Raw genomic sequence first — 41,918 nt, forward strand, 5'->3', positions numbered from 1 at the left:
CCCCCCCCCCCCCCCCCCCCCCCCCCCCCCCCCCCCCCCCCCCCCCCCCCCCCCCCCCCCCCCCCCCCCCCCCCCCCCCCCCCCCCCCCCCCCGCACCTGCGGTGCTCACAGCCGGTCGACGAGCTGCCGCACCTGGTTGGACGGGATCGCGAAGCCGATGCCCACGCTGCCCGCCTCGCCGCCGTCCGACGCGGGCGAGTAGATCGCCGAGTTGATGCCGATCACCCGGCCCGCCGAGTCGACCAGCGGCCCGCCCGAGTTGCCGGGGTTGATCGACGCGTCGGTCTGGATCGCCTGGTAGCTGACCGTCGAGGAGCCGCGGCGGCCGGTCGACGTGCCCGGCACGGTGACCTCGCGGTCGAGCGCGCTGACGATCCCCGACGTCACGGTGCCCTGGAGGCCCTCCGGCGAACCGATCGCCACGACCTCGTCACCGATCTTCACCTGATCGGAGTCGCCGAACGTCGCCGGCGTCAGCCCGCTCACGCCCGACGCCTGCACGACCGCCAGGTCGCTCGACGCGTCGGCGCCCACCACGGTGGCGTCCACGGTCCGCCCGTCGCTCAACGTCACCGTCACCTTCTGCGCGCCCGCGACCACGTGGTTGTTGGTCAGGATCCGCCCGTCCGGGGTCAGCACCACCCCGGAACCGAGGCCCTGCCCCTGCGCCGACACCACGTTCACCTGCACCACGCTCGGCAGCACGCGCGCCGCGACGCCCGAGACGTCCAAAGCGGACGACGCGTTCCGCGCGACCTGGCCGCCGCTCACCGGCGCCTGCGCGGTGGACGAGGCGTTCAGCGCGCCGACCACCCCGCCGGTGGCGCCACCGACCAGGGCGGCGACCAGCGCCGCCGAGGTCACGACCGCACCGGTCCGACGCCGCCAGAACGGCGCCCGCTCCTGCAACGACCCGCTCACGGCGGGGAAGTCCTCTGTCGTCATGGCCCCAGGCTCGTCCCCGACCCTATGCGCAGCCTGAGCGCCGGGTCAGGACTTGCCAAGAATCCCGCGGACGTCGTCGGCCGTCAGCAACGCCGACCCGAACAGCGGACCCTGCGCGCCCGTCACGCCCAGCTCCACCAGCCGCCGCGCCTCGAACTCCGTGCGCACGCCCGCCGCGTACAGCGGCAGCCCCAACGTGCGCGACCACGTGAGCAGCGCCACGGCCGCGCTCTCCTCGATCCGGCCCGCGCCCTCCGCCAGCCCGTACACCGGCGAGCCCTGGAACTTCACCGCGGTCAGCGGTATCCGCCGCAGCCGGTCGATCGGCACGTTGCCGCCGCCGACCTGGTCGAGCACCAGCCGCACGCCGTCCTCGGCCAGGTACGTCAGCTCGTCGACCTGGTCGTCGTTGATCAGCGCGGGCAGCTGCTCGCCCAGCTCGAACTGCAGCAGCCGCGCGGGCAGCCCGCCGTCGCGCAACGCCCGCCGCACGGTCGCCACCAGCTCCGGCTCCTGGCACTCCCGGGCGGTCAGGTCCATGCTCAGCACGGGCGCGGCGTCGCCGAACTCGGCGTGCCAGCGGCCCGCGTCGGCGCACGCCCGCGCGATGGCCCACTGGCCCAGCCGGGCCGCCATCCCGGTGCACGTCGACAGCGACACCAGCTCCTGCGGGTCGAGCACGCCCTCCGTCGGGTGGTCCCACCGCAACCGCGCCTCGACGGCCAGCAGCGCGCCGTCGGCCAGCGAGTGCACCGGCTCGTAGTCGACCCGGAACTCGCCCTGCTCCAGCCCGCCCGCGATGGACGCCGCCAACCGCATCCGGGCCCGTTCCCGCTGGTCGCGCTCCTTGTCGTAGAGCGCCCACTGCGCCTTGCCGTCGTCCTTGGCCCACCGCACGGTCAGGTCGACGCACCGCAGCAGCTCGGCCGCGTCCGCACCGCGCGCGGGCCGCACCACGATGCCGACGCTGGCGGTCACGCCGATGCCGTCGTCGCCCACCCACACGGGTTCGGCGAACCGCTCGACGGCGGACTCGGCGAGCGTCACCACCGTGCGCACGTCCGCGGGGTCGCGGATCAGCACGGCGAACTCGTCCGGCCCGATCCGGGCCAGCTGCCCGACCCCGTCGAACACCGACCGCAGGTGCCCGGCGACCGCGGTGAGGATCCGGTTGCCGACCTCGTGCCCGTAGGCGTCGTTGACCACCCGGAAGCCGTCGAGGTCGAACACGACCAGCGCGAGCGTCGCGGGGCCGCGGGAGCCGACCGCGCCCTCCAGCCAGCCGACGAACTGCGACCGGTTCGCCAGGCCGGTCTGCATGTCGTGCAGGCTCTGCCGCACCAGCTGGGACTGCAGCGCCCGGACCTCGTCCAGGCTCTCGATCATCGTGACGTAGAAGGCGGGCGCGCCGTCGTCGTCGCGCAGCAGGGCGAGGGCGATGAGGACGTTGACCAGCTCGCCGTCGGCGCGGACCAGCCGGGTCTCGCTGCGCACGTGCTCGTGCCCCGCGTGTAAGAGCTGGGCGGCGCGGGAGATCACCTCGCGCTCGTCCGGGTGGACCAGGTCGCGGCCGAGCGTCCCGATCAGCTCCTCGGCGGTGCGGTCCACCATCGCGAGCATGGCGTCGTTGCAGTCGAGGATCACGCCTTCGGCGTCGGAGACCGCGATGGCCAACGCCGAGGTCCGGAACACGGCGCGGAACTTCGCCTCACTCGCCCGGACCGCGGATTCGGTCGACCGGGTGGATCTCAGCTCGTGGTGCTGTTCCTGCTCGTCCAGCGTGCGTTGGCACAGCGCGTCGGTGAACCCGGCGGCGAGCGCGCCCAGGGCGGCCATCAGGCGGCCGGGCTCGACGTCGGCGGCCAGGTGTTCGCCGACGAACGCGAGCGTGCGCTCCAGCGTCTCGGAGGCCGCCAGGCCGTGCTCGACCAGGCCGCGGCCGACCTCGCGCGCCGTCGCGGTCGACCCGTCGTCGCGGACGGCGGCGCGCAGGGTGGCGGTGAGCCTGGTGAGGAGGTCCTCCAGCCGTTCGTCGGGCTGCTCGTCGGGAGCGCCGGAGGACGCGTCGGACGGGACCGCGGACGGCGCGATGGCGGCGGCCCACTCGCGTGCGAAGGCGACCCGGGGTTGGCCGGGCTCGTCACCGAGTCTCGCCGCGTCTGCCGTCGTCATTCGGCTCTGGGTGCCATTCGTCGCTCCGACATGCGAATTCCCCGACTATTGTCACTCGAATGGGTTAATGCGGACCGTGGGTCCCGGTCAGCTTACTTCCCACCGGTCGGCGTTCGGCAAGACGATCAGCGCTTCTCTTCAGCGGGGCGTGATCTCGGGGGCGGCTTGACCTCTAGTAAACCTGAGGTTTTAGCGTCGGGTCCATGGCTGTCACTGTGTTGGGCTTGGGGGAGATGGGGAGCGCGCTCGCGGCGGCGTTCCTCGACGGCGGGCAGCGGACCACGGTGTGGAACCGCTCTCCGGGCAAGGCGGACGCGCTCGTCGCCAAGGGCGCGGTGGGCGCGTCGACGGCGGCGGAGGCCGTGGCCGGTGGTGATCTCGTCGTGGTGAACGTGAAGGGCAACGACGCGGCGCGGTCGATCCTGGCGTCGGCCGGGTCGTTGGCGGGGCGGGTGGTGGTGAACCTGACCGACGGGACGTCCGGTGAGGCGCGTGAAGTGGCTTCGTGGACCGTAGAACGGGGTGCGGAGTACGTCCACGGGCAGATCATGACCATCGCGCCGGCGATCGGTCACCCGGATTCGGTGTTGTTCTTCGGCGGTGACGAGGGCGCTTATAAGCGCTACCGCGACGTGTTGTCGTTGTTGGGTGGTGGCGGGAAATTCCTCGGGGACGACGCGGGCGCGCCGGCGCTGTTCGGGCAGGCGATGAACGGCACGATGTGGGGCACGCTCAACGGGTTCCTGCACGCGGCGGCGTTGTTGTCGAGCCAGGGCGTGGAGGTGAAGCGGTTCGTGGAGGAGGCAGCGGCGTCGTTGACCGGGCTGCTCGGCTACCTGCCGTCGTTGGCGGAGGAGGTGGACCGGGGTGAGTACGCGGTGCCGTTCGGCGCGTTGAAGCACCACCTGCCGGCCGTGGACGACCTGGTGCGGGAGAGCCGGGAGCGGGGGATCGACGTGGAGTTCCCGTCGTACACGCAGCAGTTGCTGCGTGCCGTGGTCGAGGACGGGCACGGTGACGACAGCTACTCGCGGGTGGTGGAGCGGTTCCGGGCCGGGTCGACCGCGTCCTGAGCGTTGGACTCGGTGGTCCTGAGCGTCGGACACGCGAGGACCTGAGCGTGGGGCACGCGGGGCCTGGAGGTTCGACACGCGGGGCCTGGAGGTGGGCTCACGGGGGTGAGTCCGCAGTCCAGGCCCCGCGTGCGGTCAGGAGACGGTGGAGAGGACCGAGGCGATCCGGGTGGCGATGCGGTCGTTGTCGGTCGGGGCGAGGCTGAGCCAGCCGTCCTCGTGGACCATCAGGTAGCGGCCCTGGGGGGTGTCGAACCACGTGATCAGGGCGCCGGCCCGCTCACGGCGGTAGCCGCCGCCCACGCTGACCCCGAACTGGCCGCCCGCGACCCGGCTCGCGGCCAGCTCGCTGACCGCGGTCGCGTCCTCGCGCGAGAGCCCGGCCTTCTGCAGGGCCTCCCGCTCGTCCAGCTCGCCGCTGCCCCACGGGTCGTCGCCGTCGTCGTCCGCCTGCTCGTCCTGCAGCGCGACGGCCGCGTTCAAGGTCTCCAGCCGCAGCGACAACGCGCTGCCCGGCCCCGCGGACCCGTCCGGCAGCACCTCGACGATCGACCTGGCCAACGCCGTCGGCCGGATCTCCAAGACCCCGATGGAGCCGCTGTCGATCACCGCCAACGCCGCCCGCTGCCCGTCGGACACGGCCACCGCCCGCACCGACCGGTCCACGTGGGCGATCGCGTCGACGGCCACCTCGTGGTCGCCGAGCAGCCGGAGCAGCGCCACCAGGCGCGGGTCGGGCTCGCCGTACGCGGCGAGCACCTCCTCCCGCAACCGCTTGCGCTCCTCCTCGGAGTCGCCGAGGCTCGGCACGTCCAGCGGGTAGGGCAGCCGGCCGAGGTCGAGGTGGTGCCACAGCACGTCCAGCTCTCGCGGCGTGAGCACGAACTCGGGGTCGATCACGGCTGGTCGCCCTTCTTCTTGGGCTTGGCGCCACCGATCACCGACGGGGGCAGGTTCTCACCCGGCACCTCGAAGATGTCCTCGCCGCGGATGTACGCCGCGGCGCGGTGCTCCTTGTCCTCGCCGCCCTGACCGCCCGCGCCGGCGCCGCCCATCGGCGCGCCACCGGCCATCGGGGTCCCCGCCGCCGCGCCGCCGGGACCGAAGCCGCCGACGGGCATCGGGCCGCGCGGGCCCGCGTTGCCGATCGCGCCGGTCGAGCCGCCCGCGGCCAGCGAGCCGCCGCCACCCGCGCCGCCGGAACCGGTCGGGCCGAAGCCACCGGCGCCACCACCGCCGCCGAAGCCGCCGGGGGGCATGCCACCGCCGGGCATCCGCGCGCCGGGCACGCCGCCACCACCGCCACCGCCACCGCCGCCGGGCATGCCGGGCAGCGGGGGCGTGCCGGGGCTGCCGGCCGGGACGTAGGTCGGCGGCTTCACGCCGGGCGGCAGGGTGCCGCCACCCTGGCGGGGCGCGGTGTTCGGGTTGGCCGGCTGGTACGGCGGCACGTACCCGCTGCCGCCGGGCGGGGTGTAGCCGCTGTTGGCCGGCGGCGTGTAGGTGTAGTTGCCACCACCGGACGGCGGGGTGTACGGGTTCGCCACCGGCACCTGGGCCGCCGCCGCGGCGGCCGTCGTGCCCTCGGGCCGGTACATCGGCTGCGGGCTCGACGGCATCGACGGAGCCGTCGGCGCCGACGCGCCGCTGGCGTACGTGCCGCTGCCGTACGACCCGGGGGCCGTCTGGTAGGACGCCGCGGCGGGCGAGTACCCGCCCGGCTGCGTGGCGGGCGTCGACTGCGACGGCTGGTAGGCCTGCGCCGGCTCCATCGGCCGCAACGCCTGCATCTGCTGCGCCGGCTGCGTCGCCGTGTACGCCGAGGGGGCCGTGGCGCCGCCCGCGCCGCCGACGCTGTCCGCCGCCGCGCCCGCCAACGTGGCGGTCGACGTGGCCCGCATCAGCGCGACCTGCGGCTCCTCGGTGCGGCCGGTGACCGGGTTGAACGGCGCGCTGAACTGCGGCGTGGTCTGGTCGACCGCCTGCGACTCGCGCTCCATCGTGCTCATGACCGTCACGGCGTGCTCGTGCAGCGCCCGCGCGTGCTCGTTGGCCGCCTGCACGTCCGCGGCGGAGCTGGCCAGGCCCTGGATGCCGCCCGCGGTGAACACGCCGGTGGCCTGGTCCCAGTTGAACTCGACCGGCTCGGGCATGCTGGCCCGCGCGTTCTCCATGATCTGGCTCTCGTCCTGCACCCGCTTGCCGACCTCGACCGCGGTCTCGGCGGTGTGCGTGACCCAGTCGGCCAGGCCCTTGATCGCCAGTCGCGCCGCGTCGGCCGCGTCGCCCGTCCAGCCGGACTCGCTGACCGCGACCCGCTCGTTGATCAGCCGCGCGGCCTCGGTGAGCTCGGTGCCGAACTGGCCCCACTCCGCGCCGATCTCGCCCGTCTGACCGGGGTCGTTGTTGTTGTGCACCGCCTCGTACAGCTCGCGGTGCGACCGGGACGCCCAGTTCTGGGTGTCGGTCAGGACCAGGTCGATCTCCCGCTCTTCCCGGGCCAACCGCCTCGCCTCGTCGGCCCGCAGTTCCACGCGCTCCGTCGCCATCGTCGCCAGCCCCCTAGTTCCCGCTCAGCTTGCGCAGCTCGACGCTGCTCTCGTCGTCGACGGCGGTGAAGTTGCGGATCGCGTTCTGCACCGAGTCGTGCGTCTGCTGGAGCACCTCGCGGTAGGCCGTCATCACGGCCACGAACGACCGAGGGTCGCCGTCCGCGCGGGCCTCGAACTTCTGCGCCAGCCGGTCGCCGACGGGGTTGCGGCCGATGGGCGCGGGACGGGCCAGCCGGCCGGCGCGCTCCAGCCACGAGTCGACCTGGTCCATCTGCTCCAGGAGCATCTTGCGCAGTTCCTCGCCGGTGGCGGGATCGAGCGACACCCGGCCGGAGTTCACGGTCTCCTGGAGGGCCACGACCTGACCGTTGACGGTCGGGACCTCCTGGGGCGGGGCCACTTCACCCCCGTTTTCGGCGATGTACATCGGTATCCCTCGCGAAGGCAGCCTGCTGGACGAAACCGACCGTTCACCGGTGCTCCAACGCCCGGCCAACGCGCGCCCAACGCGGCCCGCCGGAGTGCGGTGACGACTGTGGGAAACTCTTCGACTACACGGTGACAACGCCGAAAGGGCTTGCGGATGCGGGTGAACCTGCTTGGCCCCGTCGAGCTGGTTTCCGCAGGTGGGGAAGCCGTTCGGCTGGGCGCGGCCAAGCGGCGGACGGTCCTGGCGGCGCTCGCGCTGGAGCTCAACCGCGTGGTGTCCGGCGACCGGCTGCTGGAGCTGGTGTGGGACGGCTCACCACCGCCTCAGGCCAAAGCCGCCCTCCAAGGACATATCGCCCAACTCCGCAAGGTCCTCGCCGGCGGTGTAGCGCTCGTCACCCGCGCGCCCGGCTACGTCCTGACCGCCGAGCGCGCGGCCGTCGACGTGTTCCGGTTCGAGGACCTGCTGGTGAGCGCGCGCGAGGCGACGGACGCCGACGCCGTGCGGCTGCTGCGGGAGGCGTTGGCGCTGTGGCGCGGCCCGGTGCTGGCCGACGTGCCCGGCGACCAGCTGCGGGAGGCGGTGTCGGCGCGGCTGGAGGAGCTGCGGCTGGTGGCCGTGCAGGAGCTGGCGACCCGGCTGTCGCGGCTGGACCGGGCGGCCGAGGCGGTGTCCGGGCTGCGCGACGCGGTGGACGCCAACCCGTTGCGCGAGGCGCTGGTGTCGCGGTTGGTGCTGGCGCTGCACTGGACCGGTCGGCAGGCCGAGGCGCTGGCGCTGTTCCACCGGACGCGGGAGCGGCTGGCCGACGAGCTCGGCGTCGACCCGGGGCCGGAGCTGCGCGAGGCCTACCAGACCGTGCTGGCGGGCGACACCGCGCCGTCGACGCCGGTGGACCGCGCGCCCGCCCAGCTGCCGCGCGAGCACCGGGGGTTCGTCGGGCGCGAGGAGGAGCTGTCGGACCTCGGCGCGGCCCTGAGCGGGCAGGACTCGGCGATCGGGCTGCTGGTCGGTCCGGCCGGCGTCGGCAAGACGGCGCTGGCGCTGCGCTGGGCGCACCGGGTGGCGGGCGACTTCCCGGACGGGCAGCTGTTCGTGAACCTGCGCGGGTTCGACGAGACCGAGCCGCTCGACCCGCGCACCGCGCTGGTCGGGTTCCTGCGGGCGTTGGGGCTGACCGACTCGCAGATCGCGGTGGACCTGGAGGACCAGGCCGCGCAGTACCGGTCGCTGCTGGCCGGGCGGCGGGTGCTGGTGTTCCTGGACAACGCGCGGTCGGCCGAGCAGGTCCGGCCGCTGCTGCCCGGCTCGTCGCGGTGCCTGGTGCTGGTCACGAGCAGGCACCGGCTGGACGACCTGGTGGTGACGGAGGGCGCGTCGTCGCTGCCCGTGCCGACGCTGCCGGAGTCGAGCGCCGAGGACCTGCTGACCGCGGTGCTGGGTCGGCAGCGGATCGAGCAGGAGCCGGACGCGGTGGCGGAGCTGGTGGAGCTGTGCGACCGGCTGCCGCTGGCGCTGCGGATCGCGGGCGCCCGGTTGGCGTCCCGGCCGCGGTGGACGATCCAGTCGCTGGTGGACGAGCTGCGCGACGAGCAGGGGCGGTTGTCGGCGTTGTCGCTGCCGGAGGCGGGGCGCGGGGTGCACGCGGCGCTGGCGGTGAGCTACCGGGAGCTGCCGGAGGGCGCGGCGCGGCTGTTCCGGCGACTGGGCCTGCACCCCGGGACGGACCTGGACAGCTACACGGCGGCGGCGCTGCTGGACATCAACGTGGTCAGCGCGCGGACGCACCTGCGAACGCTGGCCTACGCGAACCTGCTGCACGAGTCGACGCCCGACCGGTACTCGCGGCACGACCTGGTGCGGCTGTTCACCCACCACCTGGCGGCCACGGAGTCCGAAGTGGACAACCAGGTGGCGACGAACCGGCTGCTGGACTACTACCTGCACGTCGCGGACCGGGCGCGGGCGCACCTGTCGGACCACGTGCGGCCGTTCGGACCGGCGGAGCACCGGCCGGCGTCGTTCCCGGAGCTGTCCTCGCACGCGGCGGCGCTGGACTGGTTCACGCTGGAGGAGGCGAACCTCGGGCTCGCGCTGGACATCGCGGTGAACGGCGGGCAGCGGGAGCGCACGTGGCAGCTCGCGTTGTGCCTGGACGCGTTCCACTTCCGGCGCGGCAACCGGCTGGACCGCTTGGCGTTGTGCCGGATCGGGTTGGCGGCGACGCGGTCGCTGGGCGATCGGCACGCCGAGGCGACGTTCCTGCTGCGGTTGGGCTCGACGTTGGCCGACCTGGAGCGGATCGACGAGGCGATCGAGGCGTGCACCCGCGCGGCGGCGCTGGCGGACGGCGACCGCCACCTGGAGCTGGCGGCGTTGGCGAACCTCGGGTACTGCCTGATGGCCGACGACCAGCTGGACCGGGCGCAGGAGACGATCCTGGACGCGCTGGAGGTGGCGCGGGAGGTCGGCGACAACCGGTCGCAGGCGAGCATCCAGAACAACCTGGCCAACGTGCTGCTGCGCAAGCACCAGCCGGAGGAGGCGCTGCGGCACGCGACGGAGGCGCTGGGCCTGTTCCCGGCGGCGCCGTCCAAGGCGCACACGGCGACGCTGCACACCGTGGGCGCCGCGTCCCAGCAGCTGGGCCGTGCCGACGAGGCCCTGGAGTCCTACCGCGCGGGGCTGGCGCTGGCGGCCCGCCTGGGCGACCGCTACCAGGAGGCGTTGTGCCACCGGGCGATCGGGGACGTCCTGGAGCAGTCCGAGGGCCCGGCCGCCGCCCGACCGCACTGGCTGGCCGCCCTGCACCTGTACCGCGACCTGCGCCTGGCCGACGCCGACGACCTGGCCCGCAAGCTGGACCTGACCACCTGCCCGACCCTCTGAAACACCAACGGGCGAATCCGCCCTTCTACGTACCCGGTCGGATGACCGCGCCCCTACATTGGTCCACTACGTCGAGGGGCGGCGATGGTGAACGACGAACCCACCTCCCGGAACGCGGTGGACCGGTCCACCGTCGACACGGTGGTGCAGGCCGGTGTGGTGCACGGCGGCGTCCACGTCGCCAAGCGCGGCTTCCGCTGGTGGCACGCGCTGGTCGCGGTGGCGGCGGTCGGGCTGGTGGTCGGTGGCGCGGCCTTCTACGGGTACTGGTCGCGCGAGTCCGACCTCAAGGCCACCGCCGCCTACCAGCCGGACGTCGACCTGCCCGCCGCCGTGCTCGGGGAGGACCTGGGGCCGCAGGACTTCCCGAACGACAAGAGCTGCCGGTCGGTCGTCCGGTGGGCGGTCGAGCGGGGCGGCGCCTACGCGAGCGGCACGGTGGTCCGGCTCAGCCTGCACAACCAGGGCGGCACGGCCGTGGTGAACCGCATCGTCGTGCGGGTCACCGAGCGACTGGCGCCGCCGACCGGCACGGCGTTCGGCTGCGACTCGTCCGGCTCGCCCGACCGCGTCGTGGTGGACCTCGACGAGGACAGCCCGATCGTGCGCCACCAGACCCGCGACGGCGGTGCGGGCGCCCCTTACGCGTCGGACACCGTGCAGGAGCTGCCGCACGACGCCACCAAGACCATCGACATCACCCCGATCACCACGAAGTGCCTGTGCCGCTGGCAGATCGACGTCGAGTACACCAGCCGCGGCAAGCTGCGCACCGAGACCGTGACCGGTCCGGATGGCGACTTCGCCACCGCCGCCACGACGGGTGTCGCGCACTCGTACTCGTCGATCGGCACGGGGTGGTCGGGCCGCTAGCCCGACCCGCCGGTCAGCACCCGGTGCGGAACCCCGGCGAACCGGGCTCGGTGCACCAGGCGAAGGTCTCGTCAAGGTCGTAGGTGCGCTGAGCCGCCTCGGTCACGAACGCCTGTCCGTCGCCGTCCCGGTCGAGGACCTTGGTGCGCGGCACGCCGTCCGCGGTGTAGTCGACCTCGACCTGCCACTGGTGGACGTTGTCCATCGCGACGACCGTGCCCACCACCCACCACACGTCGCTGCGGTCCGCGGTCACGGTCTGCGGCAGGGCGTCGCCGTCCCGGAGCGGCTCGTGCACCTCGGCCTCGTGCGCGTGGACCTCGAAGTCGGTCCGCCACCCGCCGCTGTCCAGGGGTTGCTTGCACTGGTACAGGTATCGCGGCTGGTCGCCGACCCAGCGGACGTCCAGGCGGCGGATCCGCAGCGCGGTGACGGTGACGGTCTTGAACGACCTGGGTATCACGGTGATCCGGAGGTCGGTCCGGTGCGCGTCGACGCCGCCGGCCGCACGTGCGGCGCGGTAGGGCGGCGCGCAGTCACCGGCGCCCGCGCGTGAGTCCATCGGAGGTCCGCCGACCTCGGGCAGCCCGTCCGGCCGGGTCCTGATCACCTGCGCCCACGACCCGGGGACGCGCCCGGCGTAGAAGTCGGCGGGCTCGTCCGGTGCGGGGTCGATCCGGCGGTCCGGCTCGGTCGACGTCGAGGGCGACGTCGGTGGCGCGGACGGCACCGCCCCGGTCGCGGGCGGGTCGGCGGTGAGGCGGTAGCCGAACCACGCGGCGGCCACGAGCACCACCACCGCCACCACCGCGACCGCCACCCGCCGTGCCCACGTCATCGACCGAACGTAGCGGCCGGTCCGGCGCGGCGGTCCGCAGTTCTGCCTACTCGAACGGGTGGCGCGCCCTCAGCCGGTCGCTTCCGCGGCGGCGCGGCCCGCCACCCGGCCGGAGAACAGGCAGCCGCCCAGGAACGTGCCCTCCAGCGCGCGGTAGCCGTGGACGCCGCCCCCGCCGAAACCGGACGCCTCACCGGCCGCGTAGACGCCGTCGAGCGGGGTGCCGTCGGCCTTCAGGACGCGGGCCGACAGGTCGGTGTGCAGGCCGCCCAACGTCTTGCGGGTGAGGACGGACAGCCGCACGGCGATCAGCGGCCCGGCCTTCGGGTCCAGCAGCGGGTGCGGCTCGACCACCCGGATCAGCTTGTCAGTGATGAATCTGCGCGCCTCGCGCATGGCGTTGACCTGCATGTCCTTGCCCAGCCCCGAGATCACCTGCCGGTCGCGCTGCACGATGGTCCGCCGCAACGCGGCCGCGTCGATCAACGACGTGCCGGTCAGCTTGTTCATGCCGGCCGCCAGCTCCTCGGGCGTGCGGCCGAAGATGAACTCGTCCGACCGCTTCGCGAACTCCTCCACCGGCGCGACCGCGCCCGGCATCGCCCGCTTCAGCACCGCGCGCACGTCCTTGCCGGTCAGGTCGGGGTTCTGCTCCGACCCGGACAGCGCGAACTCCTTGCCGATGATCTTGGAGTTGAGCACGAACCACGAGTAGCCGTGCCCGGTCTTGACGATGTGCTCCAACGCGCCGAGCGCGTCGAACCCCGGGAACAGCGGGATCGGCAGCCGCGAGCCGGTCGCGTCCAGCCACAGCGACGACGGCCCGGGCAGGATGCGGATGCCGTGCCTGCTCCAGACCGGCGCGTAGTTGGCGATCCCCTCGGGGTAGTGCCACATCCGGTCCTCGTTGATGATCTCGCCGCCGGAGTCCTGCACGACCTTGAGCATCTCGCCGTCCACGTGGTCCGGCACGCCCGACAGCATGTGCTCCGGCGGCGTGCCCAGGCGGGCCGGCCAGTTGCGGCGCACCATCTCGTGGTTCGCGCCGATGCCGCCCGAAGTCACGACCACGGCCTGCGCGCGCAGGTCGAACTCGCCGGACACGGTCCGCGAGCTCGGCTCGCCCCGACCGGCCGTGCTGACCTCCAGCACCTCGCCGCGCACGCCGTCCACCGCGCCGCCGGTCGTGGTCAGCCCGGTCACGCGGTGCCGGAACTTCAGCTGCACCAGGCCGCGCGCCACGCCCTCGCGCACCCGCCGCTCGAACGGCGCCACGATGCCGGGCCCGGTGCCCCACGTCACGTGGAAGCGCGGCACGGAGTTGCCGTGCCCGTCGGCCAGGTACCCGCCGCGCTCCGCCCACTGCACGAGCGGGAACCAGCGCACGCCCATCTCGTGCAGCCAGGCCCGCTTCTCGCCCGCCGCGAAGTTCACGTACGCCTCGGCCCACCGACGCGGCCAGTGGTCGGCGTCGCGGTCGAACGCGGCCGAGCCGAGCCAGTCCTGCAGCGCGAGCTCCGCCGAGTCCTTGACCTTCAACCGCCGCTGCTCCGGGCTGTCCACCAGGAACAACCCGCCGAACGACCAGAACGCCTGACCTCCGAACGAGGCCTCCGGCTCCTGGTCGAGCAGGATGACCTTGCGACCGGCGTCGGCCAGTTCGGCGGTGGCGACCAGGCCCGCCAGGCCGGCGCCGACGACGATGACATCAGCGTCATGGGGCATCGGGCGAGTCTAGATCGAACCGCGGCAGCGGACGAGAGTTGAACATAATTCACTTTTGGAGGGGTTGGGTGTCGTACACAGGGGACGTCGGCGAGGTCAGCGCGGTGTGGCGGCCGGTGGCGGAGGTGCCGACCATCGACCGGCCGCTGACCCAGGCCAGGCTGGTCGGCACCGGCGACGTCACGCGCAAGCAGTTCGGATTGTTCGAGTGGCGGATGGCGCCGCACGCCGGCGGTCCGGCGGCGCACTTCCACAAGACGTTCTCGGAGTCGTTCTACGTGATCTCGGGAACGGTCCGGTTGTTCAACGGCGAGACGTGGGTGAACGCGGTCGCGGGCGATTTCCTCTACGTGCCGGAGGGTGGCGTGCACGCTTTCCGCAACGACGCCGACGAGCCCGCGTCCATGTTGATCCTTTTCGCGCCCGCGCCGCCGCGCGAGGAGTACTTCCGGGAACTGGCCGAGATCGGGGAGTCGGGGCGGCAGTTGAGCCCGCAGGAGTGGACCGAGCTGTACGCCCGTCATGACCAGTACATGGTCTGAGCTGCGGGTTCGTCGGAAGTAAAGGCCGTCGGCCGTCCGGTGGGGGGAACCGTTCGGCCGACGGCGGTCGGGCGTGCGTGGGCGCACCTGCAACGTCTCGGGGAGAGGTGCCGCGCGGGCCTGGGGGGAGGTGCCTCGCGGGCCTGACGTCCGGTGCGGCGTCCACGTGCCGACCAGCAGTAGAACGGGCGGTGACCTGCGGGTGTTCCCCGGATGGCCTGGGGGTGTCGGGCGTCACGGGGAGTATCGGCGAGGCCGGGCGCGAGGCTGCGCGGGGGACGTGTGAAGGGCCTGTGCGGGGGCTGTCGACGGGCTGTCCGGCGGCTGTCGGCGAGCTGGGTGGAGGACTGTGGGGAGCTGGGTGGAGGGCTCGCGGAGAGTTGGGTCGAGGGATGTGCCGGGGGCAGGTGCGGGGTGTCGGGGGGCTGTGCGGTGCTGTGCGTGCGCCGAGTGTCAGGCGTCACCCCGGAGTTCGGTCATCCGGGCTTCCGCGCCCGCGAGCTTGTCCCGCGCGGTCTCGGCGCGGCGCTTCGCCTTGGCCAGCCTGGTCGACGCCTCCTGCTCCGCCTGCTGCGCCCGGCGCAGTTCGGCGCGCAGCGCGGCGGTGTGCTCCTCGCGCTCGGTCAGGGCCTGCTCGGCCTCCGTGACGGCCGCGTCCGCCTTCCGCACGTCCGCCTGAGCCGTGCCGATGTCCTCACGCGCCCGTTCGAGCTGACGTTCCCGCCGTTGCTCGCGGCGCGGCGCCAGGTCGTCGCGCACCGGGGTCGCGGTCTCGCTCAACGGGCCGAAGCCGGACTGCTCGACCGGCTTGACCAGCCGACCCGCCCGGATCCGCGCGCCGAGCACGGCGTCGGCCAGCGCCGCGGTCAACGTCGTCCGCACCTGCTGCACGGCGTCCGGCCCGAGCGGCTGGCCGGCGTCGCCCGCCAACGTCTCCACCCGCCGCACGAGCGCGCTCAGCACGGCCCGCCGACGCGCGCTCAGCTGCCGCAGCGCGCCCCCGCGCAACTCCTCCTGCGCGGCACGCAGCTCGTCACCCAGAGCGAGCGCCTCGGCCAGGTCGGACGCGTCCCGGCGGGCCAGCAGGTTCAGCGCCCAGGCCGACGAGGTGGGCTTGCGCAGGGCCGAGACCTGCTTGGCCAACGCCTTGTCGCCGCGGTCGGCGGCCAGCCGGGCGTGGGCGTCCCTGGCCGCGACGAACTCCGCCGGCGGCAGGGCGTAGAGCTCGTCGGCTATCCGGTCGATCGGCGCGGTGTCCACGATGCCGACCAGTGTGCTCGCCATCGCGTTGATGTGCGATTTGTTACGGATTTCCACGCTTGGCGGGTGGTTCACCGTTGACAGTGTTTGACATTCGGGCCGGTCGGCTCTTGACTGGAGCTGTCGCGGCCGTTCCGGTGTTCTGCGGCACTTCTCGCGTGTTCGCGCAATAGACCGTTCAGTCCAATGTGGACTTTTCTATTGGTCTGTTCGTCCGATTGTTACCCGGGTGCCGGGGAGATGTGCTTGCGCCAATCTTTCCCCACGAAGGGTTTTGCGCCGTGATCAACTCAGGAAGCCGGTGGAGACACCGCACCAGTGCGGCCTTGCTGGCCGCCGTGCTGGGCACCACTGGGTTCGGCTTCGCCGCCGGCTCGGCCGTCGCGCAGGAAGCGCCCTCCGCGCCTGCGCCCGCGGACAAGCAGCTCGACAAGCAGGACCGGGAGCGCATCGCCCAGGCCGAGCAGGCCGGCCAGGCGAACGTCACCCTCCTCGTCGCCGCCGAAGAGGGCAAGCTGGACTCCGCCGCCAACGACCTCAAGGCCCTCGGCGGCGTGGTCGAGTCCACCGAGCGCGACGTCGACTACCTCAAGGTCTCGGTGCCGCGCGACTCAGCCGAGAAGGCCGCCAAGCTCGCGTCCGTGAACTCGGTGGACGTCGACGGCCTCGTCGTCCTGGACAACCCGCGCCCGGACGGCGCGACGACCCCGCTGCCGCAGACGGCGCCGGGCAAGTCGACGCCCAAGAAGAACCCGTACATGCCGACGCAGGACACCAAGGCGGCGCAGTTCACCGACGAGCACCCCAAGTGGGACGGCCGCGGGACGACGATCGCCATCATGGACTCCGGCATCGACCTGGACCACCCGGCGCTGGCGACCACCTCGACCGGTGAGCGCAAGATCGTCGACTGGTACAACGCCAACGCCACCAACTCCGGTGACGGCACCTGGCTGCAGGTCTCCGGCCGCTACAACGGCAGGTTCACCGTGAGCGGCGCGAGCTACACCGCGCCCGCGGCCGGTGGCCCGTTCAGCTTCGGCCTGTTCCGCGAGACCGCGGGCGACCTGGCCGCGGCCAACAGCGAGACCGGCGGCGACATCAACCGCGACGGCGACCGCGTGGACTCCTTCGGCGTGCTGCAGGACATCACGACCAAGGAAGTCCGGGTCGACACCGACGGCGACGGTGACTTCACCGACCAGACCGCGATGATCGACTACAAGTACAAGAAGGACGTCGGCCACTTCGGCGCGGACAACCCGGCCACGCCGGTGCTGGACACCGTGGCGTTCGTGGTGCAGACCGACAAGTCGAACTACGACGCGGCCGGCACGGCGTGGGTCAACCTCGGCATCTCCGCCGCCGCCCACGGCTCGCACGTCGCGGGCATCACCGCGGCGAACAAGATGTTCGGCGGCAAGATGGCCGGCGCCGCGCCCGGCGCGAAGCTGATGGCCGTCAAGGTCTGCCTGTCCACCCCGTCGTGCACCAACAGCGGCCTGATCGACGGCCTGCTGTACGCGGCGCGCAACGGCGCGGACGTCGTCAACATCTCCATCGGCGGCCTGCCGGCGCTCAACGACGGCAACAACGCGCGTGCGGAGCTCTACAACCGCACCATCGCCGAGTACAACGTGCAGGTGTTCATCTCCGCCGGCAACAGCGGCGCGGGCGCGAACACGGTCGGCGACCCGTCGGTGTCCACGGACGCGATGAGCGTCGGCTCCTACATCACCGCCGACACCTGGCTGTCCAACTACGGCTCGAAGACCACGCAGAAGGAAGGCCTGCACGGCTTCTCGTCGCGCGGTCCGCGTGAGGACGGCGGCTTCAAGCCGAACATCGTCGCGCCCGGCTCGGCGATCTCCACCGTGCCGCAGTGGCAGGTGCCCGGCCCGGTGGCGGGCACCTACGAGCTGCCCGCCGGCTACGCCATGTTCAACGGCACGTCGATGGCCGCGCCCCAGGCGACCGGCGCCGCCGCGCTGCTGATCAGCGCGTACAAGGCCGAGCACAACGGCGAGCGCCCGCCGGTCGCGGCGCTGCGCAACGCGATCCAGTCCGGCGCCAAGTGGGTCTCCACCCTCCAGGCGTACGAGCAGGGCGCGGGCCTGTTCGACACCAAGCGCGCGTGGACGCAGCTCAACGCGCACCCGGAGACGCAGGCGGTCGGCACCTCGGTGACCGTGAACACCGCGCTGTCCGGCCTGCTGGCCACCCCGAACACCGGTGTCGGCATCCACGACCGCGAGGGCGTCGTCGTGGGCAAGGAGTACACCCGCACCTACACCCTGACCCGCACCACGGGCCCGGACCGCAACCAGCAGTTCCTGGTGAACTGGCAGGGCAACGACGGCACGTTCTCGTCGAAGTCCCTGGTCAGCCTGCCGCTGAACAAGCCGGTGACGTTCGACGTCAAGGTCAAGCCGACCAAGGCCGGCGCGCACTCGGCCGTGCTGCGGCTCGACAACCCGGGCACCCGCGGCATCGACGTGTTCACCCTGAACACCGTGTTCGCGGCGGACGAGTTCACCGCGGCGGGCAAGTACGCGGTGACCAAGACCGGCACGATCGCGCGCAACCAGTCGAAGAGCTTCTTCGTGAAGGTGCCCGCGGGCACCAGCGCGCTGAAGGTCGACATGGCGGCGGGCGGCGCCGAGGCGGGCAAGGGCCAGGTCCGGTTCCTGCGCTACGACCCGTACGGCGTGCCGTTCGACACCACGTCCTCGACCAACTGCTACAACCCCGACGCGGGCGCCGGCTGTGCCGGTGGCTCGCCGACCAGCCGCACGGTCAGCAACCCGCTGCCGGGCGTGTGGGAGATCGTGGTCGAGGCCCGGCGCACCTCCGACGCCGACGCCGCGCCGTACTCGGTGACCGCGTCGGTGCTGGGCACGACGGTCAGCCCGAACCCGGACACCATCGAGTCGGCCGTCATCGGCACGCCGGTCAACCGGGAGTACACGGTGACGAACTCGCTGGCCGCGTTCACCGGCAAGCTCGTGGGCGGTTCGCTGTCCAGCGCCCGGATCGACCGGCCGACCATCGCGAACGCGGCGGTCCAGCAGTACGACCTGACCGTGGCTCCGGGCTCGACGTCGCTGCGCGCGACGATCGGCAAGACGAGTGACGTGTCGGCCGACCTCGACCTGTTCGTCTACAACTGCACCACCGGCACCTGCGTGCTGGCCGGTCAGGCGGCGGACGGCGACTCCGAGGAGTCGGTGACGATCAACAACCCCGCCGCCGGCGCGTGGCGGGTGGTGGTCGACGGCTACGAGGTGCCCGCGGGCACCACGGAGTACGACTACATCGACCTGTTCGCCGCCGCGGGCCTCGGCTCCGTCGTGGCGACCGACACCGACTCCGACCGCACCGCCGGCGAGACCTGGACGGTCCCCGCCACGGTGACGGCCGGTGGCCAGGCCGGCGCCGGCCGGGTGCTGCGCGGTGAGCTGACCGTGCAGACCTCGGAAGGCGCGATCGTCGGCCGCGGCGCGGTGATCCTGCGGAACGTGGCCTGACGCCACCCGCCTGAAGACCTCAGGGCCATTCCCGCTCGGCGCGGGGGTGGCCCTGAGCTTTTGGCGGGTGCGGTGACCTCTACCCGCGTTCGGTCAGGGTGTGGGGTCGATGTTGGAGAGCGGCTCGTCCACGTCGACCCGGCTGACGCCCTCGACGGAGGTGACCTCCTCGGCCAGTTCGACCGGGACGGTGAGGCGGACGTAGCCGATGGTGGCGTCGGTGGTCTCCACGGTCCCGCCGAGCCGGTCCACGGCGGCGGCCACCTCGTCGGCCTTGCCGGGCTCGGTGGAGACGGTCAGCCCGACGGTCCGCGCGCCGTCGCGCCTGGCCTGCTCCAACGCGGTCTTGGCCCGGGGGCTGAGCTTGGGCGGCGGCACGGGCAGCGACGATACGCCGACGGGGGTGGTGATCGGTTCCGTGCCGAACGAACCGGTGTCCGCGGGTTGCCGCGCGCAGCCCGCCAGCACCAGTCCGGCCAGTACCAGCCCGGTCATCTCGACGAGTCTTCGCATGCGTCCTCCTGCGGCGGATCCTGCCACCAGGACGGAGCGGGAGGTCAGTGCGGTTGCACGGGGTCAGCGCGGCTGGGCGGGTGTCGACTGCTCCGGGCCGCTGAACGCCTGCACGCGCTCCTGGCCGTCCGCGCTCTCGCCGAAGACCCGGTTGTCCGATGAGCCGTTGGCCGCCGGTGCGGGCGCGGTGGTCGTGGCGCGCGGCAGGTCGCGCACCCTGACCTGGGGCAGCGCGCCGGGGTGCCGGGCACGCAGCCAGCCGACCAGGTGCTCGCGCGCGACGCACCGCAGGTCCCACAGCCGCCCGGCGTCCGAAGCGCTCACCAGCGCGCGGACTCGCACGAACGACCCGACCGCGTCGGTCACCTGGAGCACGCACACCCGGCCGTCCCAGAGGTCGCTCGTCTCCAGCGCCTGCCGCAGCTCCTGCCGCAGTTCCTCCACCGGCACGGTCCAGTCGAGGTCCAGCTCCACCGTGCCGAGCAGCGCCGACTGGGTCCGCGTCCAGTTCTCGAACGGCGTCTTGAGGAAGTAGGCGGTGGGCAGGATCAGCCGCCGGTCGTCCCACAGGTGCACGACCACGTAGGTGAGGGTGATGTCCTCGACGCGGCCCCACTGGTCCTCCACGACCACGACGTCGTCCAGCCGCAACGCGTCGCTGAACGCGATCTGCACGCCCGCGAACACGTTGCCCAGCAACGACTGCGCCGCGAGCGCGGCGATGGCGCCGATCACACCGGCGGAGGCCAGCAGGCTCGTCCCGGCCGCACGGGCGGCGGGGAACGTCATCAGCACGGTCGCCGCCGCCAGCACGCCCACCACGACCACGGTGACGCGGCGGACCAGCGTGATCTGCGTGTGCACGCGGCGGGCGTGCCGGTTGTCCGACACGTCGACCCGGATGCGCGCCAGCGTCGCGTCCTCGATCACCACCAGCAGGGCGGCCAGCAGCCACGCGCCGGCCAGGATCAGCGCTATCCCGGTCGCGTGCAGGGCGACCGGCCGCCAGTCGCCGCGCGCCACCACGCCGAGGGAGAACTGCACCGCCACCAGCACCGCCACCGCCAGCGCGGGCCGGTGGGCGTGCCGCGCCAGCCCGGCGAACAGGGCGGAGCGGCGTCCGATGCGGCGGACCACGCGGTGGACGAGGGTGACGGCGAGCAGTGCGACCAGCAGCGAGCCGGCGAACGTGAGCACGGCGACCAGCACGGACGGGCACCTCCCAGTGGTTGAGGTTTCCAGCGTCAGTTTTCAAGCGTCGGGTTTCCAGGGGTTTCCAGCGACGTTCCGGGTTCGAGGGGTGTGCAGCGGCGTTCCGAGGTGCGTACCCACTGGTGCGCCGGTTCAGCCGTCCGAGCGAAATGTGGGACGTTCGCCACTCGCCGCTCCGCCCGTCGGCAGCAGGTGCGCGACCTGGCCGACGAACGCGACCAGCCGGTCCGGCGTGAACCGCTCCTGGTCGGTGATCACCAGCCGGCCGGCCATCTCGGCCAGCGCGAGCATGGTGTGGCCGAGCAGTTCGGCGTCCAGCCCGGTGCTGCCCAACGCCTTCAGCCCCAGCTCGGCCAGCGCGTTGACGTGCGCCAACACCTGCGCCCGCACGACGGCGACCTGCTGCCGGAACTCGACCGGCGTGCCCTCGGGCGGCAGCAGCACGAGCCGCCACCGCTGCGGTGACGCCACGACCGCGTTGATGAACGCGCGCACGGTGTCGGTGTAGACGTCCTCCGGCGAGCGGTCGCCGAAGTCCGTGGTCGGCATCGCGCCGAGCACCTGCGCGGTGGCCCGTTCGGCCTCGCGGTCCAGCAGCGCGGCGATCACCTCGGCCCGGTTCGCGTACAGCTCGTAGACCACCGGCTTGGTCACGCCCGACCGCCGGGCCACGGCCTCCATGGTCAGCGCGTCGAAACCGCCGCAGGCGATGAGGTCGAGCGCGCCGTCCAGCAACTGGTCGCGCCGCTGCCCCGGTGGCAGCCGGGGTGCGTACTTGCGGCGCGTTGTGCTCACCGCCCCATATTGCTACGGTGGCGTAGCTTTCACAAAGCTACGCAGGCGTAGTAAAGCGCTCTCGGAGGCAACGGTGATCGTGGAGTCCGGAGACGTGCGGCTCGCTGTGTTCGAGGAGGGGGACCGGTCCGCGCCGACCGTCGTCCTGGTGCACGGCTACCCGGACACGCACCGGGTGTGGGACGACCTCGTGCCGTTGCTGGCCGAGGAGTTCCACGTGGTCACGTACGACGTGCGCGGCGCGGGCGCCTCGTCCGCGCCACGCGGCTTGGCCGCCTACCGGCTGCCGGAGCTGGCGCGCGACCTGTTCGCGGTGATCGCGGCGGTCAGCCCGGACGCGCCGGTGCACGTCGTCGGGCACGACTGGGGTTCGATCCAGTCGTGGGAGGCGGTCACCACGCCCGGCGCGCCGATCGCCTCGTACACGTCGATCTCGGGGCCCTGCCTGGACCACGTCGGCCACTGGATGCGCCGCCGGCCCACCGGCAGGCACCTCAAGCAGCTGCTGCACTCGTGGTACATCCTGGTGTTCCACCTTCCGTTCGTCGCGCCGTTGTTGTGGAAGCACGTGATCGGCCCGCGTTGGCAGGCGATCGCGCACCGCCTGGAGGGCGTGACGCCGCACGTGTCGCCGACCATCGTGCGCGACGGCGAGCGGGGCATCGCGTTGTACCGGGCCAACTTCGTGCCGCGGCTGCGCTCACCCCGCGCGCGGCGGACCGAGGTGCCGGTGCAGGTGGTGCAGCCGTTGCGGGACAAGTACGTCACCGCCGGCGTGAGCGAAGATGTGGAGCGGTGGGCGTCGGACGTGCGGCGGCGTGCGATCGACGCCGGGCACTGGGTGCAGATCACCCACGCCGACGAGGTGGCGCGCCTGGTGACCGAGCACATCACGGCTCACAGTCGCCCTGTTTGAGCTGCGGGAGCACGTCCCGGGCCTGCTGACGGCCGAGGTTCCACGAGCGCCAGTCGTCGTTGTCCACGTAGTAGAACTGCAGGGCGCACGCGCGCAGGTCGGCCGGGAGTTCGGCGAGGGCGGGCACCACGTCGGGGGAGAGCCGGGCGAGGTACCGGATGTCGATCTTCTGGGTGGCCTGGTAGCGGTCGACGTTGCGCTCGGCGATGAACCGCTCCGGGTTGAGCGCGGCGAGCCCGACCAGCGCGGCGAACCCCGTGCCCAGGACGGCGCGGGCCAGCCACGCGGCTTCGAGCTTCACCCCGGCCGCCAGGACCAGCAGGTAGACGACGCCGAGCCACAGTTCGCAGGCGGAGACGAGGACCCGCAGCACGGTGAAGCCGTAGGCCTGCTGGTAGAGCCACATGCGGGCGAGGGCGGAGGCGACGATCACCAGCGTGAGCACGCTGAGCGAGCCGAGCAGGCCGCGCAGCCAGCTGCGGTCGGTCGGTGAGTCGAGCCGGGCCAGGCGTGCGACGACCGCGATCACGCCGAGGGTGAGCACGGTGACGGCGAGCAGCTGCCAGAAGCCGCTGCGGGCGTAGTCGGCGTAGGTGAGGTCGGGGGTGACGAGGACGTGCTCGTCACCGGCGAAGAGAGTGTTGATCTGGACGGCCACGAACGCGGCGAAGAGCAGCACCAACGCGCCGACGGGCAGCACCCAGTCACGTCGCGCGACCGTGCGGGGCAGGTCGCCCCGCTCGTCCGGTTGCCGTGGGGAGACGAGGAGGTAGGCCGCGCCGACCGTGCCGAGGCCGACGGCCAGGAACAGCACGATCGGTTGGCCGGAGGACTCGTCGGGGGTGACCGAGTTGAGGAGTGCCGCGAACTGGGCGTCGGCGCCGGCGAGGAGCGGGACGAACACCAGCAGGAGGGCGGCGGTCACCAGGACCGGGCGGGCCAGGCGAGGCGTGCCGCCTTCTTTGACGCCTCTCGCGACCCACGGCAGGGCCCTGATCGCGGCGACCGGCACCGCGGCCGAGCCGAACACGAGGCCGCGCGCGGTCCGCCCCCCGGCGATCGCGAGCGACCCGGCGGCGCAGCCGGCGATGGCGCAGAGCGTGAAGAGCCAGGGGGCGGAGATGAACGCGCCCACGCCGAAGAGTGCGACCGAGAGGACGGCCCAGCCCGGTTTGACCTTGCGCAGCAGGGCGAAGACGAGGATCGCGGTCAGGGACCAGCCGAGGCCGGGTTTGTCGAGGGGCAGCAGGACGGCCGCGCCCAGGCCGGCTGCGGCGCCGGTGAGAAGTACGCGGATCGGGGTCATGGTGTGGGGCCTCCAGGGCGTGCGTCATCGCCCCGCGGGTTCGGGGTTCGAGGTTCGGGGTTTGTGGCGGGGGTGAAGGGACTTAAAAGATTTAAAGAGTCCTCGCCGGACGGGCAGATCAGCAGGATGACGGCCGGTGGGTGGGGATGTGCCGGGTCCGTTGTTGGTCGGGTTTCGTGTCATCCCACCGACCTCCTACGGGCTACCACACGTATCAAGGGGGGCGACATCAGTGGACGGTGCGGGCATCGGTGAACAGCGCCCCCCTTGACACGCGCGGTAGGGCGGAGCCAGGTCGGCGGGATGACACGAAGCCCTTCTGTTGGGGAAAGGCGTGTCAGTGGACAGGTGGGGGTGAGGGGGCGGGTTAGCGGGTTGGGGAGGCGGGGCGGTGGATGAGGCGAAGCCCTTAGGTGGAGGAAGGGCTGAGGGTCAGGTGGGGGAGGTGGTTGCTTGAGCTGGTGGGCAGGTGGCGGGGAGGGTGGCGCGGATTCGGCAGCCGGAGCCGTCGACCACGGCGATGGTGCCGCCGTGCAGGTCCACTACCCAGCGCGCGATGTTGAGCCCCAGGCCGGTGCCGCCGCCGCCCGCTCGTTCGCCTCTGGTGAAGCGCTCGAAGACCCGTTCGCGGTCCTGTGGGGCGATGCCCGGGCCGTCGTCGGCGACTTCCAGCACCAAGTCCGCGCCGACGGTGGCCGAGACCCTCACCTCGCCGCCGGCCGGGCCGTGGCGGACGGCGTTGTCCAGCAGGTTGGCGACGACTTGGGCCAGCCGGGCCTCGTCGGCGTAGACGGTGGCTGATGGTGGTGAGACGTCGACGGTGAACCGCACCCCTCGAGCGGCTACCGAAGCCTCGGCGACGACCTCCATCAGCAACGGTTCCAAGGCGAATTCGGCCTTGTCCAACTTGTGCGCCCCGGCGTCGATCCGGGACAGGTCCAGCAGTTCGGTCACCAGGCGGCCGAGTCGTTCGGTCTGCGCCAGAGCCGTTCGCATCGTTGCCGCGTCCGGCTGCGCCACGCCGTCGACGACGTTCTCCAGCACGTTCTGCAAAGCGGTGATCGGGGTCTTCAACTCGTGCGAGACGTTCGCGATCAGCTCACGCCGCTGCTGGTCCGCCGCACCGAGGTCGGCCGCCATCTGGTTGAACGCACCGGCCAGCTCGCCGACCTCGTCACGCGCCGTCGCACGCACCCGTTGGCTGTAGTCACCGGCCCGCATCGCCCGCACCGCCGCCGTCATCTCCCGCAACGGGCGCGTCATCCCGTGCGCGAGGATCTGCGACGTGACCAGGACGATCGCGATCGTGCCGAACGTGGTGCCCGGCGCCAGCCACTGGATGCGGTACCAGAAGTAGGTGAACCCGGCCGCCATCGCGGACACCAGCAGGATCCCGAGCTTCAACTTGATCGACCGCACCGGGTCCAACGGGCGCGGCAGCAGTTCCAGGGTCGTGTCGAACGCCGACCGCAAGGTCACCGCGGCACCTCCAACGCGTACCCGATCCCGTGCACGGTCCGGATCAGGTCCGTGCCCAGCTTCCGCCGCAACGCCTTGATGTGGCTGTCGACCGTGCGCGTGCCCGTGCCGTCGGCCCAGCCCCACACCTCGCTGAGCAGCCGCTCCCGCGACTGCACGGCCCGCGGCCGTTCGGCGAGGTGCACCAGCAGCTCGAACTCGGTCGGCGTCAGGTGCGCCTCCGCCCCCGCGCGCACGACCCGCCGCTCGGCCAGGTCGATCTCCAGGTCGGCCACGGTGATCCGGTGCGCCGCCGCCGACGCCGCCCGCTCCACCCGTCGCAGCAACGCGTGCACGCGCGCGGCCAGCTCGCGGATCGAGAAGGGCTTGGTCAGGTAGTCGTCCGCGCCGACCGCGAGGCCGACCAGCAGGTCCGTCTCGTCACCCCGGGCGGTCAGCATGAGCACCGGCACGGGGCGCTCGGCCTGGATCCGCCGGCACACCTCCAGCCCGTCGAACCCCGGCAGCATCACGTCCAGCACGACGAGGTCGGGCCGCACGTCACGGGCACGCGAGACGGCCGACGGACCGTCGTGCGCCAGCTCGACCTCGAACCCCTCGGCCCGCAGCCTCGCGGCCACGGACTCGGCGATGGTGAGGTCGTCCTCGACCACCAGAATCCGGCGTGTCATGCGGCCGACTCTATGTGGGAGCCGTGGAGGTGACCGGCGCGACTTGTGAACGTCCTGTGGAGACCGCGCTGGGGTGGGTGGAGGCCGAACGGGGGATTCTGGGAGCGCTCCCAGTCGCTGGCGGACTGGGGAGGACTGGTCATGCGACGGACGTGGGGCGATGTGCCGGCGCTCGTTTCGGTGATCTCGGCGGGACGGCACGGCGCTGAGCGAGGTGCCGACGCCGACCGGGTACCACAGCTTCCTGCACGCGGTCGACGCGGAGGGCGCCGCGTACGGCCAGGTGAAGGGCCGTCCGGTGAAGTGGTCGGCCGACGGCGCCGTGTCGGTCATGGCGTTGCCGGACGGGTACGGGGCGGGCGAGGTGCTGGAGCTCAACGACCGCGGCGCGGCCGCCGGCACGGCGACCAGCCGGTACAACCGGCCGATCCGCTGGTCGCCGTCGGGCGAGGTGGCGCTGCTGCCGGTGCCGTCCGGGACCTACGGCTTCGCCCAGGCCATCAACGACCGCGGCGTGGTCGTGGGCGAGTACGGGGGCCGGCCGCTGCTCTGGCCCTGACCGCCGGCCGTCGGTGGCACGTCCTAGGGTGACCCGGTGGCTGACGCGGTCCTGGAAGCGGTGCTGGAGCGGATCACGTTCGCCAACGAGGAGACCGGCTACACGGTCGCCCGCGTCGACCCCGGCCGCGGCGGCGACCTGGTCACCGTGGTCGGGTCGCTGCTCGGCGCGCAGCCGGGCGAGTCGATCCGGATGCGCGGTCGGTGGGGCTCGCACCCGCAGTACGGCAAGCAGTTCGTGGTCGAGGACTACACGACCGTGCTGCCGGCCACGATCCAGGGCATCCGCCGCTACCTCGGCTCCGGCCTGATCAAGGGCATCGGACCGGTGCTGGCCGACCGGATCGTCACGCACTTCGGCGTGGACGCGCTGGAGGTCATCGAGCACGAGCCGCAGCGCCTGATCGAGGTGCCCAAGCTCGGTCCCAAGCGCACCAAGCTGATCGCCGACGCGTGGGAGGAGCAGAAGGCGATCAAGGAGGTCATGGTCTTCCTCCAGGGCGTCGGCGTGTCGACGTCCCTGGCCGTGCGGATCTACAAGCAGTACCGCGACAAGGCGATCGAGGTCGTCCGCGAGGAGCCCTACCGGCTGGCCAACGACGTGTGGGGCATCGGGTTCCGCACCGCCGACCTGATCGCGAAGGCCGTCGGCATCCCGCACGACAGCCCGCAGCGGGTGAAGGCCGGGCTGCAGTTCACGCTGTCCGAGGCGACCAACGACGGCAACTGCTACCTGCCCGAGAACGAGCTCATCGGTGACGCGATCAAGATCCTCCAGGTCGACGCGGGCCTGGTGATCGAGTGCCTGGCCGAGCTGGTGGCGGAGGAGGGCGTGGTCCGCGAGGTCATGCCGGACGGCGAGCCGGGCATCTACCTGGTGGCGTTTTACCGGGCGGAGATCTCGTTGGCGAGCCAGCTGCTTCGGCTGCTCAGGACCGACGAGGAGCGGATGCCGGCGTTCCAGCAGGTCGACTGGGAGCGCGCGTTCGGGTGGCTCGGGGCGTCGCTGGAGGACAAGCAGCGCGACGCGGTCCGGTTGGCGTTGAGCCGGAAGGTGGCCGTGCTGACGGGTGGTCCGGGGTGCGGCAAGAGCTTCACCGTGCGGTCGATCGTGAAGCTGGCGGTGGCCAAGGGCGCGAAGGTGGTGCTGGCCGCGCCGACCGGCCGGGCGGCCAAGCGGCTGACCGAGCTGACCGGGCACGAGGCGCGCACCGTGCACCGGCTGCTGGAGCTCAAGCCCGGCGGTGACGCGGCCTACGACCGCGACCGGCCGCTCGACGCGGACCTCGTGGTCGTGGACGAGGCGTCGATGCTGGACCTGCTCCTGGCGAACAAGCTGGTCAAGGCCGTCGCGCCGGGCGCGCACCTGCTCCTGGTCGGCGACGTGGACCAGCTGCCGTCCGTCGGCGCGGGCGAGGTCCTGCGGGACGTGCTGTCCGCCGAGAGCCCCATCCCGAACGTCCGGCTCACGCACATCTTCCGGCAGGCGCAGCAGTCCGGCGTGGTGACCAACGCGCACCGGATCAACAACGGCGACTACCCCGTCGTGCAGGGGATGCCGGACTTCTTCCTGTTCCCGGTGGAGGAGGCGGAGGAGGCGGCGGCGCTGGTGGTCGACGTCGTCGCCAACCGCATCCCGCGCAAGTTCGGCCTCAAACCGCGCACGGACGTGCAGGTGCTCGCGCCGATGCACCGGGGCCCGGCGGGCGCGGGCGGGCTGAACGCGTTGCTGCAGGAGGCCCTGACACCGTCCAAACCGGACCTGCCGGAACGCCGGTTCGGCGGCCGGGTGTTCCGGGTCGGCGACAAGGTCACGCAGATGCGCAACAACTACGACAAGAACGTCTTCAACGGCACGCTCGGCATCGTCACGGCGATCGACGTGGTGGAGCAGAAGCTGACCGTGCGGACCGACGAGGACGAGGACGTCGACTACGAGTTCGGCGAGCTGGACGAGCTGACCCACGCCTACGCCATGACGATCCACCGCTCGCAGGGCAGCGAGTACCCGTGCGTGGTCATCCCGATCACGACCAGCGCGTGGATGATGTTGCAGCGCAACCTGCTCTACACGGCGGTCACGCGGGCGAAGAAGCTGGTCGTGCTGGTCGGGTCGCGCAAGGCGATCGGGCAGGCGGTCCGCACCGTGGGCGCGGGACGCCGGCACACGGCGCTGGACCACCGGCTGGCGCGGCTGGTGTGAGTCGGCCGGCCCGCCGCGGTGCAGGCGGGAGGCGAGGACCGCGCGGGTGGGTGAGTTCCCGCGCGGTCGGGCCGGGCCGTCAGCGCATCGGGAAGGCGATGTCGCAGACCTCGTCGTCGGGGCCGGCGGCGTCGAAGTCCGTGAAGTAGACCTCGCGGGGCGCGTCGTGGACCTCGAAGCCGTTCTCCTTGATCCACGCGGCGACGGCGTCGTAGGCCGACAGGATCTGCGGGAAGACCACCTGCGCCTTGGTCAGCCGCGCGTACGCCTCCCGGTGCGCGGGCTCCACCCGGGCGGCCGACCCGGTCGGCGGCTCGGCCGCGCCGATCGGCACGCACGACTCGACCGGGCCGTCGCTGTCGTCGTTCACCTCGCCGTGGTAGATCACGAACGTCGGGCCGGACACGCCGCCGAAGGCCTCGGCCGCCTGGTGCAGCCGTCCCAGCGAGTCGCCGATCCACGGCACCAACGCCGGTTGCAGCACGTGCCGCTGCTCGGTCAAGACCACCTGTTCGGGTACTTCTCGCTGCTTGACCTCGTACATCTCCACCAAACCCCTTCCTCCGGACAACACGACGCGGAGGTGGGCGGCCAGGCCTCGCTGCACGGCCATCCGGTGCTCGACCTCGGCCCAGTACCCGGCGAGCAGGTCGGCGCGCTCGTCCTCGGGCGCGGCGACGATCCGGGCCACGACCGCGAGCGGCATGTCCAGCCTGCGCAGCAACGCCACCAGGCGGGCCGGGACGAGCTGGTCCTCCCGGTAGCGCCGGTAGCCGTTGCCCGCCTCGACCACGGCCGGCCGGAGCAGGCCCTGGCGTTCGTACAACCGCAGTGCCTTCACCGACAGCCGCGACCGGCGGGCGAACTCGCCGATCCCCAGTAGCCGTGCCACCGCCACATCCTCCATGGCGACGACCCTGCGGGCTGCCCCAAGGGACGAGTCAACGCACGCCGTCGACTACTGGCGGTAACCCTCCACGGTGCGGGGGTCGCGGGGCTCGGCGCCGTCCGGGTCCATGCCCGCCGCCCGGCGCGCGCGGCGTTGGCGCAGGAGGTCCCAGGTCTGGTCCAGGGCCACTTCGAGGTCGCGCAGCCGTCGGGCGTCGCCCTCGCTCAGGCCCTCGCCGATCCGCGATCCCTCCAACCGGTGCTCTTCCTCGACCAGTCGGGTGATCCGCTCGACCAGTTCTTCGTCCGTCACGACTCCTCCTCCATCCGGACCAAGCGCCGGGGTACCTCACCCGCTTCCGTCAAAACCCCTTGTCATCACGCTGAGCAATGGCCGATTGGCGGGTGTGCAAGGGGGTGGTCCGTCCCTCATCCTCCTGCTCAACCCTGCCTAGGAGGAACAACCGTGAAGTCGACCAGACGTTCACTGCTGACACTGGCCGTGGCCGGTGTCGCGGCGGCGGCGGTGGTCACCGGGGGCGTGCCCGGAACCGCCGGTCCCGCACCCGAGACCGTCGCCGTCCAAGCCGGTCCGACCTACGTCTACAAGGTCCACGCGCCGCTCGGCGCCGCCGCCCAGAACCTGCTCGGGCGCGGCTTCGACGTGCTGGAGGACCGTGACGGCGACTACCTGTTCGTGCTCGGTGACGCGAGCACCGGCGGCGGCCTGAAGCAGGCCGGTTTCACCGCCGTCATCGACGAGGTGCTGCCCGCGCCCGAGTGGCAGCCACCCGCGAAGAAGTCGCAGTCCCCGACGTTCGACGCCGCCGACATCAACGAGACCTACTACGGCGGCTACCGCACGATCAACGCCCACTGGTCGCACCTGGACCTGGTCGGGCAGCAGTACCCCGCGCTGACCACGCTGGTCGACTACGGCGACTCGTGGAAGAAGACGCAGGGCGCCGGCGGCTACGACCTGCGCGCCATCTGCATCACCAAGAAGAACGCGGGCGACTGCGCGCTGAACCCGTCCGCGCCGAAGCCCCGCTTCTTCGTGATGGGCCAGCTGCACGCCCGCGAGCTGACCACCGGTGACACGGCGTGGAAGTGGATCGACCACCTGACCACCGGTTACGGGGTCGACGCGGAGGTCACCGCGCTGCTGGACACGACCGAGGTGTGGGTCGTGCCGATCGCGAACCCGGACGGCGTGAACATCGTGCAGCAGGGCGGCAACTCGCCGCGCTACCAGCGCAAGAACGCCAACACCACGAACGGGTCGAACTGCTCCGGCACGTCGTCGTCGCAGATCGGCATCGACCTCAACCGCAACACCGACTCGCACTGGGGCGGCGCGGGCACGTCGTCCAACCCGTGCGACCAGACGTACAAGGGGCCGTCGGCGAACTCCGAGGTCGAGACGAGGGCGTTGCAGGCGCTGTGGCGCAACCTGTACCGCGACCGCCGCGGCACCGGCACCACCGACGCCGCGCCCGCCGACACGACCGGTGTCGTGATCTCCATGCACAGCTACTCGAACCTGGTGCTGTTCCCGTGGGGCTGGACGACGCAGTACAAGACGGGCAACGACGCGCCGATGCGGGCCATGGCGAAGGACATGGCGACGTTGGCCGGCGGGTGGCAGTACGGGCAGCCGGGCGAGGTGCTCTACAACGCGGCCGGCGCGACGGACGACTGGGTGTACGACGACCTGGGCGTGGCGTCGTTCGTGTGGGAGATCGGGCCGTCGTCGGGGTCGTGCTCCGGGTTCTTCCCGACGTACTCCTGCCAGGCGTCGACGTTCTGGCCGAAGACGAAGCCGATGCTGATGTACGCGGCCAAGAAGGCGGCCAACCCCTACGGCGGTGGCGGCAACCCGCCGGTCGGGTGCGCCAAGTCGACCAACGACGCCGACGTCGCCATCCCGGACAACGGGGCGGCGGTCACCAGCACGATCACCATCGCCGGCTGCGAGGGCACCGCTTCGGCGACGTCGCAGGTGGAGGTGCACATCGTGCACACCTACCGGGGTGACCTGGTGATCGACCTGGTCGCGCCGGACGGCACGGCGTACCGCCTGAAGGCGTCGAACAACGACTCGGGCGACAACATCGACACCACGTACACCGCGAACGTCTCGTCGGAGGCGCGCAACGGCGCGTGGCAGCTCCGAGTCCAGGACGTGTACTCGGCCGACACCGGGTACATCAACTCGTGGAGCCTGACCGTCTAGTCACCGGTCCGGGGCCCGCTTGCTTCCGGCACGCGGGCCCCGTCACGGCCCGGGCTCGGGCGCGCTCAGCGCCTCCCGCAGCGCGTCCTTGATGTACCGATCGGCTTTGGCCAGGAGGAAGTCGTGCAGGTGAGCGGGGGGAAGCCCGTCCGCGACCGCTCCCCTGGGGTAGGAGTGCAACGGTTTGCCGCCGACGTCGATCGTCTCCGTGCCCCGGCGCCCGCCGGACATCCAGTCCAGTTCGAGCCGCCACCGCACCTCGCCCGCCGAGCTGCGGCCCACGACGGAGAACCTCTCGGGGTCACCGGCCGTGACGGTGAACGGGAACTTCCCGCTCCACCCGCCACACGGCTCGACCTCGAGCTTCCGGCCGGGGGCGAGGACCACCTGGAAGTCACGCGTGTGCATCCGTGTCGACGCGAGGACGGGATCGACCTTCGGCACCGCGTACGCGGTACGTGGCTCCCTGTCGGTCACCACGACCGCCCGCAGCGCCAGGAGGATGACCGCCTGGGACCCTCGCCCTTCGACGTAGAACAGGAGCTCGTCGTCCACGTTGAGTAGCCGTGGGCGCTTCCCGTCCAGGACGACGAGGTCGTACTCGTCGGCCCAAAGGCGCGGAGAGTCGTGGAAGGCGGTGATGATCAGCGGTGTTCCGATCGCCGCGACGTCCTGGGGGACGTTGATGGTGACATCACCGTGGATCGCTCCCGCCTGGATCACGTGCCCTGCCGCACCCGAGAGGTGGTTGGCCACCCCCTGAGCCTGAACCCCGTCCGGCTCGTCGGTCCTGTCGTCCACGTCGCGCCTCCCCTCCCGAGAATTCATTCAACCGCGTTGGGGCGGGGAACGGCGAAGGGCCCTGCGGGGGAGACGCCCGCAGGGCCCTTCGGGTGGTGCAGGGTGCTTACTTCAGGCCGTTGCCCATCGCGGTGATGAGCTCGCCGTTGGCCGTGTCACCGTCGAGCGCCCAGAAGAACGCGCCGCCGAGGCCCTGGTTCTTGGTGTAGGTCATCTTGCCGCCGATGGTGGCCGGGGTGTCGTAGCTCCACCACTGGTCGCCGCAGTGCGCGTACGCCGTGCCCGCGACGGTGCCGTTGGCCGGGCACTTGGTCTTGAGGACCTTGTAGTCCTCGATGCCCGCCTCGTAGGTGCCCGGCGCCGCGCCGGTCGCCGTGCCGCCCGGGGCGGACTGGGTGACGCCGGACCAGCCGCGGCCGTAGAAGCCGATGCCCAGCAGCAGCTTGGCCGCCGGCACGCCCTTGCTCTTCAGCTTCTGGATCGCCGCGTCGGAGTTGAAGCCCGCCTGCGGGATGCCGGTGTAGGACGTCAACGGCGAGTGCGGAGCCGTCGGGCCCTTGGCGTTGAACGCGCCGAAGTAGTCGTAGGTCATGACGTTGTACCAGTCGAGGTACTGCGCCGCGCCGCCGTAGTCCGCGGCGTCGATCTTGCCGCCGTTGGACCCGTCCGCCGTGATGGCGGCCGTGACGAGGTAGTTGGCGCCGAAGCGGGTGCGCAGGGCCTGGGAGACCGTCTTCATCGAGCTGAAGCCGGAGGTGTCGCAGGTCAGGCCGCAGGCGTTCGGGTACTCCCAGTCGATGTCGATGCCGTCGAACACGTCCGCCCAGCGCGGGTCCTCGACCAGCCGGTGGCACGACTCGGCGAACGCGGCCGGGTTCTGCGCCGCCTGGCCGAAGCCGCCGGACCAGGTCCAACCGCCGAACGACCACAGCACCTTGATGTGCGGGTACATCTTCTTCAGCTTGCGCAGCTGGTTGAACGAACCGCGCAGGGCGCCGGTGTCCCACGTGTCGGCGACGCCGTCGACGGAGTTCGCCGCGGTGTAGGCCATGTCGTAGTCGGCGTAGGCGTCACCGATGGTGCACTGGCCGTTCTGCACGTTGCCGAACGCGTAGTTGATGTGCGTCAGCTTCGCGGCCGAGCCGGAGGTGTGGATGTTCTTCACGAAGTACTGGCGGCCGTAGACGCCCCACTGGGTGAAGTAGCCCAGGTTCTTCCGCGAGCCGACCGGCGGGTTCGACGTGGTCGTCGTCGGGCCCGTGGTGGTGGTCGTCGTGGTCGTAGTAGTCGTGGTGGTGGTCGTGGTCGTCGTCGGGTTGGTCCCGCCGGCGTCGCACGACGCGCCGTTCAGCTTGCAGTTGGCCGGCCCGCTGAACGTGCCGGAGTAGGTCACGTTGAAGCCGAAGCTCACCGTGCCGCCGACGCCCACGCTGCCGTTCCACGTGTTCTTCACGGTCACGTGCTGGCCGCTGACGGTGTGCGAGCCGTCCCACAGGGAGCTGACCCGGTGGCCGGTGGGCAGGTCGAACTCGACCGTCCACGACGTCAGGGCCGCCGTGGAGCCGTTGCGGATCGTGTACTTGCCCTCGTAGCCGGTGCCCCAGTCCGAGCCCTTGCTGAAGGTGGCCGAGACGCCGCCCGCACCGCTGGCCGCGGGCGCGACGACCAGCCCCACCACCAACGTGGCGACCGCCACGAACAACGCTGTGACATGCCATCGGATCTTGGACATCGTGCTCCTTGTCAGGAAAGGAGTGCAGGGTTGACCCACGATGTGGTTCAGACCACTTCACGGTCAAGGTCTAGACCATTGGCGTCACTCGAACGGACTAGTGGTAACCCGTTCGGAACCGGTTCCGAAGACGCCCGACCACTAAGGGTGGACGAGCCTAAAGTCTGATGCGCTCCCAGACCAGGGACCGACGTGGGAACCCCGCCGGACGGCCAGACTCGAACCCGCCGAAGGGGTCGGCGACGTGACTGAGGGAGGAACGCGGTGACGGGCAAGAGGGGTATCGCGTTAGCCGCCGTCGTGGGGTTGGCGGTCGTGGGGATCGGGGGGACGGCGGTGGCCGAGCCGGCCGACCGGGGGAGCCGGATCGACCGGCAGGTCGTGCAGCGGGCGTTGGACGCCATGGCGCGCACCGGGGGCCAGGGCGTCCAGGTCCGCGTCAGCGACGGGCGGCACGAGTTCACCGCCCGCGCCGGCACGGCGGAGGTCGACTCGCCGCGCCCGGTGCCGACCGACGGCCGGTTCCGGGTCGGCAGCATCACCAAGACGTTCGTGTCGACCGTCGTGCTCCAGCTGGTCGGCGAGGGCGAGATCGAGCTCGACGCGCCGGTGCACCGGTACCTGCCCGGCCTGCTGCCGGACGGTGACCGGATCACCGTGCGGCACCTGCTGCAGCACACCAGCGGGCTCTACAACTACACGTCCGCGCTGCCGCCCGGCCCGGACGGCGCGCTGGCCATCCGGTACAAGACGTGGACGCCCGCGGAGCTGCTCGCGATGTCGACGTCGCGGCCGCTGGACTTCCAGCCCGGCACGAGCTGGAAGTACTCGAACACCAACTACGTCGTCGCCGGGATGCTGGTGGAGAAGGTCACCGGCCGGCCGTACGGGGTGGCGGTGCAGCAGCGAGTGCTTCGTCCGCTGGGCCTGCGGTCGACGTACGTGCCGGGCAACCGCACCGACATCCCCGGCCCGCACGCCCACGGCTACATCAGGGCAGGCGGGCAGGTCGTCGACATCACCGAGTTCAACCCGTCGGTGGCGTACGCCGCGGGCGAGATGATCTCCACGACGGCCGACCTCGACCGGTTCCTGGACGCGCTGCTGGACGGCCGCCTGCTCCGGCCGGCGCAGCAGCGGGAGCTGACCGCGACGCTGCCGATCGCCGGCGGCTACGCGTTGGGCATCGAGAAGACCGACCTGGACTGCGGCGTGGCGGTCTGGGGCCACGGCGGCGGCATCCCGGGCTACAACAGCCTGGTGATCAGCACGGCGGACACGAAGACCCGCATGACGGCCTCGCTGACCTCCGCGCCGGACCCGGGCCAGATCGAGGGTTACGACGAGCTGCTGAACGAGGTGTTCTGCTGACGCGGTGAGGCGGTGGGGCGTCCGGTCGGGCGCCCCACCGCCCGGCGGGCTCAGTCCCGCCACTGCTGCGCGGGCGCGACGCCCGGCAGCGGCTTGCCGATGAGGGCCACCGGGATGAAGAAGCAGATCTGGCCGATCGCCATGGTCAACGTGGCCAGCGCCTTGTCGTCGTAGTGGGCGGACGCCTGGGCGTACAGGTCGTCGGTGACGCGCTCGCCGTGCGGGTTGGGGGTGAGCACCGCCTCGACGAGGGCCAGCGCGGCCCGTTCGGCGGCGGTGAAGTGGGGCGCGTCCGGCCAGGACGCGACGGCGGTGATGCGCTCTTCCGACACACCCGCCTTGCGGAGGTTGCCGGTGTGCAGGGTGGTCAGGTAGGTGTTGCCGACGAGCTGCCCCGCGCGCAGGTGCACCAGGCTGATGGTGGTCGGCGGGACCGAGCCGTTGCCGACGGCCTGGAACATGATCTTGGCGAGCTCCCCGAGCTCGGGCACGAGCACGGCGGGGTTGGGCAGACGGGACTGGAGCGAGTCCTGGATGGCGGTCATCGTGGAGGTGTCCTCTCGGATTTCGTCGTCTTCACCGCACTGACGCGTCGCGAGGCGCGGACGTGACCGCGCGGTGGACGGCGGCGGCCAGCCGGTCGTGCTCGGGGTAGGACCAGTCGAAGGCGAAGCGGCGGCGGGTGTAGCCGAAGGCGATGCCGCCGAGGGGGTCGGCGAACGACTCCGCGCCCGCGGACCCGTTGTGGCCGAACGCCTTCGCGCTCAGGAACGGGTAGCGCAGGCCCTTCGCCTGGAACCCGAGGGCGTACTGCCCCGCCTCTTCGGTGACGAGGTCGCGACCCGTGGAGTGGAGCATGGCGAACTCGTCGAGCGTGTCGGGCTCGAGCAACGGCGCCCGACCGTCCAGGCCGAACACCGCCGCGGCGTACATCCCGGCCAACGCGCGGGCGTTGCCGACGCCGCCGGCGGACGCCTGGCCGAGCGCGCGCACCCGCCGGGTGTTGAGGAACGCCACCTGGTCCAGCGGCGGGGTGGAGTTCAGGCCGTAGCCGATGCCGGTGATGCTGTGCGGTCCCGGGACGTCCGCCCAGAACGCGGCGAGCTCCGCCGGGCTCGCCGATCCCGGCCGCACCTCCCGGAACCGGTCCTCCAGCGCCTCCGGCAGCCCCAGGTGCAGGTCCAGCCCGTGGGGCGCCCGCACCCGCTCCTCGAACCACGCCTGGAGCGACCGGCCCGTGGCCCGGCGGACGACCTCGCCCACGATCGCGAACGTCACGAACCCGCCGTAGCCGTAGGCCGAGCCGGGCCGCCAGTACGGCCGCTGCCCGGCCAGCCGCCGGGCGATCACCTCGTCGTCCGCGAGCTCCTCGGCGGTGAGGCCGCCGTCGACGCCGATCACGCCGGAACGGTGGGTGAGCACGTCCCGCAGCGTGATCCGGCCCTTGCCCGCGGCGGCGAACTCCGGCCAGTGGTGCGCGACGGGCCGGTCCAGCTCCAGCGCGCCGTCCTGCACGAGCAGCGCCACCGCCAACGTCGCGGCGCCCTTGGTCGCGGAGTAGACGCCGGTCAGGGTGTCGCCGGTCACCGCGTCGCCGGTCCCTTGGTCCCCGCTGCTGCCGTCGCCGGACCACAGGTCCACCACCAGGCGACCGTGCGCGTAGACCGCCAACTGGGCGCCGGCCCCGGGGTCGACCGCGTCGGCGAACTCCTCGCGCACGCCCTCGAAACCCTCGGCTACCGTGCCTCGTACCTCGATGTCCCTCATCGTCCGGTCCGCTCCGATCGTCGTGTCACCGCTTCGTCGCGGCCATGACGCGGCGGTGGCCGGGAACGTGACCGGACCGCGCCGGTCACATCGCGGGCGTCCCGTTCGTCATCGGTTCGACCGCCGACCCGAGAGGTGACCATGAACGACAGCGACTTCCTGGCCCGGCGCTTCGAGGAGCACCGCGGGCACCTGAAAGCGGTGGCCTACCGGATGCTCGGCTCGCTGACCGAGGCCGACGACGCCGTCCAGGAGGCCTGGCTGCGGCTGGCCCGCTCCGAGGCCGAGGACATCGACAACCTCGGCGGCTGGCTCACCACGGTCGTCGGCCGGGTCTGCCTCGACCTGCTGCGCTCACGCCGGCAGCGCCGGGAGGACCCGCTCGACGACCGCCTGCCCGACCCGGTCGTCACCGACGAGGTCGCCGACCCCGAGCACCAGGTGCTGGTGGCCGACTCGGTGGGCCTGGCGCTGCTGGTGGTGCTGGAATCGCTCAATCCCGCCGAACGGCTGGCGTTCGTCCTGCACGACCTGTTCGGCCTGCCGTTCGAGGAGATCGCCCCGATCCTGGACCGCACGCCGGTCGCGGCCAGGAAGCTGGCCAGCCGGGCCCGGCAGCGCGTCCAGGGCGCGGCGCCCGCGCCGGATCGCGACCCGGCCACCCAACGCCGCGTCGTCGACGCCTTCCTCACCGCCGCGCGCGGCGGGGACCTCACGGCCCTGCTCGCCGTCCTGGACCCCGACGTCACCCTGCGCGCGGACGGCGGCAAGGCGCTCGCCGGCATGCGGGTCCTGCACGGCGCCGAGGCCGTGGCCGGGCAGCTCGACACGTTCCACCGCATGGCCACCCTCGCGACCGCGCGTCCCGCGCTGGTCAACGGCTCGGCCGGGCTGGTCAACACCATCGACGGCGAGCTGTTCTCGATCATGGGCTTCACCGTGGCCGACGGGCGGATCGTCGAGATCGACATCCTGTCCGACCCCGACCGGCTGGCCGGCTTCGACCTCGACGGCGTCCTCGGCACGGACCCCGACGGCACGGACCCCGACGGCACGGACCCCGACGGCACGGGGAAGTGACGCCCGACGGCCCGTCCGGGGGCAGGACGGGCCGTCGGGTGGGGAAGAGCGCGGCGACCGGGCGGCGCCGCCGCGCCCTGGTCTACCCGGTGGTGGCCAGGAACTTCTCCACCTGCTCCACGACGAACGCGTGGTCCTCGGCCTGGGGCAGGCCGGACACGCCGACGGTGCCGACCAGGCCGACACCGGCCACGTTCACCGGGAACACGCCGCCGTGCGCGGCGTAGCGGTCGGGGTCGAGGCGTGAGTCCGCTTCGAACGTCTTGCCGCTCGCCCGGAAGGCCTCGCCGACCCGGTAGGAGCTCTGCCCGTAGCGGTCCACCACGCGGCTCTTGCGGTCGATCCACTCGTCGTTGTCCGCCGACGTGCCCGCCAGCGCCGCGTGGAACAGGCGCTGCTGCCCCCGGCGCACCGAGATCGTCACCGGCAGCGACCGCTCCCGCGCGGCGGCCAGCAGGAACGCGCCCAGCGCCAGCGCCACGTCGTTGTCGAACGACGTGAACACCAGTCGCGACTCCTGCTCGGCCAACGTCTCCAGCAAGCTCACAGCGACACCACCTGTCCGGTCCGGGCGGAGGCGAACGCCGCCTCGATGACGTCCAGCGCGCGCACGGCGGACTCCGGCTCGACCGGCAGCGGGCCGCCTTCGGTCAGCGCGGCCACCAGCAGCCGGTAGAACTCGGAGTAGGCGCCGGGCAAACCGACGACCTCCTCCGCGTCGTCCAGCACGCCCAACCGGCCATTTGTCGACAAATCTTCAAACGGCTTGCCGGCGTCCAGGGCGTCCTCCTGGCGGTCGAGGCCGTGCGAGACGTACGCGCCCGCCGAGCCCAGCACGCGGAACCGCGGCCCGTGGTCCGGCGCGGCGGAACTGGCCCAAAGGTGTGAACGCACCCCGTTCGCGTGCGTCAACGCCACGAACACGTCGTCGTCGACCTCGACGCCCGGCCGCCGCAGGTCCACTTCCGCGTACACGGTCGACACCGGGCCGAACAGCTCCAACGCCTGGTCGACCAGGTGCGCGCCCAGGTCGTACAGCAGCCCGCCCGCCTCCTCGGGCGCGCCGAACTCGCGCCAGTTGTCCCACACCTCCGGCACCCACCGCTCGAACCGCGACTCGAACCGCGTCACCGCGCCCAGCGCGCCCTCGGCCAGCAGCGACCGGAGCGTGCGGAAGTCGCTGTCCCACCGCCGGTTCTGGAACACCGTCACCGGCACGTCCCGGTCCCGCGCCGCCTGGAGCACCAGGCGCGCGTCCGCCGAGGTCGGCGCGAACGGCTTGTCCACCACGACCGGGATGCCTGCCTCGATCGCCGCCATCGCCAGCGGCACGTGGGTGCGGTTCGGGGTGGCGACCACGACCAGGTCCAGGTCGAGCGCGAACAGCTCCTCCACCGTGCCCGGCAGCGCGACGCCGGGGTGGGCGGCCTCGGCGTGCGCCCGGCGGGTGGCGTCCGAGGTGACGACGGCGCTCAGCTCCAGGCCGGGCGTCGCCGCGATGAGCGGTGCGTGGAACACGCGGCCGGCGATGCCGTAGCCGAGCAGTCCGGTGCGGAGAGACATGGCAGTGATTAAAGCAACGGCGTGTAGTAAACGCCAGGTGCGATGATGGACACGTGGCCAACTTGCGCTTCCTGCGGGGGTACAACGACGCGGTGGTGCTCGGCTTGGCCAGATCCGGCGCGGTGACCAGGGTCGAGCTGGCCGACCGCAGCGGGCTCACGCCACAGGCGGTGTCCAAGGTGGTGAGCAGGCTCATCGACGACGGCCTGCTGGTCGAGTCCGGCACGCGCAACGTGGGCGTCGGCAAGCCGCGCACCCTGCTCAAGCTCGTCGCCGACAGCAGGCTCGCGCTCGGCGCGCAGGTCGAGCGCGACGAGCTGCGCGTCGTGCTGACCGACCTCGCGGGCACCGTGCTCGACCGCGCGGTCGCGCCGCTGCCGCGCGACTTCGACCCGCCGACGTTCGTGGCGGAACTGCACCGGCTGGTCGACGGCCTGCGCAGCGAACGGCTCCTCGGGGTGGGCATCGGGTTCGTCGGCCCGCTGGACCACCGCACGGGCGTGGTGCACTACCCGACCGGCCTGTCCGAGTGGCAGGACGTGCCGCTGCGCGCGTTGGCCGAACGGCGGCTCGGCCTGCCGGTCGTGCTCGACAAGGACACCAACACGGCGGTCGTGGCCGAGGCGTGGCGGCGCGGCGAGGAGCTGCGGGACGCGGTGCTCGTGCTCGTCGGCACGGGTCTGGGCATCGGCATGCTGCTCGACGGCCGCGTGCACCGGGGCGTGCGCACCAACGCGGGGGAGTACGGGCACACCACCATCCAGCTCGACGGCCCGCCGTGCGTGTGCGGGCGCAGCGGGTGCATCGAGGCGCTGCACAACCTCGCCGCCGCCCGGGGCGACCTGGTCGAGGCCACGTCCGTGGTCGGCGTCGCGGTGGCGGACCTGGTGCAGCTGCTCGACATCGACCACGTGGTGCTGGCCGGTCGCGCGGTGCTCGCCGAACCCGCCGCCTACCTGGACGGCGTGCGCGCCAGGCTGCCCAAGGACGAGTGGCTGCCGGTGGACGTGTCGATCACCCCGTTGGGTGAAGACGTGGTCGCGGCGGGGGCGGCGATGCTCCTGCTGAGCGAGTTCTACGGCCGTCCTCGCTGACCAGAGCCGGCCGGATTTGGACATGCCCTGCTCACGGGCACCCGTGCGGGTGATTCACTGTGCGGCATGTATGCGCTCCGGTACGCCGTCGGCACCGACCCCGGCCTGCGCCGTGAAGCGAACGAGGACTCCGTGTACTTCAGCGAACGCCTGTTCGCCGTCGCCGACGGCATGGGCGGGCACGCGTACGGCGAAGTGGCGAGTTCGATCGCGGTGGCGGTGCTGGCCGACCTCGACGTGGACGCCGACGACCCACTCGGCGAGCTGGCCGGCGCGGCGCGGGAGATCGCGATCCGGCTGACCGACCTGGCCGAGGAGAACTTCGACATGCGCGGCATGGGCACCACGCTCACCGCGCTGCTGTGGGACGGCGAGCGCTTCGCGGTCGGGCACATCGGCGACTCGCGCTGCTACGTCGTCCGCGAGGGCGAGCTGACCCAGGTCACCCGCGACCACACCATGGTCCAGGCGCTGGTGGACGACGGGCGGATGGCCGCCGAGCAGGCCGCCGAGCACCCCGGCCGGTCCATGCTCATGCGCGCGTTGCAGGCGGGCAGCGCGCACGACCCGGACCTGTTCTTCCAGGACGTCGAGGCGGGCGACCGGTACCTGATCTGCTCGGACGGGCTGTCGGACGTGGTGGGCCCGGCGCGGATCGCCGAGCTGCTGGCCGCGTCCGCGGACGGTGACGAGGCCGTGCGGACGCTGATCGAGGCGGCCAACGCGGGCGGCGGGCCGGACAACATCACCTGCGTCGTGGTGGACGTGCTGCCGGCGGGCAACTCGTCGTGGCTGCCGAAGTGGCTGACGCGCTAGCGCCTGTTTCACAAGTCTCGTTCGATGAGAGTCGCGCCTGAGGTGGTTCCCGGCGGTGCGGCCGAATGGGCCGCATACCGCTGTTGTATG

The 41,918-nt window shown here is 72.2% G+C and carries 35 protein-coding genes; 13 read left to right on the forward strand and 22 right to left on the reverse strand.

Annotated features, from left to right (window positions below; translation table 11 throughout):
* Positions 1-106 precede the first annotated feature (106 nt).
* Complete coding sequence (locus tag ACZ7GX_RS38865; protein ID WP_498784590.1) at positions 107-946, reverse strand: S1C family serine protease; 840 nt, start codon at positions 944-946, stop codon at positions 107-109.
* Positions 947-991: 45 nt separating this feature from the next.
* Positions 992-3,118: a putative bifunctional diguanylate cyclase/phosphodiesterase gene (locus ACZ7GX_RS38870; protein WP_498784592.1), complete on the reverse strand. Its 2,127-nt coding sequence runs from the start codon at positions 3,116-3,118 to the stop codon at positions 992-994.
* Between the two features lie 203 nt (positions 3,119-3,321).
* Between ACZ7GX_RS38870 and ACZ7GX_RS38875 the strand changes: the two genes are divergently transcribed.
* Positions 3,322-4,191 carry an NAD(P)-dependent oxidoreductase gene (locus ACZ7GX_RS38875; RefSeq protein WP_498784594.1) on the forward strand — a complete coding sequence of 290 codons (870 nt, stop codon included), beginning with the start codon at positions 3,322-3,324 and terminating at the stop codon, positions 4,189-4,191.
* A 135-nt stretch (positions 4,192-4,326) separates the two neighbouring features.
* On the opposite strand, the gene ACZ7GX_RS38880 is transcribed toward ACZ7GX_RS38875, so the two are convergent.
* The 3 genes from ACZ7GX_RS38880 to ACZ7GX_RS38890 are packed head-to-tail and all read right to left on the reverse strand — an operon-like array spanning position 4,327 to position 7,170.
* Positions 4,327-5,091, reverse strand: a complete 765-nt coding sequence (locus tag ACZ7GX_RS38880; RefSeq protein WP_498784596.1) for an ESX secretion-associated protein EspG — start codon at positions 5,089-5,091, stop codon at positions 4,327-4,329.
* The gene (locus ACZ7GX_RS38885; RefSeq protein ID WP_498784598.1) at positions 5,088-6,740 is read right to left on the reverse strand and encodes a PPE domain-containing protein; all 1,653 of its coding nucleotides are present in this window, start codon (positions 6,738-6,740) and stop codon (positions 5,088-5,090) included. The genes ACZ7GX_RS38880 and ACZ7GX_RS38885 overlap by 4 nt, the downstream gene beginning before the upstream one ends.
* 13 nt (positions 6,741-6,753) lie before the next feature.
* Positions 6,754-7,170, reverse strand: coding sequence for a hypothetical protein (locus tag ACZ7GX_RS38890; RefSeq protein ID WP_498784600.1), 417 nt, complete (start codon positions 7,168-7,170; stop codon positions 6,754-6,756).
* 156 nt (positions 7,171-7,326) lie between these two features.
* Here ACZ7GX_RS38890 and ACZ7GX_RS38895 point away from each other — a divergent pair, with 156 nt between their 5' ends.
* Together ACZ7GX_RS38895 and ACZ7GX_RS38900 are read left to right on the forward strand one after the other, a co-directional pair.
* Positions 7,327-10,062, forward strand: coding sequence for an AfsR/SARP family transcriptional regulator (locus ACZ7GX_RS38895; protein WP_498784602.1), 2,736 nt, complete (start codon positions 7,327-7,329; stop codon positions 10,060-10,062).
* Positions 10,063-10,146: 84 nt separating this feature from the next.
* A complete protein-coding gene (locus ACZ7GX_RS38900; protein WP_498784604.1) occupies positions 10,147-10,935 on the forward strand; it encodes a hypothetical protein in 789 nt (262 codons plus the stop codon).
* Positions 10,936-10,948: 13 nt separating this feature from the next.
* Here ACZ7GX_RS38900 and ACZ7GX_RS38905 read toward each other — a convergent pair whose 3' ends face one another.
* Both ACZ7GX_RS38905 and ACZ7GX_RS38910 read right to left on the reverse strand, forming a co-directional pair.
* Complete coding sequence (locus ACZ7GX_RS38905; RefSeq protein ID WP_498784606.1) at positions 10,949-11,773, reverse strand: hypothetical protein; 825 nt, start codon at positions 11,771-11,773, stop codon at positions 10,949-10,951.
* A 69-nt stretch (positions 11,774-11,842) separates the two neighbouring features.
* Positions 11,843-13,498: an FAD-binding dehydrogenase gene (locus ACZ7GX_RS38910; RefSeq protein ID WP_498784608.1), complete on the reverse strand. Its 1,656-nt coding sequence runs from the start codon at positions 13,496-13,498 to the stop codon at positions 11,843-11,845.
* Positions 13,499-13,566: 68 nt separating this feature from the next.
* Between ACZ7GX_RS38910 and ACZ7GX_RS38915 the strand changes: the two genes are divergently transcribed.
* On the forward strand, positions 13,567-14,040 hold the full coding sequence (locus ACZ7GX_RS38915) for a cupin domain-containing protein (protein WP_498784610.1): 474 nt from the start codon (positions 13,567-13,569) through the stop codon (positions 14,038-14,040).
* A gap of 453 nt (positions 14,041-14,493) precedes the next feature.
* On the opposite strand, the gene ACZ7GX_RS38920 is transcribed toward ACZ7GX_RS38915, so the two are convergent.
* Positions 14,494-15,324 carry a hypothetical protein gene (locus tag ACZ7GX_RS38920; protein WP_498784612.1) on the reverse strand — a complete coding sequence of 277 codons (831 nt, stop codon included), beginning with the start codon at positions 15,322-15,324 and terminating at the stop codon, positions 14,494-14,496.
* A gap of 257 nt (positions 15,325-15,581) precedes the next feature.
* Between ACZ7GX_RS38920 and ACZ7GX_RS38925 the strand changes: the two genes are divergently transcribed.
* The gene (locus ACZ7GX_RS38925) at positions 15,582-18,827 is read left to right on the forward strand and encodes a S8 family serine peptidase (protein WP_498784614.1); all 3,246 of its coding nucleotides are present in this window, start codon (positions 15,582-15,584) and stop codon (positions 18,825-18,827) included.
* A 93-nt stretch (positions 18,828-18,920) separates the two neighbouring features.
* On the opposite strand, the gene ACZ7GX_RS38930 is transcribed toward ACZ7GX_RS38925, so the two are convergent.
* The 3 genes from ACZ7GX_RS38930 to ACZ7GX_RS38940 all read right to left on the reverse strand — a co-directional run bounded on the left by ACZ7GX_RS38930 (position 18,921) and on the right by ACZ7GX_RS38940 (position 21,347).
* The gene (locus ACZ7GX_RS38930; RefSeq protein WP_498784616.1) at positions 18,921-19,340 is read right to left on the reverse strand and encodes a hypothetical protein; all 420 of its coding nucleotides are present in this window, start codon (positions 19,338-19,340) and stop codon (positions 18,921-18,923) included.
* Between the two features lie 63 nt (positions 19,341-19,403).
* Positions 19,404-20,549: a mechanosensitive ion channel family protein gene (locus ACZ7GX_RS38935; RefSeq protein WP_498784618.1), complete on the reverse strand. Its 1,146-nt coding sequence runs from the start codon at positions 20,547-20,549 to the stop codon at positions 19,404-19,406.
* Positions 20,550-20,684: 135 nt separating this feature from the next.
* Positions 20,685-21,347: a TetR/AcrR family transcriptional regulator gene (locus ACZ7GX_RS38940; RefSeq protein WP_498784620.1), complete on the reverse strand. Its 663-nt coding sequence runs from the start codon at positions 21,345-21,347 to the stop codon at positions 20,685-20,687.
* Positions 21,348-21,441: 94 nt separating this feature from the next.
* Between ACZ7GX_RS38940 and ACZ7GX_RS38945 the strand changes: the two genes are divergently transcribed.
* Positions 21,442-22,263 (forward strand): alpha/beta fold hydrolase, encoded by an 822-nt coding sequence (locus ACZ7GX_RS38945; RefSeq protein ID WP_498784622.1) that lies wholly within the window; start codon positions 21,442-21,444, stop codon positions 22,261-22,263.
* Here ACZ7GX_RS38945 and ACZ7GX_RS38950 read toward each other — a convergent pair.
* The 3 genes from ACZ7GX_RS38950 to ACZ7GX_RS38960 form a co-directional block, all read right to left on the reverse strand.
* Entirely contained in the window at positions 22,238-23,569 is a 1,332-nt protein-coding gene (locus tag ACZ7GX_RS38950) for a DUF4153 domain-containing protein (protein ID WP_498784624.1), read from the reverse strand. The two genes, ACZ7GX_RS38945 and ACZ7GX_RS38950, sit on opposite strands and share 26 nt — an antisense overlap.
* A 432-nt stretch (positions 23,570-24,001) precedes the next feature.
* Positions 24,002-25,048 carry a HAMP domain-containing sensor histidine kinase gene (locus tag ACZ7GX_RS38955; RefSeq protein ID WP_498784626.1) on the reverse strand — a complete coding sequence of 349 codons (1,047 nt, stop codon included), beginning with the start codon at positions 25,046-25,048 and terminating at the stop codon, positions 24,002-24,004.
* A complete protein-coding gene (locus ACZ7GX_RS38960; RefSeq protein WP_498784628.1) occupies positions 25,045-25,719 on the reverse strand; it encodes a response regulator in 675 nt (224 codons plus the stop codon). The genes ACZ7GX_RS38955 and ACZ7GX_RS38960 overlap by 4 nt, the downstream gene beginning before the upstream one ends.
* Positions 25,720-25,933: 214 nt before the next feature.
* Here ACZ7GX_RS38960 and ACZ7GX_RS38965 point away from each other — a divergent pair, with 214 nt between their 5' ends.
* Both ACZ7GX_RS38965 and recD2 read left to right on the forward strand, forming a co-directional pair.
* Positions 25,934-26,278 carry a hypothetical protein gene (locus ACZ7GX_RS38965; RefSeq protein WP_498784630.1) on the forward strand — a complete coding sequence of 115 codons (345 nt, stop codon included), beginning with the start codon at positions 25,934-25,936 and terminating at the stop codon, positions 26,276-26,278.
* Between the two features lie 36 nt (positions 26,279-26,314).
* A complete protein-coding gene (gene recD2 / locus ACZ7GX_RS38970) occupies positions 26,315-28,480 on the forward strand; it encodes an SF1B family DNA helicase RecD2 (protein ID WP_498784633.1) in 2,166 nt (721 codons plus the stop codon).
* Positions 28,481-28,559: 79 nt separating this feature from the next.
* Here recD2 and ACZ7GX_RS38975 read toward each other — a convergent pair whose 3' ends face one another.
* Together ACZ7GX_RS38975 and ACZ7GX_RS38980 are read right to left on the reverse strand one after the other, a co-directional pair.
* Positions 28,560-29,372: a MerR family transcriptional regulator gene (locus ACZ7GX_RS38975; RefSeq protein WP_498784635.1), complete on the reverse strand. Its 813-nt coding sequence runs from the start codon at positions 29,370-29,372 to the stop codon at positions 28,560-28,562.
* 66 nt (positions 29,373-29,438) lie between these two features.
* Positions 29,439-29,681, reverse strand: a complete 243-nt coding sequence (locus ACZ7GX_RS38980) for a DUF2630 family protein (protein ID WP_498784637.1) — start codon at positions 29,679-29,681, stop codon at positions 29,439-29,441.
* Between the two features lie 153 nt (positions 29,682-29,834).
* Between ACZ7GX_RS38980 and ACZ7GX_RS38985 the strand changes: the two genes are divergently transcribed.
* The gene (locus ACZ7GX_RS38985) at positions 29,835-31,604 is read left to right on the forward strand and encodes a M14 family zinc carboxypeptidase (protein WP_498784639.1); all 1,770 of its coding nucleotides are present in this window, start codon (positions 29,835-29,837) and stop codon (positions 31,602-31,604) included.
* 42 nt (positions 31,605-31,646) lie between these two features.
* Here ACZ7GX_RS38985 and ACZ7GX_RS38990 read toward each other — a convergent pair whose 3' ends face one another.
* Both ACZ7GX_RS38990 and ACZ7GX_RS38995 read right to left on the reverse strand, forming a co-directional pair.
* Complete coding sequence (locus ACZ7GX_RS38990) at positions 31,647-32,405, reverse strand: hypothetical protein (protein ID WP_498784641.1); 759 nt, start codon at positions 32,403-32,405, stop codon at positions 31,647-31,649.
* Positions 32,406-32,511: 106 nt separating this feature from the next.
* The gene (locus ACZ7GX_RS38995; protein ID WP_498784643.1) at positions 32,512-34,137 is read right to left on the reverse strand and encodes a glycosyl hydrolase family 18 protein; all 1,626 of its coding nucleotides are present in this window, start codon (positions 34,135-34,137) and stop codon (positions 32,512-32,514) included.
* 264 nt (positions 34,138-34,401) lie between these two features.
* On the opposite strand from ACZ7GX_RS38995, the gene ACZ7GX_RS39000 reads away from it, so the two are divergent.
* Positions 34,402-35,508, forward strand: a complete 1,107-nt coding sequence (locus tag ACZ7GX_RS39000) for a serine hydrolase domain-containing protein (RefSeq protein WP_498784645.1) — start codon at positions 34,402-34,404, stop codon at positions 35,506-35,508.
* Positions 35,509-35,558: 50 nt separating this feature from the next.
* Here the strand turns inward: ACZ7GX_RS39000 and ACZ7GX_RS39005 are convergent, their stop codons facing one another.
* Entirely contained in the window at positions 35,559-36,053 is a 495-nt protein-coding gene (locus tag ACZ7GX_RS39005) for a carboxymuconolactone decarboxylase family protein (protein WP_498784647.1), read from the reverse strand.
* Between the two features lie 31 nt (positions 36,054-36,084).
* Complete coding sequence (locus ACZ7GX_RS39010; protein ID WP_498784649.1) at positions 36,085-37,275, reverse strand: serine hydrolase domain-containing protein; 1,191 nt, start codon at positions 37,273-37,275, stop codon at positions 36,085-36,087.
* A gap of 141 nt (positions 37,276-37,416) precedes the next feature.
* On the opposite strand from ACZ7GX_RS39010, the gene sigJ reads away from it, so the two are divergent.
* Positions 37,417-38,355 carry an RNA polymerase sigma factor SigJ gene (gene sigJ, locus ACZ7GX_RS39015; RefSeq protein WP_498784651.1) on the forward strand — a complete coding sequence of 313 codons (939 nt, stop codon included), beginning with the start codon at positions 37,417-37,419 and terminating at the stop codon, positions 38,353-38,355.
* 82 nt (positions 38,356-38,437) lie between these two features.
* Here sigJ and ACZ7GX_RS39020 read toward each other — a convergent pair whose 3' ends face one another.
* Both ACZ7GX_RS39020 and ACZ7GX_RS39025 read right to left on the reverse strand, forming a co-directional pair.
* Positions 38,438-38,902: a heme-degrading domain-containing protein gene (locus tag ACZ7GX_RS39020; protein ID WP_498784653.1), complete on the reverse strand. Its 465-nt coding sequence runs from the start codon at positions 38,900-38,902 to the stop codon at positions 38,438-38,440.
* Positions 38,899-39,918: a Gfo/Idh/MocA family protein gene (locus ACZ7GX_RS39025; RefSeq protein WP_498784655.1), complete on the reverse strand. Its 1,020-nt coding sequence runs from the start codon at positions 39,916-39,918 to the stop codon at positions 38,899-38,901. Before ACZ7GX_RS39025 ends, ACZ7GX_RS39020 begins: the two co-directional genes overlap by 4 nt.
* 53 nt (positions 39,919-39,971) lie before the next feature.
* Here ACZ7GX_RS39025 and ACZ7GX_RS39030 point away from each other — a divergent pair, with 53 nt between their 5' ends.
* Together ACZ7GX_RS39030 and ACZ7GX_RS39035 are read left to right on the forward strand one after the other, a co-directional pair.
* Positions 39,972-41,012, forward strand: coding sequence for an ROK family transcriptional regulator (locus ACZ7GX_RS39030; RefSeq protein WP_498784657.1), 1,041 nt, complete (start codon positions 39,972-39,974; stop codon positions 41,010-41,012).
* A 66-nt stretch (positions 41,013-41,078) separates the two neighbouring features.
* Positions 41,079-41,828 (forward strand): PP2C family protein-serine/threonine phosphatase, encoded by a 750-nt coding sequence (locus ACZ7GX_RS39035; protein WP_498784659.1) that lies wholly within the window; start codon positions 41,079-41,081, stop codon positions 41,826-41,828.
* Positions 41,829-41,918: the final 90 nt, after the last annotated feature.

This window comes from Actinosynnema sp. NPDC037264, from assembly GCF_055603705.1.

Excerpts from the sequence above, each read along its gene's own strand:
- ACZ7GX_RS38875 (WP_498784594.1), top strand. The coding sequence starts at position 3,322 with ATGGCTGTCACTGTGTTGGGCTTGGGGGAGATGGGGAGCGCGCTCGCG.
- ACZ7GX_RS38895 (WP_498784602.1), top strand. The coding sequence starts at position 7,327 with ATGCGGGTGAACCTGCTTGGCCCCGTCGAGCTGGTTTCCGCAGGTGGG.
- sigJ (WP_498784651.1), top strand. The coding sequence starts at position 37,417 with ATGAACGACAGCGACTTCCTGGCCCGGCGCTTCGAGGAGCACCGCGGG.
- ACZ7GX_RS39025 (WP_498784655.1), bottom strand. The coding sequence starts at position 39,918 with ATGTCTCTCCGCACCGGACTGCTCGGCTACGGCATCGCCGGCCGCGTG.
- ACZ7GX_RS38890 (WP_498784600.1), bottom strand. The coding sequence starts at position 7,170 with ATGTACATCGCCGAAAACGGGGGTGAAGTGGCCCCGCCCCAGGAGGTC.
- ACZ7GX_RS38900 (WP_498784604.1), top strand. The coding sequence starts at position 10,147 with ATGGTGAACGACGAACCCACCTCCCGGAACGCGGTGGACCGGTCCACC.
- ACZ7GX_RS38910 (WP_498784608.1), bottom strand. The coding sequence starts at position 13,498 with ATGCCCCATGACGCTGATGTCATCGTCGTCGGCGCCGGCCTGGCGGGC.
- ACZ7GX_RS38905 (WP_498784606.1), bottom strand. The coding sequence starts at position 11,773 with ATGACGTGGGCACGGCGGGTGGCGGTCGCGGTGGTGGCGGTGGTGGTG.
- ACZ7GX_RS38865 (WP_498784590.1), bottom strand. The coding sequence starts at position 946 with ATGACGACAGAGGACTTCCCCGCCGTGAGCGGGTCGTTGCAGGAGCGG.
- ACZ7GX_RS38930 (WP_498784616.1), bottom strand. The coding sequence starts at position 19,340 with ATGCGAAGACTCGTCGAGATGACCGGGCTGGTACTGGCCGGACTGGTG.
- ACZ7GX_RS38995 (WP_498784643.1), bottom strand. The coding sequence starts at position 34,137 with ATGTCCAAGATCCGATGGCATGTCACAGCGTTGTTCGTGGCGGTCGCC.
- ACZ7GX_RS38950 (WP_498784624.1), bottom strand. The coding sequence starts at position 23,569 with ATGACCCCGATCCGCGTACTTCTCACCGGCGCCGCAGCCGGCCTGGGC.
- ACZ7GX_RS39035 (WP_498784659.1), top strand. The coding sequence starts at position 41,079 with ATGTATGCGCTCCGGTACGCCGTCGGCACCGACCCCGGCCTGCGCCGT.
- ACZ7GX_RS38960 (WP_498784628.1), bottom strand. The coding sequence starts at position 25,719 with ATGACACGCCGGATTCTGGTGGTCGAGGACGACCTCACCATCGCCGAG.
- ACZ7GX_RS38870 (WP_498784592.1), bottom strand. The coding sequence starts at position 3,118 with ATGACGACGGCAGACGCGGCGAGACTCGGTGACGAGCCCGGCCAACCC.
- ACZ7GX_RS39010 (WP_498784649.1), bottom strand. The coding sequence starts at position 37,275 with ATGAGGGACATCGAGGTACGAGGCACGGTAGCCGAGGGTTTCGAGGGC.
- ACZ7GX_RS38885 (WP_498784598.1), bottom strand. The coding sequence starts at position 6,740 with ATGGCGACGGAGCGCGTGGAACTGCGGGCCGACGAGGCGAGGCGGTTG.
- ACZ7GX_RS39005 (WP_498784647.1), bottom strand. The coding sequence starts at position 36,053 with ATGACCGCCATCCAGGACTCGCTCCAGTCCCGTCTGCCCAACCCCGCC.
- ACZ7GX_RS38920 (WP_498784612.1), bottom strand. The coding sequence starts at position 15,324 with ATGGCGAGCACACTGGTCGGCATCGTGGACACCGCGCCGATCGACCGG.